This window comes from Corynebacterium sp. H127, assembly GCF_037482665.1.
Lineage (GTDB): Bacteria > Actinomycetota > Actinomycetes > Mycobacteriales > Mycobacteriaceae > Corynebacterium.
This window is the reverse complement of sequence record NZ_JBBHKY010000002.1, coordinates 226,745-273,706: the sequence shown is the minus strand read 5'-3', so window position 1 is coordinate 273,706 and position 46,962 is coordinate 226,745. Positions and strand designations below refer to the sequence as shown.

Sequence of the window (46,962 nt, the reverse complement as noted above, 5' to 3'; positions counted from 1 at the left end):
TTGATTGTGTCGGTGGTTGTTAGCGTTGGGGAAACGCCCGGTCCCATTCCGAACCCGGAAGCTAAGCCCTTCTGCGCCGATGGTACTGCACCTGGGAGGGTGTGGGAGAGTAGGTCACCGCCGGCCTTAAAATTTAAACAAATCAAATATGTTCACGTTGAGCACGTCGCATGCCCCGGTTGTGGGGTGTGGGGCGTGTTTTTCGTGTGTTTTGGGGTATTAGCTCAATTGGTAGAGCACCTGCTTTGCAAGCAGGAGGTCAGGAGTTCGATTCTCCTATACTCCACAAAAACTGGAGAGCCGCTTAAGGGCGGGAGTGGCAACGTCGCTCCCGCCCTTAGCCATTTGGCCATCTTCGCAGGTGCATCACCAGTGTCATACCTAGCCAGGTATCTTGGGGACCAGGATCAGCATTCACAACGAGAGGACGTTTTTCATGACTGTGGACATCAAGGCTCTTGTTGCTCAAGTCCCCACCGGATTGCTTATTGATGGCGCCTGGATCGATGCCGAGGCTAATGAAACCTATGAAGTAGTTAATCCGGCAACCGAAGAGGTAATCGCATGCCTGCAGTCTGCCGGAGAGATAGATGCGAAAAGAGCACTCGACGCTGCCTGTGGAGCCCAGCAGGATTGGGCTAAAACCTCTCCGCGCGAAAGATCTGAGTTGCTGCGCAGTGCCTTCGAATTGCTTAAGGAGCGCGAAGAAGAGTTCGCTAGCCTCATGAGCCTAGAGATGGGCAAGCCGCTGGCCGAGGCTCGCGGCGAGGTCACTTATGGTGCTGAATACTTGCGTTGGTTCGCCGAGGAGGCCGTGCGCCTCTATGGTCGCACCCACACCTCCCCTGAATCTGGCTTTCCAATTCTTACCCGTCGCAAACCAGTCGGGCCCTGTTTTCTCATCACGCCGTGGAACTTCCCCCTTGCGATGGCCACCCGCAAAGTAGCGCCAGCGCTGGCGGCAGGGTGCACCGTGGTGCTCAAGTCTGCACGCCTAACTCCGCTCACCGCACAGTACTTTGGCCAGACGATGCTGGATGCGGGACTACCGAAGGGCGTACTCAATATAGTTTCTGGAAAGTCTGCCAGCACCATCAGCGCAGCGATCCTTGCGGATCCGCGCCTGCGCAAGGTGTCTTTTACCGGATCAACAGCTGTCGGAAAGAAGCTACTGGAGCAAGCTGCTGGCAACGTGCTTCGAACGTCAATGGAGCTCGGAGGGAATGCGCCTTTCATCGTCTTTGAGGATGCCGATTTAGAAAAGGCAGTTAAAGGCGCGATGGGTGCCAAGATGCGCAACATGGGCGAGGCATGCACCGCCGCGAACCGCTTCCTAGTGCACAGCTCTGTCGTGGAGGAGTTCTCCGCAAAGTTCGCTGCAGCGATTGGCGCCTTAAAGGTCGGTAACGGCTTGGATAGCGAGGTGACTAGCGGCCCTTTGATTGAGCAGGATGCGGTGGACCATGCCGCGGAGATTGTCGCCGATGCAACAGCACGTGGTGCTCAAGTGATTGTAGGCGGTTCAGTAGTTGAAGGACCTGGCTATTTCTTCGAACCGACGGTGCTGTCGAACGTGCCGCGCGATGCGCGCGCCTTTAGGGAAGAAATTTTCGGCCCCGTCGCGCCAATCTTCACCTTCGACACTGAAACAGAGGCAATCGAACTGGCTAATGACACCGAATACGGCTTGGCTTCGTATGTGTTCACCAAAGATGCTGACCGGTTGTGGCGAATGAGCGATGCCTTGGAATTCGGTCTGGTGGGCTTCAATTCAGGCGTAATTTCCAACGCAGCCGCGCCATTTGGTGGCGTGAAACAGTCTGGAATGGGCCGGGAGGGCGGTGCCGAAGGCATTGAGGAGTACACCTCCGTGCAATACATCGGCATGCACAATCCGTACGAGTGAAAGCTGTGCCAAAAGTTTGGGGGCCGGCGCTTAAGGCCATTTTGACTTTCGGAGCCATCACGGTACTTACGATGGCCTCCTTTGGTGTGGCAGCGTGGGCGCTGGACCTTGGCTGGAACGTTGTTGTTCCAGGGCTTGCCGTCTCAGCTGCGCTGGCCTACACAGTGAGTTTGTTAGCACTGTTTCGGCTCGCACGCAGCGAAGGCGTGACTGCGCTAAACCTCGGACTGGTGGCTCCCGGTAGAAAGATGTGGCACCTGTTGTGGCAGATACCGGTAGTTGTTTTCTCTGCGGCGCTGGTCCAGGGTGGGTGCTTGGCAGTATTCAATTTCATTACCGGCATGAAAGCGGATACCACGAATGATCCTGCAGCTTATGACGACTGGGCGTCCTCGGAGTCGGCGCCGCAGGCGGCTATTCTGTGCCTGTTGCTGTTCTACACCGTTTTGGTTCCTATCGTGGAAGAGCTGTGGTTCCGTGGACTGGTGTTGCATTACTTCCGCCGTCGTTATCGCGTGCTCGCAGCGGTGGCGTGGGTGGGGTTGCTCTTTGCCTTGATCCATTTTGCGTTCCCAGTTTTCCCGTTCCAATTTACGATTGGTGTGTTTTTCGGGGCGCTGCGTTTGTGGCACAAGAATCTGTGGGCACCTATCATCGCCCACGGCGTAAATAATCTCATTGCTTCGAGCGTCATCGTTGGAGCGTTGTTCTAGGCCCTGCACTGAAGAAGCAGAGGAGCCCAACTGCCGGCCGCATGAGGCGGGGCGCCGTGCCGAGGGGCCGGTGGGAAATAACCGCCACCGGCCCCAGGTTCCTAGTAGGAGCTATTCTGCAATAGCCTCCAGGGGTTGAGTACGGGCTGCACCCCGCGCTGGGAGCAGTGCGGCAATCAACCCAACTATCCCAGAGGCGAGGACCACAACCCCAACTTGCAGCCATGGGACACTGATCGTGGTGAGGCCGAGCTCGGAGAGGCACTTGATGAATGCCCAACCGAGGCCCAAGCCAACTAGCGAGCCAATTACTGCGCCGTAGAGGGCAATCACTATAGCTTCCAGATGGATCATGCGGGAGACTTGGGATCTTTGCATGCCCACGGCGCGCAGCATACCGATCTCTTGGCGGCGCTCAGATACCGAGAGCGCCAAGGTGTTCATGATGCCGAGCACCGCGATGATCACAGAGAGCGCGAGCAGTGCATAGAGCACGTTGAGCATCATGGTGATCTGTTGCCCGACGGCGCCCTTCAGATCTTCGCGGTCCTGCACTTCCGCGATCAAATCATCAGCGGTCGCGTTTTCCAGGTCGGTGCGCATCTTGGCTAGGTCTGCGCCTTCTTTGGCATCGATCATGACGTTGAGCAGCTGCAGTTGCTGTTCTGGAACGATCTTCAGCACGCTCTGCTTTGAGACCACGCCCGTGCCGATCGACATGTTCGGCTTGAAGATGCCTGTCACCGGAACATCGACCTCCTCGCCAGTGAAGGAGAAAATCTTCAGGTTATCGCCCACTGCAACCTTGTGATCTCGTGCTGCGTTTTCGTCTACGACGATGCCGTCGCGCGCACTAAGGTCGGCGCTTCCCGACGTCATTTCTATATTCATCGATGTTGAAAGATCGCCATCGATCGCGCCGTAAAAGTCCGCCATCATCGGGTTATCTGGCGCGGCACCGAGTGCGATCGGCGCGACATACAGTGGGGTGGCTAACTCGACGCCTTCTACCTTGCGCACGTTGTCCACTACGGATTGCGGCAGTGACATCGGTAGGTTTTGTGGCTTCTTGACCACGTAGTCGGCACTGAAGGAGCTATCAACCAGGTCATTGACGTTCTCCTTCATCGTCGCTCCCATCATGCCGATGGAAGATACCAGCATCAGGCCTAGCATCAGCGCGAATGCGGTGGCGGCAGTACGACGGGGGTTACGGCGCGAGTTGGTAGCCGCCAGCTTGCCGACGTTACCGAATGGCACTCCCACGAGTCGACCAATAGATCCCACAAACGGAATCGAGAGGGCGGGACCTGCGAGCCATAGTCCGAGGATCAGCGCAAACGCACCGACGCCGACGGTGATGGCGCGCGGCTGGGTGCCACCAATGCTCTCAAAGGACGCGCCGACAACTGCGGCGATGGTACCCGCAGCCATGAGCAGGACACCCACCGCAGTGCGAACCTTTAGAGAATCCGCGGAGGACTGATCGCCCGAGCGCATCGCCTGTACTGGGTGGACTCGCCCGGCTCGTCGGGCTGGGGCCCACGCTGAGAACACTGTGACTACGATGCCCACGACGAGTGGCGCAGCGATCGAGGCAGTGTCCAGCGATAGTCCAGCATCCGGCATGCCGACGCCCTGTGCTTCCATCATTGCGTAGATTGCCTTCACGATTCCTATGCCAGCAAAAATGCCAAGAATCGATCCGACGATGCCGACCACAATTGCCTCGAACACCACTGTGCGAGTGATCTGGCTACGTGCGGCGCCGAGGCTGCGCAGCAGGGCAAACTCGCGGAGGCGCTGGTTGATGATCATGCTGAAGGTGTTGGAGATGATGAAGGATCCTACGAGCAGCGCGATAGCAGCGAATGCCCAGAGGAAGTAGTTCATGAAGGCCAGCGAGTCCTTGATTGACTTGTTCATTTCGTCGGCAAGCTGTTTGCCGGTCTCGAACTTCAGCTCTGGGTATTGTGCTTCGAGGTCAGCCTGGGCAGCGGGCACGTCGCCCTTGATATCGATCGGAATGTTGGCGACGTGTTCGCCATCGGTGAAGTTGGCCAGGTACTCGGCTTCTGGGATGAGGAGGCCGATGAATCCGCCGACTGCCATCTCAGTTTCGTACAGGCCGACGATGTGGAAAGTACTGCGGTTGGTGGCGGAGACCATCGTGACCTCATCACCGATTTTGATGCCAGCTTTGTCAGCAGCAGTGATGTTGATCGCTGCCTGGCCGGACTCGGTAGGCAAGGACCCCTCTTTCAGCGTTGCTACGTTGCCGACTGCTTTCCCGTCAGCTGCCTGTGGCAACGCAATGGAAGGCGCGCCACCAGTTTGTATCATCTTCTTGTCAGGACCTGCGACAACGATCATCGGATTCTGCGCGCCTACCTCGGCGGCAACTACCTGCTGATTTTTGCGAATTTCTTCCAGAACAGACATCGGAATGCCCGCAGAAGCTTGTTCCTTCGGCGATGCTTGCAGGTCGATGGATCCGTAGGATGACTTTGAGATTTCCTCAAAACTATTGGACATGCTGGCGGAGAGCATATTGGAGCCCGCGATGAAAGCGGTGCCGAGCACTACGGCCAGCAACGTCAGCGCAAGTCGGAGTTTGTGCGCACCGAGGTTGCGCAGCGAGATTGTGCGCATTGCGTTGTTCATGGCTTAGAGGCCTTCCATGTTGCCCATGACCTGGAGAATATCCTCGGTCGTAGGGTGGTTCAGTTCCTGGACGAGCTTGCCGTCTGCCAGGAAAATCACGCGATCCGCATAGGAGGCAGCCTTGGCATCGTGAGTCACAATCACAACGGTCTGGCCCATGTCATCCACCGCAGCGCGCAGGATGTCCAGGACTTCTTTTGACGCATTCGAGTCCAGATTTCCGGTCGGTTCGTCGCCAAAGATCAGATCGGGGCGCGAAATCAGGGCGCGGGCGATGGCGACTCGCTGTTGCTGTCCACCAGAAAGCTCGGCAGGGCGGTGCTTCAAACGCTCCACCAAGCCGAGCCGATGTGTCACTTCCTCGAACCACGATGGGTCTGCGGTTCTGCCCGCAATACTGAGCGGGAGAGTGATGTTCTCCTCTGCGTTCAAGGTGGGCACGAGGTTGAAGTACTGGAAGACAAACCCGAGGCGATCGCGGCGCAGCCGAGTCAGCTCTTTGTCTTTGAGAGTGGCCAGGTCGGTCTCTCCGATGAGCGCCTGGCCTGATGTCATGGCGTCTAACCCCGCCATGCAATGCATCAGTGTTGATTTTCCGGAACCCGAAGGTCCCATGATGGCGGTGAATTGTCCTTGGGCGAACTCCACGGATACGTCGTCGAGGGCGTGTACAACGTTCGTCCCGGCGCCGTATTCCTTAACGAGGTTCACTGCTCGTGCTGCTACCTGCATGGTTACTCCTTGATTGACTTTTGCTGTGATCAATCTCAGTATCGCCCTGCGCAGCACATTAAGCAGTGCCTAGCAATAAAGATCAGTGGTAAATCAGGGGGAACCCTGACTTTTGGATAGCGCTAATCAGTAATCGCCTCCAACGGCCGCGTCGCAGCAGCCTTGTGTGCTGGCCACACGGCTGCGATGATCCCCACGACGATGGAGGCCAGCAGCATGTACGCCACCTGATCCCATGGCACGATTGCCCCAGACATGCCCTTGCCGCTGAGCACATTGATGAATGCCCAGCCGAGGCCCAACCCGATGACGGCACCGAGAAGCGCCCCATAAAACGCGATGACGGCGGACTCGATGTAGATCATGCGCCGAATCTGTCCGCGCTGCGTACCGACGGCGCGTAGCATGCCCACCTCTTGACGTCGTTCGATCACCGATAGCGCCAAAGTGTTCACGATGCCAAGGATGGCAACGATCACGGAGAGACCCAGCAGACCGTACAGAATGTTTAGCATCTGGGTGATGACGTTGGTGGTCTCACCGATGAACTCATTCTTATCCTTGACCGCAACCACTAGGAATTCTGCGGTGGCGTCGATCAGCTTGGTGCGCATCTCGGGGGTTTGCCCCTCCGCCGAGTTGACGAAGATGCTGTCGATTTGGATCGTTTGGGCGTCGGCAAGCTGGGTGGCGGTGGTGAACGAGGCCATCGCGCGCCCTAGGGTGGCGTTTTGTTCGTACACTCCCTTGACCGGTGCCTTCGCCTCCCCGCCGGCGAGAGACTTCAGGGTGACCTCATCGCCCACCTTGAGGCCGAAACTATTGGCGGTGGACTCGGCGATGAGAACGCCCGGTTCGTTCTCTGGAAGCTCCAGGGATCCGGAAATGGGGTTCGCTTTGATTGCCTTGGTGACGTCGCCACGCAGTACCTTCATATGCGGCTGCCCCATGGAGTCGCTCATGACCTGGCCATTGAGCAGGAGCGGGGCGGTGTACGTAGTGGTGACGGAGTCTACGCCTTCAACACCCGCAACCTTCTCTGGGACTTCCTTAGGCACACCGAGAGCGGAGCCTGCGGAGCCGGAAAGTACGTAGTCGGCGTTGATGGAATCATCAATCATGTCCGACATGGAGTCGCGCATCGTTGCGCCGAGCATGCCGATGGAGGACACCATCATCAGCCCCAAGGTCAGCGCGAAAGCGGTGGCCGCGGTACGTCGTGGGTTGCGCCGCGAGTTGGTGGCGGCAAGCTTGCCGACAGCGCCAAAGGGCTTGCCGACGACCCGTCCTAAGCCACCCACCAGTGGCCCTGCGAACGCCGGGCCAGCCAGCCACAGGCCAACGATGAGGAGCACTGCACCCGCGCCGATCGTGCCGGCCCGCAGCCCAACTCCACCCATGGTGTCCACGAGAGTGCCGATCAAGGTCACCATGACGCCCAACACAATGAGTATGGAACCGCCGAGTGAACGGCCAGCCAGTGAGTTGTTGCTCGACTGATCGCCGGCGCGCATCGCCTGGACAGGGTGCGTGGCGCCCGCGCGTTTCGCGGGTGCCCATGCGGACAGCACGGTAATCAGCACGCCGACGATGAGCGGCACGAGGATGGATTTGGTATCAAGACCGAGTCCGCCATCGGGCAGCTTCATGCCGCTGGCGTTCATGAGGGCGAACAGCCCCTTGACGATGCCCATGCCGGCGAAAATGCCGATCACCGAACCAATCAGGCCCACCACGACGGCCTCGAAAACAACCGAGCTGGTGATCTGCTTCCGGGCTGCGCCCACGGCGCGCAACAGTGCGAGCTCCCGCCCACGCTGGGCCACGATCATGGCGAAGGTATTGGAGATAATGAATGTGCCTACGAGCAGCGCGATACCAGCAAAGGCCCACAGGATGTAGTTGATGAAGGACAGTCCTTCTTTAACCGCCTTAGTGGTTTGCTCCACCAAGGCTTGGCCGGTGTTGAAAGTAGAACCTGGATACTCGGTTGCGAGCTGATCGCGGACGACGTTCGCATCTACACCGTCTTTCAGCGCGATGGTAACCATTTGGGCGTGGGTGCCATCAGTGAAGTGCTTGAGGAAGTCTGGCTCGGTGAAGGCAACCCCCACCTGTGAATCGTTGACGGCAGCAGAGTCAAAGATGCCGGTGATGGTCATCTCGTTCTTGCCGATCGGGGTGACGACTGTAGTTTTGTCGCCAATCTTGAGGTTGCCCTTCGACATTGCGCCGCGGTTCAGAGCAACCTCATTTTCGGTTGCCGGCTTCGTGCCTTCAGCGAGCGAGGCTCCGGTGGCGAAGTCCTGGCCAGGAGCAAGCGCGAAGGCCTGGGCTGCGGAGGCGCCTGTCTGGAGCGGTTTGCCGTCGGAGCCGGTGAGCACAACGGCGGACTGCTGCGCGGAAATATCGACGGTAGCGGTGTCCTCGCGGCCACGGATCGCGGTAACATCCGCGATCGACATGCCAAGTGGGGCATCTTTGCCGGGCATGATCACTACATCGACGTCATCAAACGCGGTGCTGAGCAGTTCGTCCATGCTACTTTGCAGGCTCGTGGTCATCATCGAGGAACCGGCGATGAAGGCGGTGCCGAGTACCACCGAGAGGATGGTGAGGAAGAGCCGAACCTTATGGGCTGCGATGTTGCGCAGAGAAATGGTGCGCATTGCGTTTTTGGCCATGCGACTAGTTGTCCTCGATTCGGGCCATCACACCGAGGATGGATTCGGTTGTGGGGTCCTGCAATTCTTCGACGAGTTTGCCGTCAGCAAGGAACACCACGCGATCCGCGTAGGAAGCAGCCTTGGGGTCGTGCGTAACGATCACCACGGTCTGCCCGAGCTCGGTGACCGAAGTGCGCAGGATATCGAGGACTTCGGCAGAGGAATTGGAATCCAGGTTGCCGGTGGGTTCGTCACCAAAAATGATGTCTGGGCGAGAAATGAGTGCGCGTGCCACGGCGACGCGCTGTTGCTGGCCACCGGACAGCTCGGCCGGACGGTGGTTCAAACGGGCAGTCAGGCCCAGTCGGCTGGTGACCTCCTCGAACCATTCCTCATCGACCTTTCGGCCTGCGATATCCACTGGCAAAGTGATGTTTTCCCGCGCGTTTAGCGTGGGCACGAGGTTGAAGGACTGGAAGACGAAGCCCAAGCGGTCACGTCGAAGCGCGGTCAGCTCTTTGTCCTTCATCTTGGAGAGCTCGGTATCTCCGATGAAAGTCAGGCCGGCGGAAGGGGCATCCAGGCCCGCCATGCAGTGCATGAGGGTGGACTTGCCGGAACCTGATGGGCCCATGATGGCGGTGAACTTACCCTTCTCAAACGTGATGGTTACGCCATCGAGTGCACGCACGGTGGCTTCGCCGGAACCGTACTGTTTGATCAGGTCTACCGCATTGGCGGCAACTTCAGCCATGGATGGGTCCTTTACTTATCTCGCCGATTAGGAACATACGTCACTCTAGTTAACTACAGACTGCTTAGCAGAGTTCCCCTAACCGCTACAACTGTGAGATGAACTGCCGTGGCTCCCCACTCAAGGGGTCCCTGAAACTCAAGCGCCTGGAAAGTAGGTGCATTGGTACACCGAAGTCTTCTGCGTCGACGGGGAGGACATCAGGGTAGATTGGGTCGCCCAGGATTGCGGATCCCGCCAAGAACATGTGTAGCCGGAGCTGGTGCGTGCGGCCGGTGAGGGGATGGAGTTCATAACGCGTGAGCGGCTCTTGGTGGCCGTGTGCGGCCTCCAGTTGGGCGTGCTCGGTGGCGTCGATAGGCGTAGTGGCATTGACTACCGTGCGTGCATTGACTGGCCCGGCGACGATCCTGGTTTTGAATTCGCCGCGCTCCTTTTCCATCCGGTGCTCCCACACTGTTCCGGGGGTGATCTCCGGGTTCGTGTGGGCAATCGCCTCGTACACCTTATCCACGGCGCGGGCCGCGAAGAGCTCCTGGTAGGCGCCGCGTATCTCCGGTTGCTTCGTCAGTACCAGCACGCCCGATGTCAGCCGGTCGAGGCGATGGGCGGGAGAAAGGTCTTGGTTGCCGGTCTGGCGACGCATCCGCACCAGCACCGACTCCGTGATGTGGCTGCCGCGCGGGAAGGTGGCCAAGAAGGGTGGCTTATCGACGACCAACAAGTGCGCATCCTCGTGGATGATCCCAATTTCATAGGGGACAGCGGGCTCGGGCGCGGGAATGCGATAAAACCAGATATCTACCCCGGCCTTCATGGCGTCCTCGGGTTGGAAGGGGATGCCACGCTGGTTGCGCACCTCGTTGTTGGCGAAGCGCTGCTGCAACGCGGCCTCATTATCCTCGGGATGTCGATGGCGCTGGGTGGAGATGAGAAATCGGAGGAACTCATAAGCGGTCATCTCGGGGGCATCGTCGGGAAAGCGGACGCGAGAAGGGTTGAGGCCGTCACGAACGGGCAGTGGTGGCCTGCGGTGTACTAGTCTGTTCCCCATGGATATCAATTCTCTCATGGCCCAGGCAGTCGAGTTCTTCAGCCACGGCATTGGCGAAATCATTGCGAATGTCATGCGCGTGTTTTATCAGGTGATGTACCCATCAAATGCTGGCGCCGCTCATCCAGTCGAGCTGCCAGCTTAAGACAAAGCTCAGTCGCCCCTGTGCTCGGGCCCGGAAGGGTCGGAGCTGCAGGGGCGTTTTGTTTCTGGGTGAAAAATTCAGTGGTGCTAACCACTGCCGAAACCGGTTCTTACGGCGTAGAATGAAGTTGAAAACAAAAACGACCCAGGACTGCGGGCACGATTATTGTTGGATTCGCGTCAGAGGTCGTGACACCAAGCGCGCAAGCGCCCTGAAGGAGAATCAGCAAAATGCCGAGAGAGAACATTGTCGTCGTTGCCGTCGATGGCTCCGATGCTTCCAAGGTTGCCGTTCGCTGGGCAGCGAACACGGCTATGAAGCGCGAAATTCCACTTCGACTGGCTTCTTCATACGCTATGCCGCAGTTTTTGTACGCAGAGGGCATGGTTCCGCCACAGGAAATCTACGATGACCTGCAGGCCGAAACCATGGAGAAGATCGAAGAGGCCCGAGCCATTGCACACGAGATGGCGCCGGACATCAAGATCGGTCACACCATCGCCGAGGGTAGCCCCATTGACCTGCTCTTAGATATGTCCAAGGACGTCACCATGATTGTCATGGGCTCCCGCGGGCTCGGCGGCCTTTCCGGCATGGTCATGGGTTCTGTCTCTGCCGCGGTGGTCAGCCACTCCGATTGCCCGGTTGTGGTTGTGCGTGAGGACAACACCGTGGACGAAAAGACTAAGTATGGCCCGATCGTCGTCGGTATTGATGGCTCCGCAGTATCGGAGAAGGCCACTCGCTACGCTTTTGCTGAGGCCTCGGCGCGCGGTGCTGAATTGCACGCTGTGCACACCTGGATGGATATGCAGGTGCAGGCTTCCCTTGCTGGTCTGGCAGCAGCGCAGCAGCAATGGCAGGTAGTGGAGGAGGAGCAACACGCACTGCTTTCGGAGCGCTTGGCCGGATACCAGTCTGAGTTCCCCGAGGTCGTGGTGAAGAAGATCGTGACTCGCGATCGCCCGGTTCGTGCATTGTGCGATGCCTCGGAAGGCGCGCAGCTGTTGGTCGTAGGCTCCCACGGTCGCGGTGGCTTTAAGGGAATGCTGCTCGGTTCCACCTCGCGTGCCCTGCTGCAGTCTGCTCCTTGCCCGATGATGGTTGTTCGCCCTACCAGCGAAGACGCCTAAGCGCGAAGCACGTTTCAGCAAGACCCGCCCTCCGGTCTGAATGTGGAAGGCGGGTCTTTTACGTCCAAGAACTACGGTTACGGCTCTATAACGGCATGGTGACGGATTGGGTAGCACTAGTGCTCAAATGTGGCTGTTTGGCCGAAAAGCGCATACCGTAGTGAATGTAAGTTGACGGTTAAACATTTTAAGGAGAATAAGACAATGGGTTTCATCGCATGGATCATCATCGGCGGCATTGCAGGCTGGATCGCATCTAAGATCATGGGCACCGATGCTCAGCAGGGCATCTTCCTTAACATCATCGTCGGCGTAATTGGCGGCTTGCTTGGTGGCTGGATGCTCGGCTTGTTCGGCATGTCTATGGAAGGCTCCGGGCTCATTATGAGCTTCCTGACCTGCTTGGTAGGTGCTTGTATCTTGCTGTTCTTGGTCGGACTGGTTACCAAGCGCAAGTAAGTTAGCGCTAAAGGTCTACATCTAGCTGGGTCCCCTTGTGGGGCCCAGCTTTTTGTGTCTTCGGGCTGCGTTATGTTAGCTAAGTGGACAGAACTTAAAACGAACCAGTCTGTTCGTATAAACTCGGCAGAGACGTAATCAGTAGAAAGGACTGTATAGCGATGGCGGCTGACTCACCTGCGCAGCAGGCAGCACCAAAATCAAAAGCATCCTCTCGGCGCAAGGGGCGTCCGAGCCCCCGGGAGCGTTTGCTCACCAGCGCCACTGAACTGTTCACCACCGAGGGCATCCGAGTGATCGGTATTGACCGAATCCTGCGGGAGGCGGACGTGGCTAAGGCGTCGCTCTACTCTCTGTTCGGTTCCAAGGATGCGCTGGTCGTAGCCTATGTGGAACAGCTTGATGCCGCATGGCGGGCAGAGTGGTCGGAGCGCACGGCGGGAATGTCCTCACCGAAAGACAAGATCCTGGCGTTTTTTGACCAATGCATTGAGGCGGAGCCAAAGCAGAACTTCCGTGGCTCGCACTTTCTCAACGCGGCCACTGAGTATCCACGTGCGGAGACGGACACCGAGAAGAAGATTGTGGCTGCAGCCATGGAACATCGCCGCTGGTGCCACGCCACGCTTTCGCAGCTACTGACTCAGCTCAACGGCTTTCCGGGCGATACATTAGCGGACCAGATCCTCATCTTCCTGGAGGGAGGCCTGGTGGGCAGTACGTTGACGCTCTCCGTGGAACCGCTGCGTACTGGCCGCAACCTCGCCGATGAGCTGATTTCTGCGCCACCGGCGGACTACTCCATCTGATCCTCGTCTGATTGATTCTTGGGAGCCTTGGCTCTTTTTGCCGCCAACCGCGCTTCTCGACGCTCCTTTGCCTGCTGACGTTGGGCCTTCCGGCGCAGCTCGGCGTTGTTCTTCTTTTCTGCATTGAGCGCGAGCTTTGCTTCGCGGCGCTCCGCTTTCGCGCCGATAATTGTCTTGTAGTGCTCGCCAATCTTGTGCGGCTGCAACAGCATCAGTGCGCGATGCTTGTTGATGAATCGCTTGTGTCGCTTCTTTTCCGCCTTCTTCACCTTGTATGCCGCCTTGGTTTCCTCCCGGTAGGCGAGGAACTCCGGTGTGAGGGGATTCTTGCGTTCTAGCAGGTAGGTCATGATGAAGAATTGGGACATGGTCCACAGGTTCCCGCCGAACCAATAGAGCATGATTGCAAGTGGAAGCGGGGCGGTGAAAGCTGAGCTCAACAGCATGATTGGGACGAGGACGACAAAAGCTCCCAGCATTTTGGTCAGCCAAACGCCAAAGGACTGGCTCCAATCCAAGGTGCGGTAACCACGCCAGGTGGAAAATGCCATGTTCACGCTGGTAAACAAACAAGTTGCGAGCACCAAGGGAGTAATAACTCCGACAGTCATCTCCTTTGTTGTCCCTAGCTCAGCAAGCTTCTCTGTTGACATCGCGATGTATGCCGGTAGCGGCACATCGAGGAAACGAACTTGCAGGAATTCGCTCACATCGGTTGGTGTTAAGAAGCCGATCGCGCGGTGCGCAGCGTCGAGGCCTTCCGCGGGGCGGGCCATGCGTAGGAGCACTTGGTACAGTCCGAGGAATACCGGGATCTGGATCAAGGCCGGCACACAACCAGCCATCGGGCTGTAGGAGTTCTCTTTGTGCAGGTCTTTGCGCTGCTGTTGGTGCCACGAGTAAGCATCTGCGTCGGTGCGGGACTCGTATTCCTCCTGCAATTCCCGGTACTTCGGGCGAAGGAGTTGTGCTACTCGCCCATTGTTCATCTGGATCCAGGTTGTTGGGGCGATGATGGAACGCACAGTGACAACCAAGGCGAAGATTGATAGAAGCCAGGACAAAGCCGGGTCGACACCAAGCAGTGAGTGCAGCAAGTAATGCCAAAACTTCATGATCGCCGAAACCGGGTAAATCATAAATTCGATCATGGGTGGGCTTTCACTAGGGGGATATTTCAACCGAATCAACTCTAGTGCACGAGCAAGGAAAGGAAATAGCCAACACAGATGCGAAGTGGATAGGATTGTCGGCATGAACGCAGCACGGCATTCGGGCAGCACAACGGCTACTTCTACGCAGCGGAAGGTTTCTGCCGTGCAGGTAGTCGGTGAGCTCTTCATCACCATCAGCCTGTTGCTGTTCTCCTTTGCCTTTTATGAGGCGTACTGGACGAATGTGGAAGCCGGCAAGAATCAAGACGCGGCAGCCCAACAGTTGGAATCAGAATGGAAAAAGAACCCGCGAGAAAAGAAAGTGCCGGAGCTGGGTGAAGCATTCGCCCGCATGTACATTCCGGCCTTCGGCTCGGATTTTCAATTCGCCATAGTTGAGGGCACTAGCGACGCAGATCTCCTCACTGGCCCCGGTCATTACGAGGAATCTCAGCTGCCTGGGGAGCCTGGGAACTTCGCCGTCGCGGGTCACCGCGTAGGCAAGGGAGCGCCGTTTAATGACCTCGGCCAGTTGCAGGAGTGCGACGCTATCGTCGTCGAGACGCGCACTGACTGGCACATCTATCGCGTCCTGCCGATTGATGCCAGCGGTGCTACGCGCCGGGCCGAAGCGGCCTCGTGTTTTGACCAGCAGCACGTCGCGGAGCTCAGCGAAGGTCGCTACCAGGGGGTTGCGGGTCGGCATATTACTGTTCCCGGCGACTATGCGGTGGTCCAACCGGTCCCTGGGCAGGACACGGCTGCATCGGCCCCTGGGGTGGGATCACTCATGACGATGACTACCTGTCACCCGCAGTTCTCCAACGCGGAGCGCATGATTGTCCATGCGATGCTCGTGCGTTCGGAGCCGAAGACCGGGGACAATCGTCCCGCAGAATTCAAGGAAGGCTAGCTCATGTATGGATACCTGTGGCGTCACCTGCCGGGGCCACTGCCGGTGAAAATATTGATCGCGGTGGCGATCGTGGTCGGCATCTTCTTCTTGCTGATGGAAGTGGTGTTTCCGCAGGTATCAGACTTGATGCCCTATCAAGAAGTAGCAGTGTAGTGGGTGCTACAGCCCGAGGTTCTTGATTACTTCTTTAGCAACCAGTTCTGCTTTGAACGATTGATCCTGATTACTGATGGTCACCACTGCAGTATTGCCACGATAGACGGCATAGAGAGACCGGCCGGGGGAGCCCATCCTGCCGCCGGTCCAGCCCGCTGGTTCCTCAGCTGGTTCGGTGCTTGCGATGGGCGCGGCCCAATTCACTACCTCTTCAGCTTCCGCCTCGGTGGACATCCGGCGCACTAAAACGGTCAGTTGTGGCTCCTCAGCATAGGACCAAAAGACACAGGCTGGAGTATCAAAGCGTTCGTCAATGCCTGCTCCCAGTACGCGTTGCCCGTTGGTGTCTGCGACCCACTGGGAGTCAAGATAAGGGCATTCCTGAAGCTGCTGCCGGCCACCGATTACTTCGGGAAGGGCGCTGGGAGGCAGGCCCTGGTCAGAGCTCGCAAGCGGTGCGCCGCTTTGCGCCACAGGTGAATTCGCGATTTCACCCTTCCCGCCCTCGACATTGCCAGCGCAAGCGCTGAGAAAGGTGAGCATGACAAGACTGAACACGAGGCGCTTCATAGTGTTAAGCCTAAAGTAGTTAAGTGATGGATACGGAACTTATCCCTGAGGGCGGTATGCCTGGGGCGGAAACTTTAAGGCGCAGCGTCGACTTTGTGCTGGGCACCCTCCTGGTCATGGCTGGGGCAATCGTCATCACGGAGGGCTCCGAGCAGCCCTATCTCGTGCTGGGGTTACTCTTTGGCTTCGCTGCGCTCTACTATTGGGGATCCTTTTTCCTCGACCCTGCCGCTACCTGGTCCATATTCGTGTGGCTCCTGGTGCTCACACTGCTTTGGGTGGTGCTGTTGCCCATTGAGCCACTCGCTGTGTACCTGGTGTTCCCGATGTTCTTCCTCTACTTGAACGCCTTTCCCGACTATCGGGGTGTCACTGCGGTAGTGGGAGCCACTTTGGTGGCGATCTTCGCCCAGTGGCCGCTTCTCACCCCAGGCACAGTGGTGGGGCCGACGTTGGCTGCGCTGGTCACCATCGCAATTTTCTTCTCCTTTCGACGGATGTGGCTGGCCCACATGGAGCGGGAGCAGCTGTTCCGTGAGCTCTTGCAGACCCGGCATCAGCTGGCTGCCACGGAGCGCGAGGCTGGCATGGTTGCGGAACGTCAACGCATCGCGCATGAGATTCATGACACCCTTGCCCAGGGCCTGTCGAGCATTCAAATGTTGCTCCATGTAGCGGAGCAGGAGGTGAACTCTGGGGCGAGTGGGAACGCCATCAGGCATATCGAATTGGCGCGTGGCACGGCAGCGGAGAATCTCTCTGAGGCGCGGGCCATGATCGCGGCGCTGCAACCAGCGAGCCTGACGGAAAGCTCCCTCGAGAACGCGCTGCAAAGAATTGCCGAGTCCTGCAGCATCCCCGAGGTAGCGGTCACTCTGGAGGGGGCGGTGCAGCCACTACCGATGCGGGTGGAGGCTACGCTGTTGCGGATCGCACAAGGAGCAATGGGGAACGTGGCAAAGCATTCTCAGGCAACGCGAGCGAAGCTGACGCTGACGTATGAGCCGGATGAAGTCCGCCTTGACGTAGTGGACCATGGGGTGGGTTTCGTGCCGGCAGACGTTGCGGCTCGCCCTGCCGGATTAGGGCATATTGGTCTCGATGCGATGCGCTCACGGGCCAAAGAAGTGGGCGGGACGCTATCGGTGGAATCCGAACCCGGTCTTGGCACGGCGGTGAGTGTGGCGATTCCGATTCGCTCGGTAGACTCAAACAAGGCTGACTTGAAGGGATCCGAATGATTCGCATTTTGCTTGCCGACGACCATGAGATCGTCCGCCTAGGCCTGCGTGCCGTACTCGAGGCCGAACCTGACATCACCATCGTTGGGGAAGCTGCAACCGCTGATGATGCCATTGCCGCTGCTCAGGCAGGGGGGATTGACCTGATTTTGATGGACTTGCGCTTCGGTGCCGGGGAAACAGGGCGAAAAGTGGCTACCGGTGCGGACGCGACGGCGGAGATTCGTCGGACGGTGCCAAACCCACCCCATGTGCTGATGGTGACGAACTATGACACCGATGCTGACATTCTCGGCGCGATTGAGGCTGGCGCTGTGGGCTATCTGCTGAAAGACGCCCCACCGAAAGAACTGATTGCGGCGGTTCGCTCTGCGTCCTGCGGTGATACTGCGATGTCGGCGGTGGTAGCGGATCGCCTGTTGATTCGCGAGGAGGCACCACAGGGCGCGCTCACGCCACGCGAGTTGCAGGTCCTCACGCTGGTCGCCGAGGGGCATTCCAACCGTGTCATCGGTTTTGACCTGGAGCTTTCGGAGGCAACGGTGAAGTCTCACCTAGTGCACATCTACGACAAGCTGGGGGTTCGCTCGCGGACCTCCGCTGTGGCAGCGGCCCGCGAACTGGGATATCTCTAGGTTTTAGTGCGCGGCGAGGTACTTCTCAATGATGTCATTGGCGAGCTTGCCGCGCGCCGCTACCTCAATGCCTTGGGACTGCGCCCACTCGCGAACCGCCTTGGGATCTGGATTGTTAGCGGTTTTGCGGGCCGTATTCGTGTCCTTTCGGGCGACCTCGATAAACGGTGCTAACGCTGCGTGGAAGGTCTTCGCATTCTGCTCCGAAAGATCCATAATGTAGCTATTACCGTTTACAGAAAACTTGATAACATTTACCTCGTCCTTGGTGAGAGGGGAGTTATCTAAATCATCAAAAAACTGAATTACTTCACGACGTGCCATGATGTTCTCCTTTAATGGTGGTAAATACGTTCCAATAATAAACCTAATTAAAGTATATTTCAAGATTGGTTTTGTTTGCGTTCGGGGGGTTCGAGGCTGGAAAACTCGCAGTGAACGAGGCGTGAAATCTTGTCAACAATGCGGCCTAGCGGTCGCGACCATTAGGCGAAGCGACCATGATCTCTAGATATGGCGATCCTGAAGAGCGCAATTGCGCGTGCAGTGGGGCTGGAATCGCGGTTATCTCGAAGAAGCTTTTTGTGGGGCGCGCTAGGCGTTAGCACGCTGACTTTGCTGCCCGGTTCCCTCAATACCGCCTACGCAGGGAACTTCGCCGAACTCATTGATCTTGACCTACAGCAGCGACATGAACCTAACCCACTGAATCCTGCAGAGTTTCGACCATTTCTACACGGAGTCGCCTCAGGGGATCCACTGCCTAACAGCGTGGTGTTATGGACGCGCGCGACGCCGTCCCTAGAGGCGGTCCCAGGCTCTGGCAAGGGGGAGCCAGTTAAAGTGCGCTGGGAAGTTGCACTTGACTTTGAATTCGCCGATATTGTTTCTTCGGGTGTGGAAATTGCGGAGGCGAAACACGATCACACTGTTCATGTAGATCCGTGGAATTTGCAGCCAGCAACCGAATACTTCTATCGATTTCGAATTGAGGGCGGTGATTTCGATGGGACTTACTCCAGAATTGGTCGCACAAAAACAGCTCCCGCCCCAGAAGACACCCCAACGGAATTGAATGTGGCGGTATGCTCGTGCGCCAACTTTGAATCTGGCTATTTCTCTGCCTATTCGGATATCGCACATCGCGCGGCGGATAATGCCATCGATGTGGTTGTCCATTTAGGGGATTACATTTATGAATATGCCTCTGGTTCTCATGCCGGTAAGTATGGCGTAGTCCGGAGCCATGAACCGACCTGGGAGATCGTGAGCTTGGCGGACTATCGCACTCGCTACGGCCGCTACCGGCGGGACACTGAACTTCAAGCAGCCCACGCAGCCGCGCCTTGGGTAGTGATGTGGGACGATCATGAGATTGCGAACAATGCCTGGGAGCATGGCGCGCCGGGGCATACCGGTTGGAATGGGGACTGGCAGCTGCGCCGGGCTGCGGCAATGCAGGCGTATTTGGAATGGCTGCCGGTGCGGGGGCAGGCGCCGTCGCAAGGCGGGCACATCTACCGCTCCTTGCGTTTTGGCACTCTGGCAGAGCTGACAATGCTCGATTTGCGTAGCTATCGTGACCGTCCCGAGAAGCTCAACATCAAGCGGTCCTTGTCCGAAGAGCGCACCATCATGGGGGCTGAACAATTCGCGTGGCTGCAAAGGAAGCTGGAGAACCCCCAAACTACGTGGAATGTGGTGGGCACCTCCGTGATGCTCACTCCGATCAGCCTGCTCGAAATGGATTCGACGATTGGAAATGCGGTGCAGAACCTGATCGGGGAGGGTTGTGAAGGGGTTCCGTATAACCTCGACCAGTGGGACGGCTATGTGGCCGACCGGCGGCGGTTGTTCCAGTCCCTGCATCGCCGTAAAACCGAGCACCCGGATGTCAGCACCGTTTTTCTGGCGGGCGACATCCACTCCGAGTGGGCAGCGGAGTTGGAGTATGAGGGGGTGCGAGTCGGCGCTGAGCTCGTGTGCACTTCCGTGTCCGCCGCGAACATTGACGATGGACTCGGCGTGCCAGCGAACTCCCCCGTGAGTACTGAGGCGGAAGCTCACCTGCTGCGCACCAATCCCCACGTCAAACATGTGGACTTAGATGCGCACGGATACAGCTTGGTGCGAATCACCGCCACACAGGTCAGTATGCGTTTCATGCGAGTAGATGATGTGACAGTTGCTGGATCGGCGATCCGCCCGGCTGGAACCGCGCTTTTCGACGGCCACGGCGTTCGCCACGAATGAGTCAAAGCTGTCTCGTGCTGCCAAACCGCGCGGTTCAGGGCAGAATAATTGGTATTAAGTTTTAACAGCTACAGCAGTGTTGGGAAGTTTTAAATGGCTAAGAAGCAGCTAGTACCGGAAATTGATTCTTTGCTGCAGGGAATCAGCGAATGCGCCGAGCATCGAAAGGCGGAGATCGACCGGGTAGCGCCAACCCACGCTGAAGGTGCCCGCAACCTCGTGCACTACAAGTACCTGCGTTCCCAGGATCTGCGACGGCTACAAGCGCACTTGTCGGACTTAGGAGTTACTCGCATGTCCACCATTGAGGTGGGGGTGAAGGCCAAGCTGGAGGCGGCTCGCAATGTGGTCGGCATGCTGGAAGGCAGCGGAGCGCCCTATGACTTTCAGACGATCGCCGATAGTTTCGCTCGTGCCGACGAAATCCTGGAAGAGCACACGGAACGCCTACTGGGCCCTACCGATGAGAACACACCCTCTCGCATCATGGTGACCCTGCCGACGGAGGCAGCGGAGGACTTTGACATGGTCGCTTCCTTTGTTGACTCCGGCATGGACATTGCGCGCATCAACTGTGCTCATGACGGACCCGAGGTGTGGCAGCGCATGATCGCGAATGTTCACCGTGCTGGGGCAGCCGCAGGACGTGAAGTACGCGTCAATATGGACCTGGCGGGACCTAAGATCCGCACGGGAGAAATCGCGCCGGGCCCTGCTGTGGGGCGAGCTCGAGTTACCCGTGATGATGCCGGCAAGGTGCTCTGCAAGTCCAAACTGTGGCTAACCGCAGTGGGTGAGGATGGGCCGGAGGCGCCAGAATTCGAGGGGCGTCCGGCGCTGCCCGTGCAGGTGGCGAAGGAATGGCTGGAAGGCCTGCAGGTAGACAGCATCATTTCCTTGCATGACAGCCGGGGCTCTAAGCGGGAGTTTCAGGTCGTCGAGAAGCGAGAGGGTGCGGTTTTAGCTGAAGGGGATCGGAACGCCTACATCGCTGAGGGGACGCTGCTCGAATGCGACTATGAGCGTGCGCGTGCCCACGGGATTCCTCATGTGGTGCAGGCGCTGCGAATGCATGTCGGGGACAAACTGGCTCTGACCAGTGAAGATGTAGTGTGCGAGATCGCGCCCGGCAAAATCTCCACGATTTCCTGCAGCCTGCCAGAAGCCGTCGCTGCGCTGGAGGTCGGGCACAATGTGCTTTTCGACGACGGTTCCATTGCTGCCGTAGTGGTAGAGCGTAGGCAAAGCCCGAACGGCGGCCAGGAAGCAGTCTTGGAGATCACTCGGGCCAAAGAGGGCGGCGTGAAACTGGCAGCTCACAAGGGCATCAACCTGCCGGATACGCAGCTGTCGTTGCCGAGCATCACCGCCGAGGATGAAGAACACCTTGAGTTTGTGGCCCGACATGGTGACATCGCGGCTATTTCTTTCATCCGCAGCGTCGCGGACGTGCATTACTTGTGGAAGGTAATGGATCGTCTTGCCAACAAGTTCGATGAGGAGTCCCCGGAACTGGGGGAGCGGGTTCGTCAGCTGGGTGTGGTCTTGAAGATTGAGACAGTACCGGCCTTCGAGAACATTTCTGAAATCCTGTTGGAAGGGATGCGCCATCCGAACTTCGGAATCATGATTGCGCGCGGAGACCTTGCGGTTGAACTGGGATTCGACCGCATGACTGAGGTGCCTGGGCAGCTCATGGTGATCGCCGAAGCTGCGCATATCCCGGTGATCGTGGGTACGCAGATCTTGGAAAATATGGCGAAGAATGGGCTGCCGTCCCGCGCGGAGATGACCGACGCTGCGTTCGCGTTGCGGGCGGAGTCCGTGATGCTGAACAAGGGGCCGCACATCACTGATGCGATCGAGATCCTGAATAAACTCAGCCGCCGTCTGGGACGCTCACAGCGTAAGAACCGGATGCTGCTGCGCCACATCCATTCCTGGGACGACTAAGGCGGGACACATGCAGATCATTGCGCATCGTGGAGATTCCGGCGCCTACCCGGAACTCACCCACATCGCGTTTGAGCAGGCCTTGCTGCAGGGCGCCCCGGCCGTTGAATGCGATGTCCGCCTCAGCAGCGACGGCGCTGTGGTCTGCGTGCATGATTCTTCGATCGCGCGCGTATCCGACGGCACCGGAAAAGTGGAAAACCTCAGCTATGACGAGTTATGCGAATTCAACTTCGGTACCGCCCAGTATCCGCAACCACCATTGCTTTTTGACGACCTGCTAAAGCTGGTCACCCAGTACCCTGACCGGCACCTGTACATAGAAACTAAGCACCCCAGCCGCTACGGCAAGATGGTTGAAGAACAGGTAGCCAACCGGCTGCGCTATGCAGGTCTTCTAGAAGATCCGCGCATCCACCTAATCTCCTTCAGCCCGCTTGCAATCCGCAACTTCGAGCGCTTAGCACCACAACTGGACCGGATCTTGCTGCGCGAGGACACCCCTTCGCTGACCTGGCGCGCCGCCGCCCGCTGGTGCCAACCAATGGGCATCGGAATCTCTATTGACGCTGCTCGAGCGAACCCAGCGGACTTGCAGCTAGCGCAGCGGATGTATCTGTGGACCGTTGATGATCCCGCGGACATGATCTGGGCCCGCGAGCACGGTGTCGACATGATGGCAACTAATTACCCAGCATTGGCGCTGGGCACGGTATCTTAGGGGCATGGCTAAAAAGAAGAAGAACGAAGAGCAGTTGCCGGAGGGCATGAGCCGTCGTCAAGCAAAGCTCGCCGCCCGCGCCGCCGAGCGTGCTGCCCTAGAACGCGACCCACGCCCATACGCCGGACTGACAATGGAGGCCGACCTAGTGGCTCTCCAGGAATTCGTTCCGGCCGCATTTGCGAAGCTCCCGGTTAAAGACTGCGAGCGCGACATCTACGTTGCCACTGTCCTCCCAGGTGCCGCAGGCGCAATTGTGCAGGAAGATGGCACCGCCTATGTGGCGCTGCAAACCCAATCCCACACCCACAATCCGGGCCGAGACCTCGCATACGCAATCGCCTGGGCGAAGGATGCGCAGCCAGGGGACACCTTGCAAAGCACCGCAAACGACGGTTCACAGCCGGAGCTGACCTCGTTGCTCGATGCAGCGGGCGAACTCGACGTAACCGCGCGTGAAGACTTCAATTGGTGGCTACCAGAAGGCACCCAGCTCGATCCAGGTACCGCCCAGTCCCTGCAGGCCGCCAATGACACCATCATGCCGTCCTACCAGGTAGAGGGTGACTTTGCCGGCGTGGCGTGGTGGATTGATCCAGGCGAGAAGGCCCACATTCGTTGGGTACGGCCCGATGAGGAAGAAAAGCTCCTGCGCGCCCTTGCTCGCATCTCTGCAGCGGGTGCCCTGAATCTCGGTGAAGATACCAAATTCGCCGGTGTTTTCCGTACCCACGGTGTTGCCGTCCCAGTGTGGGACCTGCCGGTCGGAGTCTCCCATGAGACCTACGGCCCGATTCTAGAGAAGCTGGATAAGAAGATTGCCGCTTCCATGGACTCCGATGAGGAACTGTCTGCGGATGCTCGACGCGCACTGGAGAACATCAAGTCCCGTCAGGTGACCATTAGGTAACTGCAAGGGTCAAAAATAGCCTCTGCCCTGGACTTTCTCGTTGAGAACATGTTCAGGGCAGAGGCTTATCTGTTGTGCTACTTCTCTAGGAGGTCATCAGAGTCGCTAGGGAAGACGATGTTGTAGGAGATACCAGCGATTGCGGCGCCAATCAGTGGTGCAACGAAGAACGCCCACACCTGCGTCAGTGGTTCGGAGCCAGCGTACAGCGCCACACCCAAGGAGCGGGCCGGGTTCACGGAGGTGTTGGAGATCGGAATGGAAACCAGGTGGATCAGGGTCAGCGCAAGGCCAATCGCGATCGGCGCGAAGCCTTCTGGTGCGCGATCATCGGTGGCACCCAAGATGACAAAGAGGAAGATCGCGGTCAGGACGAGCTCTGCAATCAGGACGGCCACGAGAGAGTAACCATTAGGGGAGAGGTCTCCGTAGCCGTTGGTGGCAAAACCGGAGGCGACAGCGTCGAAGCCTTCCTTGCCGGAAGCAATTGCGTAGAGAACGCCACCGGCAGCAGCGCCAGCGACGAGCTGAGTGATCCAGTACGGCAGCACTGCTTTCGGCTCGATACGGCCAGCGAGCACCGCACCCAAGGTCACGGCCGGGTTGAAGTGGCCGCCGGAGATATGGCCGACAGCGTAGGCCATGGTGAGGACGGTGAGACCGAATGCGAGGGAGACTCCCACGAAGCCGATGCCCATGTTGACGGCTTTGTCATCAGTCAGGACGGATGCCGCGAAGACTGCGGAACCGCAGCCGCCGAAGACGAGGACGAAGGTGCCGAGGAACTCTGCGAAGAGTCGGGCTGACATTTTGGAATGCACGGTTATTGCTCCTAAGTAAATCAGTGGTCAGATTTACCGTACATTTCTTTGGTTAGCATTTCCCCTCCAAGCCCAAATGTCATTCATGCTCAACAGCTATAAGTGCTGGTCTGTTCAGTTCGAGGGGGTGATCGCCTATTGTGTTTTATTCACAACTTTGTCCCAAATGCGCAGAAACTCGGACATTTCTTCCTCATTGGTCACAGTGATGCGCACGCCTTCGCCGGGAAACACACGCGTCACAGCGCCAGCAGCCGCAAGCTCTGTGCCAAGCTGCTCGGCATCCACGCGTGGAACCCACAAGAAGTTAGCCTCCGAGGGCACCGCGGCTACATGTTCCTGCACTCGAGCACGCTGCTTGACGACGTCATCGGTGCGCGCCAGCAGCTCATCCCGCGCCTGCAGGGAGGCCAAGGCTCCCGCCTGTGCGACGCTGCTGACTCCAAACGGAACCGCAACCTTGGCCATCGCCGCAATGATCTCCGGGTTGCCAACGGCGTAGCCAACTCGCGCGCCAGCTAATCCGTAGGCCTTAGAAAAAGTGCGCAAGCCAACCAAGTTTGGATACTGCTGCACTAGCTGCGCAGCATCCGGCTGATCATCGCCCCGGTTGTACTCGAAATAGGCCTCGTCTAAAGCTACGGTGACCTGTGCTGGGACCTGATCCATAAACTCGACGAATTCGGAATGAGTAATGGTGGTACCGGTGGGATTATTCGGATTGCATACAAAGATCAACCGCGTTCGCTCAGTGATCGCGCGCAGCATCGCCGGAAAGTCGTGGCGGTGGGCGTCGTCAAGCGGGACCTGCACCGAGGTGGCTCCAGTGATCGCCACGAAGAGTGGGTAGGCCTCGAAGCTGCGCCACGCATACATCACTTCATCGCCTGGCAGTGCGGTGGCCTGGACCAACTGCTGACATAGGGCAGAAGAGCCAGTGCCGACGCCAATATGGGCCACGCTAGTGCTCAAATGTGTGGCCAAGGCCTCGCGCAGCGCCATGCACCCCATGTCTGGATACCTGTTCGACTCCGCCAACGCCTCCTGCATAGTCGCCAGCGCTGCAGGCAACGGGCCTGCGGTCACCTCATTGCTGGAGAGCTTCAGGGCGTGGGGGAGCTTCTTGCCAGGCTTGTACGCCTGCAGTTTGGACAGGTCAGCGCGGATCATGAACATAAGCCTACTCTGGGTTTTGGAAGTTCCCGTAGGTGCCCTGTAGGATTGCTTAAGGTTTTCGCACCTCGTGTGATAACTGCTGGAGATGTGCCAGAGTGGCCGAATGGGGCTCCCTGCTAAGGAGTTGTCCCTTCTTGGGACCGCAGGTTCAAATCCTGTCATCTCCGCTCACCTTGTTTTTTTTAAAAACAGGGGATTTCACCGGGCCTGGTGGAATTTTGCGCCCGTAGCTCAACGGATAGAGCATCTGACTACGGATCAGAAGGTTGGGGGTTCGAATCCCTCCGGGCGCACCATGTGAAGTCTCGAGACATCGTTCCTATTCGATGTCTCGAGACTTCTTTGCTTTTGAGGGGCTTGCACTGGAATCAAAACGTTGCCGTGATCGTGCTGCCCGTTATTGGGCGATCCAAAGCGGGGGATATGTGGCGTGCCGTCGATGAGGTGCGCGAGCTTGGTTGTCTCTGTTATTTGCTAAGGCTTCCTTAGCTCTCTCGGCGCTGTGTGCGCTCTTGACGAGTCTTCAGTGCTATCTCGGAGAGAATGAGAACTCCAGGAACGATGAGTAGCCAATCTGGAACAAAGGTTGAGGCAAGGATAAACGCGGCAAACATGCCAGCGAATGCAAACGTCATGGTGTTTTTCATAGGTATCCTTCGGGGAAGATTTCGGCGGAAAGCTTGCCGCGTATCAATAATACGATCTTAAATGACAGCTAACCAAATACTTTGATTGTCTCTCGAGGGATATGTATCACTGAAAAGGCTTCAGAGTTTGAATCAGCTGGCTTCGAGGTCATTGGGTTTAGTAAAAGCGCAGTGAGCTACTGCTTTCAAGCTACGAGGCAAAATAGCCGCCACCTGCAAATTTGCCAAAAATTAACCTCGGTGTGTAGAGTAAATTCTCGTTGCACAGCAGCAATGCTGAAAACATGCGCCCGTAGCTCAACGGATAGAGCATCTGACTACGGATCAGAAGGTTGGGGGTTCGAATCCCTCCGGGCGCACCAAAAGAAAACTCCGGCCACAGGCACGGAGTTTTTTCGTTTTCGCTGTAAGCGATAGTTTTCGTGTAGCCTAGCGAACATGAAAATCAACGATAAATTGGCTGCGGCCCTCAACGAACAAGTAACTGCTGAACTCGAAGCTGCCCTGGTCTACCTCCAGCTGTCCTATGTTGTTGATGGCTTTGGTTTGGCCGGCATCCGTGACTGGCTGCGTGCACAGTCTGCCGAGGAAAACACCCACGCCCAGATGTTTGCGGATCACCTGGCTGCCCGCGACGTAGTGCCACAGATCCAGACCATCAACGCGCCACAGGTCTCCGCTACCAGCGTTGTTGAGGTGTTTGAAGCCGCACTGGCACACGAGGAGCTAATCTCCGACAAGATCCGCAACCTGGCCGAGCTGGGCTTCGAGGTCAAGGACTATGATTCTCGCCCGTTGATCGATTCCTTCCTTGCGGAGCAGGTTGAAGAAGTTGCCACCGTTAAGGAAATCCTGGACCGCCTGCGTATCGTCGGCGACGACGGTTCCGGACTGCTGCGTATCGACGCCGAGATGGGCACCAGCCGCAGCGCCGAGTAGTCTCCGGCTGTTTTCTAAAAGACCTCGATCCGGGCGCCCAGATTCTCGGCCTGCTCGAGCTGTGAGATCCACCCCTTGGCTCCAGGGTGCAGTCTGAGGACTGGGCGTCCCGAGATCCCAGTGATTGCGGAGGATGCGGAACGGGCTTCGAAGCGGATTCGGGAGCGGTACCCGGCGTCGATAAGCATGCCGAGGTCATCCTCCGGGGAAGCCAGGTGGGCGCGCGCATCAGAAAGCAGAGCGAGCGCCTCATCAAGGGCCAGGAGGAGAGCCTCGTGGTTGGTTTCGCACATCGCCTGAACCAGGGACGGGGTGGAGCCAGCAACGCGGGTGGAGTCCCGGAAGGACCCGGCGGCGAGGGAGAGCGCCAGTGCGCCACCGTTGTCGCCGGTGATCGCGAGGACTTCCGCGAAGATGTGCGGCAGGTGGGAGATACGCGCTACGGCTTGGTCGTGTGCGGTGACCCGCGCCGGGATAACTTCCGCCCCAACGAGCAGCGCCATCTGGACGACATCGAGCCATAGTTCGACCCAGCTGTCGGAGGGGGAATCGTAGGCGTGGTCGAAGGTGACCACCCATGCTGCCTTTTTAAACAGCCCGGTCATGGAGGCGGGCCAGCCGGAGTCTGCGGTGCCAGCCATAGGATGGCTGCCCACGTAGCGGTCTTGCATGCCTGCTTCGCAGACTTGCTTGTATACCTCAGCTTTGACGCTGACTACATCGGTGATCCCGCAGCTGGGGGCGTGTTCGGCGATGGCGCTGAGTAGGGAGGCGATGGCGGGCATCGGGGTGGCCATCACAATGAGGGCACCGGTGGCCTCCGCTCGTTGCAGGGTTGGGATGAAGTCGGAGGTGACGTCGTATCCTTCCTTCGCGGCGGCGGTGGCGCCGGAGGGGGAACGATTGAAGCCGAAGACCTCAACGCCGGCGGCGGAAAGGTCGCGGAGCAGCGAGCCCCCGATAAGTCCGAGGCCGAGGATACATACTGGTCGGGAAATCTTCGCGTTAGTCACCACTCAAGTGTGGCACAAAACGTGTGACACCGACTACGGTTACAGGCTATGAGCACCCATGAAGATCTGAGCTTTGCGGTCACTGTCACCTCGGTTCAGGGCACGTGGACCGTCGCCGAGTATGACGATGAGTTCCAAGACGTTGCCGATGCAGTTTCTGCAGTTCGCAAGCTGCGCGCAGAAGGACCCGCCTTCGCGTTGATCTGTGTGGAAGATGACTATTTCATCATCGTCCGCCCGACTCCGGGACGGGTGAAGGTGCTGCTTTCTGATGCGACCGCTGCCCTGGATGATGACTACGCTGCCTCTGCCCTCGAACTTGTGGGTGCAGAGACCCCAGCTGAGGAGGAAGACTCCTATCCAGAAGGTGACTTCGACATCTTTGAAGACCTGGGGGCCTCCGAGCAGGTCATGTCCGTGATCGCCGATGACGATGAAGCATGGGCCTCGGAGCAACTGCAGCGCATCGCAGACGAGCTCGGCTGCGGCGATGAATTCGCCGACACCCTCGACCTGGACTAATGGTTTTGCCCAAACCGCTGCCGGAGCTCGCGGCCGAGGAGATGATGCGCCGCGCCATCGAGGTGGCCCGCACCACGCCCCCAGGCGATGTGCCGGTAGGGGCCGTGCTTTTCGACGCCAATGGCCACGAGCTAGCTCATGCCACGAACCGCCGGGAAACCGACCAGGATCCGACCGCGCACGCGGAGGTGTTAGCAATTCGTTCAGCCGTCGCTAAGCATGGCGATGGCTGGCGCTTGAGCGGCTGCACCCTCGCAGTCACGCTCGAACCCTGCACGATGTGCGCCGGTGCGCTGCTCGGTGCGCGGCTGAAAAGCCTGGTCTTTGGCTCCTGGGAACCCAAGACGGGTGCGTGCGGCTCTCTTATTGACGTCCTGCGCGTGCCAGCCCAACTGCACAGAGTTGAAGTACGTGGCGGTGTTCTTGAACAGGAGTGCGCAACACTTCTGACGGACTTTTTCGTTTCTGTTAGGCTCGACAGTTCCCAACGCAAAGGAGACCATCGTGTCTGATTTCAAGAACAAATTCGAAGACGCAGCAGGCCACGCCAAGGAAGAAATCGGCGAGGCAACCGGAAACGAGAAGCTGGCTAACGAAGGTCGCGCTGATCAAGCTAAGTCCGACATCAAGAGCGCTGCTAAGGAAGCCGGCGACAAGATCCTTGGCGCTTTCAAGAAGGACGACTAAAACGCGATTTGGTCGCTGCAGTGCGCACCCGCTAATCTAATTCGCGGTGGCGTGTCCGAGCGGCCGAAGGTGCTCGCCTCGAAAGCGAGTGTTGGGTAACCCCCAACCGCGGGTTCAAATCCCGCCGCCACCGCCAAAGTGAAATTCACCCCGGATTCTTCCGGGGTGTTTTCGTTATAAGGTCGAAAGTGCATCCAGATCCATAGGAGACCCGCATGGCGAAGTTCTTGTTTCGAATTGGCAGATGGTCCTACCTGCATAAATGGTCAGTGGTCGCCATCTGGCTAGTCGTGCTGGTAGCTGTCGGCGGATCTGCGTTGGGTTTGCAGAAAGGCTTCGAAGACAAGTTCTCCATTCCAGGGACGCTTTCCCAAGAAGCTGCTGAACTGCTAATTAAGAACTTCCCGGAGCAGAAGAACCCCCTCGACAACGCGGGTGTCAACATTGTGTTCGCCGCTCCCGAAGGTCACCGTCTCTCAGAGCCGCAGTACGTGGCTGCTATCGACGACGTGGTGGCACACATTGAAGCCGGCATCCCGGACATGAATGACACGATGCGCTTCGGTAACCCGGTCAAGCTCAACCCGCAGTTGCAGCAGGGCATCATCGATCAGGAGGTTGCCTCGGGGCTACCGGAGGAGACCGCGCGTGCCGACGCCGCGAACCTCACTCTCATGTCCGAGGACGGGCGCATCGGTTTCACCACTTTCGGTATCGACGTACCTTCCCCCACCGATGTCACAGAACAGCACCGTGCCACAATCCGGGAAGCGCTGGAGATTGGCCGGTCCCAAGATCTCATCGTCGAGGGCGGCGGTGCTGCCTTTGGCGACCCGCTAGAGATTAAGACCACCTCAGAGATTATCGGCTTGGGCGTGGCATTCATCGTGCTGATCTTCACCTTCGGCTCCCTCGCAGCTGCGGGTCTGCCGCTGATCACCGCTGTGGTGGGTATTGGTATCGGTTCGCTGTCCATTGTCCTGGCCACGCGTTTTGTCACGCTGAATAACACCACCCCGGTACTCGCGGTAATGCTTGGCCTGGCTGTGGGCATTGACTACGCGTTATTCATCTTGGCGCGGTACCGGGCAGAGTATCGCAAGTCGCCGCGTCCGGATGCCGCGGGCATTGCCGTCGGCACCGCTGGTTCCGCAGTGGTTTTTGCAGGGCTGACGGTCATCATTGCCCTCATTTCACTCTCCTTGGTCCGAATTCCTTTCCTGACTTACATGGGCCTTTCGGCGGCGTTGACGGTGTTTATCGCAGTGTTGGTGGCGCTGACCCTGGTTCCTGCGATGCTAGGCGTGATGGGTAAGTACGCTTTCGGAGCCAAGATCCCGTGGCTGGCTGGCAATCCGCGTCGCCCAGGTGAGGAGCCGCGCCGCGGAACCCGGCTGTCCAAGGGCCACGCTTGGGTAACTTTCGTGCAGAAAGTCCCGGCATTGGTCCTCACAGTGGTGATCCTTGGCCTCGGCTTGTTGACTCTCCCGGCGCTGCGCCTGGAGCTTTCCTTGCCCAATGACTCCACCTCTTCTCTCAGCTCGACTCAGCGTAAGTCCGCCGACCTGCTCACCGAGGGCTTTGGCGACGGCCACAACTCGCTGATGCTCGGCGTGGTCGATGCGGCAGATGTCGATCCGGAAGCACCAGCGTTGCAGCCACTGGTGCGAGCCCAGCGCGACATGGCTGCGGCGGAGGGGAAGCCATTCGACGAGAAGAAGGCCGCAGCCACCGCCGCGTTTTCCTACGTGGTTGAACGCTTCAATACCAATGCTGATATCAAGCATGTTCAGATCGTAGGCATGTCTGAGAACGGGACTGCAGCGCAGCTGATGATCACCCCGTTCGCCGGACCGAATGACCCGATGACCACGAAGCTGCTGCACTCGCTCCGTGCCTCTCAGACTGAAGCTGAGTCCGCTACGGGCATCACCATCGGTATCACCGGACTGACCCCGATCCAGCGGGATGTTACCCAGAAGCTTTCCGACGCCATGCCGATCTACCTCGGCGTCGTCGTTGGCCTGGCGGTGATTTTGCTGCTGATGGTCTTCCGCTCGCTGATGGTGCCGTTGATCGCTGGCCTGGGTTTCTTGCTCTCTGTTGGCGCGGCTTTCGGCGTCACGGTGATGGTCTGGCAGGAGGGGCTGTGGGGTCTGGTGGAAACCCCAGGGCCGCTGATCTCCTTCATGCCGATCTTCCTTATCGGCGTCACTTTCGGTCTCGCGATGGACTACCAGGTGTTCCTCGTCTCCCGCATGCGCGAATACTATGCGCACCACGGCGGCGTGCCGACGCCAGGCTCGCGCTATTCGGCAGTCGACGAATCCGTGATCGAGGGCTACACCCTCGGCTCCCGCGTGGTCACATCCGCGGCGCTCATCATGATCGCTGTTTTCGTGGCCTTCATTGACCAGCCACTGCCCTTCATCAAGATCTTCGGATTCGCGCTCGGCGCCGGCGTGCTATTCGACGCCTTCTTTGTAAGGATGGCGCTCGTACCAGCGTCCATGTTCCTCTTGGGTCGCGCAACCTGGTGGATGCCCCGGTGGCTCGACCGGCTGTTGCCACATTTGGACATCGAAGGTGCAGCCCTGGAAAAGGAATGGGAGCGGCGTCGCCTTGAAGAGGAGCGACTCGCGGAACTCCAAATCGAGGAGTTGCGAGCACGCGCTTAGGGGCGCTGCTTTCTCTGCGGTGCGCTCGCAGTGCCTAAAGAAGGCATCCAGCCAGATACAATCGTTAACCATGACTGACACGACCTTCGAGCTGCGCACCACTCTAGATAGCACCAAGCATGGCCGCACGGGTATCATCCACACTCCACACGGTGATATCCAGACGCCTGCGTTTATTCCGGTGGCTACGAAGGCGACGGTAAAGACGCTCACCCCTGAACAGATCCGGGAAACAAAGGCGCAGGCCATCCTGTCCAATGCCTACCACCTGTACTTGCAGCCAGGTCCGGACATCGTCGATGAGGCAGGGGGAGTAGCGCAGTTCGAGAACTGGCACGGCCCCACCTACACGGACTCAGGCGGATTCCAAGTGATGAGCCTGGGGGTTGGGTTTAAGAAGGTGCTCTCCATGGATGCCAACATCGCCGAGGGGGAGGTGAAGGCGCGTAGCAAAGATCGCATGGCGCATGTCGACGAAGATGGTGTCGACTTCCGCTCCGTCATCGACGGCTCAAAGCACCGCTTCACGCCGGAAGTGTCTATGCAGATCCAGCACCAGCTGGGTGCGGATATCATGTTCGCCTTTGACGAGCTCACCACCATCGTGGACACTAAGCAGTATCAGGTAGAGTCCGTTGACCGTACCCATCGTTGGGCTAAGCGGTGCATTGATGAGCACAATCGTCTCACCGAAGCGAGAAAAGGCAAAGCACTACAGTCCCTCTGGGGAGTGGTGCAAGGCGCGCAATACGAAGATCTAAGAAGGAAAGCTGCCCGCGGTCTCGTCGAGCTGAGCAAGGAAGCGGAAAGCAACGGCCAACGGGGCTTCGGCGGCTACGGCATCGGTGGCGCCTTGGAGAAGGAGAAGCTGGGCACCATTGTGGGCTGGGTAAATGATGAACTGCCCGTCGAGAAGCCAAAGCACTTGCTAGGCATCAGCGAGCCTGACGACATCTTTACCGCCGTCGAGGCTGGTGCCGACACCTTTGACTGCGTTGCGCCGACTCGGCTGGGCAGGCGGGGCGGGGTGTACACGCTGGATGGCCGCATGACACTCACCAATGCCCGCTTCAAACGCGATTTCACCGGCATCGACGAAGAGTTAGGTGGCTATGTGTCGGAAAATTATAGCCGCGCATACATCCACCACTTGCTGAAAGCTAAGGAATTTCTCGCAGGCACGCTGTGCACCATGCACAACCTGTACTTCATGATCACGCTCGTAGATCGCATCCGTGAGACCATGGCGGATGGAAGTTACTGGGAGTTCAAACAGGAGTTCATGGGGCGGTACTACACGTAGCGGGAACATTGCCTGCGGGTCCGTGCATCCAATCTAAGACGAAAGGATGCACATGAATTCTCTCAAGAATCTTCAACAGCGCTTCACCGAGCAAGGTGAGGTGAATTTCGGTTTTGGCGTGCGCTGGTGGCTCAAAATCATGATGTGCATCCCATTCGGCGCCCTCTGCGCGGGTGTGGCGTGGGTGGGCATTAGTGGGGCCGAGTCTGCGGCAGGCCACGTCTGGGCTGCCCTCTGGGGTGCGTTGGGGTTTCTCCTCTTCGCGGTATTTTTGGTGACGGTGTTTCGGCGGAGCTACCGCGATGTGCACCGTATGCGGGTGACGCGGTCGGGAATTGAGATGGCGCATGTTCGTGTGCCGTGGCAGATGGTCGCAGCGCTCAGCACGTTCCGGGTGAGCTATAGAAGGCGAACCAGGAACTACCACACGGAAATAACGTTGCCCCCGAAGAGCCGCGTGCTGCAGGCGGTGTGGGATGACGGCGCTGCGGAAGGCGTCAAGCTCGCTACAGCAGCCAATGACTCGCGAATGTTGCGGCTGTTCACCCATGACCTGAACGTGCGGCACACGACTCTCCTTGCGTTCCTGAAGTGGGCACGTCATGAGTGTGCTGGACCGTTCCCATATGAGTGCAGCGACCTCAACTTCGAGCGGTTGTAACAATGCGGGAACATTCTCACACGCTCGCGCATCTCACCTACGAAGCAATCAACCGCAAGAAGTGAGGAAAACATGAATAGCTACTTTGATCGGATCCGTGCCGGTGAGACTGTGATTCTTCAAGGTGAGGTGCCAAACCGCAACGTCATTGTCATGCTGGGGGTGACTATGACTCTTGGAAACCTGCTGGCTAGCGGTGTGCTGTACTACGAAATGGGACTGTTCGGCCTGATGATGGGTGGCATGCTCCTACCCGTGACTGCCTTCTTTGTCTGGCGCTGTTGGCGGACTGGCTGCGAGAACCGCGACGATCAGGTGATCCGCATCGATGCAGCCGGTCTGTTCACTCGCGGTGTGTTGTTGCCGTGGCAAAGTATCGCGCTTTTCGACGTTTCGGCCACCGCGCCGCTGTTCAAAGCAGAGCTTCTCCCTGGTGCGACCTTAAAGTTTGCAGATTCGCCCCAAGAGGAAGCGATGCGCTTGGAAGTGGCTAGGTTGCAGGGGCTGGTAGTGCATACCGCCGGTCACCGCCATACTGCAGCGGAGATCGCTGAGCTGTGCAAATTCGCTATCGAGACGCAGAAAAACCGGCCTGAAACGGTCATTTACTAACCATTTCAAACCGGTTTCCCAACTGAAATTCTGCGGAGGATAAGGGATTTGAACCCTTGAGGGGATTTCTCCCCGCACGCGTTCCAGGCGTGTGACATAGGCCGCTAGTCGAATCCTCCAGCGCGACAAACAACGTGTGTTTGCTACGAAGAAGAACTGTACTAAACCTTGGGCAAAGAAACAAAACAGCTGGTCAGTTTGGGCGGTTTGGCCGCAAACCCGAAGAACGGCTAAGGTTTACGGCAGGATCCCGTGCGGCGTCTATCTTGTGAACTCCCCCAGGGCAGGAATGCAGCAAGGGTCAGCGAGCTCTTACGGGTGCGCGGGGTCCCCTTAAATTCTTTAGCAAAAAAGGGCAATCGAAAGATTGCCCTTTTTTCGTTTCCTTAGGTGGCTGCTGCGGGTTAAAGTGGGACTCGGTTAAACACACCTCATAAGGGAAGGCGTACCGACGTGGCACTACAAGATTTGACTGCTGAGCAGATGAGCGAGCTGAAGGCGGAGATCCGAGCGGAATATGGTGCGCTACAGTCCCGAAATTTGAAGCTGGATCTGACCCGTGGCAAGCCGTCGAGTGAGCAGTTAGATATCTGCGCCGATTTGCTGAGCCTTCCAGGTGAGAACTTCCTCGATGAGGATGGCACCGACTGCCGGAACTATGGCAACCTTATTGGCTTGCGTAGTCTCCGTGAGATCTGGGCAGAGGTGCTCGGTGTGGACGTCAACAATCTCATTGCGGCGGACAGCTCCAGCCTCAACGTCATGTTCGACCTGATCAGCTGGGCCTACATGTGGGGCACTAACGACTCTGAAAAGCCATGGAAGGACGAGGAGAAGGTCAAGTGGATCTGCCCAGTACCGGGTTATGACCGTCACTTCACCATCACCGAGCACTTCGGCTTCGAAATGATCACCGTGCCTATGACTCCAGCCGGCCCGGACATGGACTTGGTTGAAGAGCTCGTGCAGGATCCGCAGGTCAAGGGCATGTGGGTAGTGCCGATCTTTGGCAACCCGACCGGTGTCACGTTCGATACCCAGACCATCAATCGCCTAGCCACCATGGAAACTGGAGCACCGGACTTCCGCATCATCTGGGACAACGCCTACGCGATTCACACCCTCACGGAGGAATTTCCGCAGGTTGTGGATGTGGTGAAGCTGGGTGGTAACCGATTCTGGGCGATGTCGTCGACAAGCAAGATCACGCAGGCAGGCGCTGGCGTGGCCTTCTTCAACGCCAGTGATGAGAACTTGAACTGGTACAACAAACATGCCTTTGTGCGTGGAATTGGGCCGAACAAAATCAACCAGCTGGCGCACGCGCAGTTCTTCGGAGATGCTGAGGGAGTACGCATGATCATGCGTAAGCATGCTGGGTCCTTGGCGCCAAAGTTTGCGAAGGTGCTGGATATCCTAGAAAACCGGCTCGGCGCATACGGGGTTGCCGAATGGACGAAGCCGGTTGGCGGGTACTTCATCTCCATGGATGTGGTTCCGGGTACCGCCAAGCGCGTCATTGAGCTGGCGAAGGAAGCCGGCATTGTGCTGACCGCTGCAGGCTCGACCTTCCCACATAAGGAAGACCCCGAGGACAAGAACATTCGCCTAGCGCCCTCACTGCCGCCGGTGGAGGAGCTGGAAATCGCTATGGATGGCGTTGCCACCTGTGTCCTGCTAGCCGCACTAGAGAATAAGTAATTGAATCTGCAAGAAGCTGCCGTCTGGATCGATGGACTGTTCCCTGGGGAGATGGACATCGATCAAGTCGGTGATTTTCACGTAGCCTCATTCGCCGCTGACGGCCAGCACATCGCCGTGACGCTGGACTTTCAGCAGGTAGACACGCATCTGGAAGCCGATGGGCGGGACGTCCGGGTCGAGCTGTTCACTGTTGCGCAGCAGGCGACGGGGCTGCCGGAGCTCCTCGAATCAACGGCGGGGCTCATCAAGAGCATGGCGATCCAGCCACAGCCAGGAGTGCTGGTCCCCGGTGCTGGGGCGCTGGCGAACGTTGGGATAACCACCTCGCACTGCCTGTTAGTGGTGCCGTTCCCGTGGGGCGGAGATGTGCCGAACTTTAAGGAAACCGGTGCAGATGGCGTCGATAAGCTAGTGCTGATGCTGCAAGTGCTGCCGATCACTGATGCGGAACTGGCTCACTTGCAAGCGTATGGCCTGGCTGAGCTGCAATCTGCGCTGGTCGCGGAGGGCGTGGACATTTTGGATCTGCAGCGGTGAGCTCAGCCTGCCCGGAATCTGGGCCACGCGGTAGTGTTTAGGGCGTGGCTCTTTATCGTAAGTATCGGCCGGCCAGCTTCGCAGAGGTTGTCGGCCAAGAACAGGTAACCCGACCGCTTTCCGTCGCACTGGATAGCGGAAGGATTAATCACGCCTACCTGTTTTCGGGGCCCCGCGGCTGTGGCAAGACTTCATCGGCGCGTATCTTGGCGCGTTCGCTCAACTGCGTCGAAGGGCCGACTAGCACCCCGTGCGGAGTCTGCCCATCTTGCGTCTCGCTCGCGCCGGGCGGACCAGGGAACCTTGATGTGACCGAGCTTGACGCTGCCTCCCATAACGGTGTTGAAGATATGCGTGAGCTGCGTGACCGTGCGTTTTACGCCCCTGCAGAGTCGCGCTATCGCGTGTTCATCATCGACGAAGCCCACATGATCACTAAGGAAGGCTCGAATGCCTTGCTGAAGATCGTGGAGGAGCCGCCGGAGCATCTGATCTTCATTTTCGCCACCACGGAGCCCGAGAAGGTCATCGGTACGATCCGTTCCCGCACGCACCACTACCCGTTCCGCTTGCTCACACCGCCGGACATGCGTGGTCTGCTGCAGCGCACCTGTAAATCCGAGGGCGTGACCGTGGCAGATGCGGTGTTCCCATTGGTCATTCGTGCTGGCGGTGGCTCTCCGCGTGATTCGCTTTCGATCCTGGATCAGCTTATCGCTGGTTCCGGGCCGGAGGGGCTCAGCTATGAGATGGCGGTGCCACTGCTGGGTGTTACTGATTCTTCCCTTATCGATTCCGCTATTTCTGCGGTGGCCGCTGGTGATCAGGCCGCGCTGTTTACCACCGTGGACGATGTCATCAACGCAGGCCATGACCCGCGTCGCTTCGCACACGACCTGCTCGACCGATTGCGCGACCTCATGGTGCTGCAAGCCGTACCCGATGCCATCTCCCTCGGCTTAGTCGATGTGCCTGCGGACCACCAGCCGATATTGGCCGAACAGGCAGCGCTTTTCGACGCCCGACGCCTTTCTTCTCTCGCCGCGATGGTCAATGACCAGGTGGATGAGCTGCGTGGTGCCACCTCGCCCCGCCTGCTCTTGGAGATCATGTGCGCCCGGATGATGCTATCGCTGTCTGCCCCGGCGGCAACCTCGGCCCCAGCACCTACCGATGCTTCGGCTGCGCCCGCCGAGGTTGGTGCTGCGCAAGGCGCGGCAAAATGGCGTGCCAAGCGCGAGGCTGCGAAAGCCGCAGCAAGTGCCACCACGACGGTGCAACCTGCTGCTCCAACTCAGCCGGTCCAGACCGCCCCTCCTGCGGAACCGGCGCAACCTGCCGCGCCGGAACCGACAGCACCGGTAGCGCCCGTAGCCCCCGTAGCTCAGCCACAGCCGACTGCAGATTCGAGCGATGTCATCCGTGCCAAATGGCAGGAAATCCGCAAGATCGTTGGGCAGCATAACCCGGTCGCTGAGATCATGCTCACCGAAGCAAAGGTGCTTGGGGTGCGGGACGGCGAGCTGCTCATCGGGCACAATACCGGCGCGCTCGCAGCTCGGCTGAACGCCGCTACAAACAACGCTGCGCTGACAAAAGCACTCAAGACCGTGACAAACCTGGACCTCACGGTGCGTGTTGAGGTGGGAACGAGTCCTGAGGCAATCGGTTTTGCGCGCGAGCCGCAGCGAGTTACCTGGAAGCCAGAGGAGACGAAACCAGCCGAAGAACCAGAGCCTGAGCCTGCCGCGGCACCAGCATCTGGTTGGGGCACACCTGCGCCGCTTGGCGGTGGGGAGCCGGAGGCTGTGGCCGTCGATAAGCCTGCCCAGAAGGCTCCGGAGCCGGTAGCAAAACCGAAACCGAAGTGGAAGGAAGCCGCTGAGCGGGGCCGGGAGGCGATGAAACACAGTTTCAGCGGTGGGGTGCCCTTGCCTCCGGAACCGGATGAAGCGGACGCCGAGCCAGAGTGGGCACCGCCGCCGGTCGAAGCTGCGCCATCCCCAGTGCCGCCTGCGGAACGTGCTGCTGTGCCGGCACAAGTTGAACAACCCGAGGACTCGGAAGAGGAAGAGATGATCGAGGCCGCCAGTGGCCCCGCAAACTATGATCATCGGGATGCCAAGACGATCGCGATGGATATGTTGCAATCCCAGCTTGGTGCTCGTCCCCTGTAGCTCTTCGCGCAGCAATGCCCAGATCGGCAGCGGTCTGGGGTTATCGCTAGACTAGTGGGGATTAATTAAAGCAACGAAAGGTTTTTAGATGTCTCAGCCAGATATGTCCCAGCTCATCGCCCAAGCCCAGCAGATGCAGGCTCAGCTGCAGCAGGCTCAGAACGAGCTCATCGCCTCCACCGTTGTGGGTGAGGCTGGCAACGGCCTAGTCAAGGTGACCCTGCAGGGCTCCGGCGACGTGACCGGTGTGGAGATTGATCCACAGGTCGTTGATCCTGAGGACGTAGACACTCTGCAGGACCTCGTTCAGGGCGCGTTCATGGATGCCCACCGCCAGATCGGCGAGCTCGCACAGCAGAAGATGGGTCCGCTGTCCCAGGGCATGGGTGGCGATCCTTTCGGTGGCATGCTCGGCTAAGCTTTAGGGCTTATCGACGTCCATTGTTTTACCACTAGAAAGCAGCTGCGCAGGTGTTTGAAGGCCCACTCCAAGATCTCATTGACGAGCTATCCAGGCTCCCCGGGGTTGGGCCCAAATCCGCGCAGCGCATTGCTTTCCACCTCCTTCAGGTAGAGCCTGAGGATATTTCGCGCTTGCAGTCAGCGCTGGATGCGGTGCGCGATGGCGTGACTTTCTGCCGCATCTGCTGCAATATCTCGCGTGAAGAACTCTGCCGCATCTGTGCTGATTCCGGCCGAGATTCCACCACCATTTGCGTGGTGGAGGAGCCCAAAGACATCCAGGTCATCGAGCGTACCGGCGAGTATCACGGTCGCTACCATGTACTTGGTGGGGCGCTGGATCCGCTGGCCAATGTTGGTCCCAAGGACCTCCACATCGCGCCGTTGTTGCAGCGTATTGCCGGTGTGCTGCCGGATACCTCTGACTCCGCACCAGATATTGCGGAGGTCATCTTGGCTACAGACCCGAATACCGAGGGCGAGGCCACAGCTTCCTATTTGGCGCGGTTGTTGCGTGATTTCCCGTCGCTGACCGTCTCGCGCTTGGCTTCCGGCATGCCGCTGGGCGGCGATCTCGAGTTTGTGGATGAGCTCACGCTCTCCCGCGCCCTGTCGGGGCGGCTGAAGATCTAACAGCCGCCCGCAGCCAATTAGCGCAGTCGCTCCGAGCGCAGTTGTGCCACCTCTGGCAACTCGAGAGGAGCGAGCTCGGCTAGCGAGATACCCATGGCCTGTGCCAGTAGTAGGTCTGCGAGCTGCGGATTTCGAGCCAGAACTGGGCCATGCATGTAGGTTGCCACCACATTTCCTTGGACCGCGCCTTCGGCCATCCGCTGCTTAGCTGCGGACTCCAGATCGGCGGCACCTACTTCATCGCAGTTGCCGACCCCTCGCGTGAGAGTACCCAGTGGGGCAGCGTCCGCACCCAGTACCGTTGCGCCCATGTGGTTTTCGAATCCGGTCAGTGGTTCGCTCAAATCCGCGGTGAAGCCAGCTCCCGTTGGGGTGGAGACTACTTCGCCGATGGCGCGTTTGCCGAGGGTGGAGGTGGTGGCATCGATGAGGCCGACGCCGTCGATAATGCGACCAGATGCGCGGAAGGATTCTCCGAGTACCTGCAGGCCAGCGCAAATGGCTAGGATAGGCCGCCCGGCTGCTGCAGCTCGCCGCAGTCCGCCATCAGTGATGAGATGCTCTGCCGCCAAAATCTGTGCGGTGTCCTCGCCGCCTCCGAGGCAGTATACGTCGAGGCCGGCGGGGACCGGCGTGCCGAGGCCGATCCGGACGATCTCAGCGTCGAGGTCACGCATGCGGGCGCGTTGACGCAGCACGAGGGCGTTGCCGTCATCGCCATAGGTTCCCAGCACATCGGGCAGAATGAGGCCAATGTTGATCATGACAGAGCCTTCTTAAGATCGCGGAAAGCGGTGTAGTTAGCTAGGACTTCAACTCGGCCCGGCGGGCAAGCGCGAATGGCTTCAATGGGGTCCTTGGACAGTGAATGCTCGATGGCGGCGTAAGTCAATCGGACGGCTAAGTCGGTGCCGCGTTCGCCGGCCGCGTGGACGAAGGAATCTTTGAAGTCCTCGAAGGAAACATCCCAGAGCCACGATAGGTCTTCGCCGTCGGCAACTTGCCCGTTGACCGCGATGACCAGGCCATCAGCAGTGCGATCCAGCATGGACAGGGCCTCTTGCCAACCGGCCGGATTCTTCGCCAGGATCATGTGGACTTCCCACTGCTCGAAGGAGATGGTGGAATAGCGGCCAGCCACGTTATCTACGGCCTCGGTGGCGGAGGTGGCCGATGCTAGCGGAATGTTGAAGGCTTCGGTTGCGCAGGCGATGGCCTGGGTGGCATTGCCGCGGTTGGCACGACCCGGGAGTTTCAGGGCGAGGGCGGTGGTGGTGCCGGCGTGTTCGATTCCGTCATCAGTGATGGCCCAGGTTGGGGTAGGGCGACGGAACTCGCGGCCGTCGGGAAGCTGCTTGGCGGCGTACCAGTCGTCTCCTTCCCGGATGATGTGGCCACCGGTACGCGGGCAACTCACGGAATCACCAGTCCATCCCGCGCCGGCCGCAACCCACACCACGTTGGGGGCATCAAAGGCGACAGAGGTGACGTGAACGTCATCGCAGTTCGCGATCACCATCATCTTAGGGTTGTCCGCTACCGCCTGGCGTAGCGTGCGCTCAATTTTATTGATCTCGCCGACGCGGTCTAGCTGGTCGCGGGTGAGGTTGAGCAGGACCAGCGCGCTGGGGCGCAGCCGCTTCGCGACGGCAGGAACGTGCAGCTCATCGCATTCCAGCACGATGTGGCTGGCTTCCTTGCCTTTGAGTAGCGCAGCGATGATGCCTGCGTCCATGTTGTCGCCGCCGTCATTGGTGGCAACCGTGTACTGCGAACGCAACGCCCCGACGAGCATGCGCGTGGTGGTGGACTTGCCATTCGTGCCAGTGACCAAAGCTACCGGACGGTTGTTGCCGAGTTGCTCCATGATTGTTGGATCGATTGCGCCTGCGATGAGGCCACCGATCATGCCGCCGGCGCCACGGCCGGTGGCTTGAGACGCCCTGGTAGCAGCGCCTGCAGCCGTCATTGCGAGCGCCGTGCGGGCGCGTGCGAGGGGAGCGGGAAGTTTCATGGGGAAGATTCTAGTCGCTAGGAAGCCGATTGCTCGCACAGTGACAGGAACTCCGCGTCGGGAATCAGTGGGATCTGCTTGCGGTCCGCGTGCATCGCCTTGCCACGCAGCACTGAGGTGCGGTTGCACACCAACAAGCTGGTTTGGCGAGTCACCTTCTCGTTGTATTTCAGGCCGGCAGCCACGCCTTGGGCGATGATGACATCGGGGTCCAGCTCGATGTCCGGGCTGACCACGAATTCCATCCCGGCCTTCAGGCCGTGGTCTGGGGTGAATGTGCCGGGGTTTTCAGTCGTGGCGGCGGCTTCCATGGCGTCGACACGCACGATGGAGCGTTGCAGACCGAATCTATCGGCGCGCAGGGTGCTGGGGTCGTATGATGCAATCTGCCCGCGCGCAACCTCGGCCTCATAAATATCCACGATGAGTTCAGCGGTCTCCTGGGAAGTCGCCGTCGCGGGCTGCTGGGCGCGCGCCACGGATGCGATAGGAGAAGGCGCATCGATTCCTAGTTCCTTGGCTACTGCGCGTACCCGCGAGTCCTCCAGCGGCAGCCCGAGGCGCCGTGCGGAGGCCAGCGTATCGATAAGCGCAATGGGGCGGGGAGGTCTGCCGACGCGACGACGTCCGCGACGATTCCGGTTCCGGTTCCGCTGGCGGCGTTGCATTGTTCGCAACGCCGACTTGGCTTCACCTAGGACGAAACCCCAGGTGCGGGGGACGTTATGCATGATGAGAGTGCGCCCGTCCAACAACGTGTTGATCTTGCGCAGCGAACGCTCTACGGTGCGGGCTTGCTCGAATTCCGCATCGGTGATGCCGTGGAGATGGCGGGGACCGGTGTCGCCGTCGGGATTGAAAATCTCAAAGTATTCATCCACGATCTCGCCCTCGGGGGTGAGAGTCAGGATGGTTAAGGAGACCATGCGGGAGGTCGAGGGGTGGATCCCGGTGGCTTCCACGTGCACGACGGCATAGGGGGCGGCGGCGATGGCGGCTTCGCGCTCCTCGCGGCGCGCCTGTTTCGCAGCCTCGCGCTCCTCCGGGGTTTGGGTGTCTTGAGTAGTCATTAGTTACACATCGTAGACGGGAAAGAGAGCTTTGCTGCCCTTATGTCGGAAAACACCCCGCTTACCGGTGAAACCCGCACTGCTAAACGCGCGGATATCACCGAAGCGGGGCAGGATCCCTCAAATTGGTGGGCGCTAAGCCCGGTTCACTGCGGAGACGATCGCCTTCAGCGATGCCTCAGTGATATTGGAATCAATGCCTACGCCCCAAGCTTCAGAGTTGCCAACTGTGGCAAAGACGAAAGCGGCTGCTTCGGCATCATCGCCGGCAGTGCGAGCATGCTGAGAGTATTCCTGCACTTCTACATCAATGCCGATGGATTCCAGCGCGTGTGCGAACGCCGCGACGGGGCCGTTGCCGGTGCCTGAGATTTCGCGGCGGTTGCCGTCGATAAGCACGGTGGCGGTGACGTGCGCGCCGTCGACGTGGATGGATTCCAGTACCAAGTGCTCAGAACGATCCAAGTACTCAGTGGCAAAAATGTCCCACATGTTCTTGGAGTTAATCTCCCCGCCCTCAGCATCAGTGACGGCTTGTACCACTGAGGAGAACTCCACCTGCATCGGTCGCGGCAGTTCCATGCCGTGGTCGGTCTTCATGATGTAGGCGACACCGCCCTTGCCGGACTGGCTGTTCACACGAATCACAGCTTCGTAAGAACGGCCGACATCCTTCGGGTCGATCGGCAGGTACGGAACCTCCCAGGTGTTGTCGTTGCGAGCTTGCATCGCTTCCAGCCCCTTGTTGACGGCATCCTGGTGAGAGCCGGAAAAGGCGGTGAAAACCAGGTCGCCGCCGTAAGGGTGGCGCTCAGGAACTCGCAGCTGGTTGCAGTACTCCACGGTGCGACGAATCAGGTCAATGTCTGAGAAGTCCAGGCACGGGTCCACACCTTGAGTCAGCATATTCAGCCCCAGTGTGACCAGGCAGACGTTGCCGGTACGCTCGCCGTTGCCGAAGAGGCAGCCTTCGATGCGATCGGCGCCAGCCAGGTATCCCAGCTCCGCAGTGGCGACACCGGTGCCGCGGTCATTGTGCGGGTGCAGGGACAGGATGATGGATTCGCGATTATTCAGGTTTCGGGACATCCACTCGATGGAATCTGCGTAGACATTCGGAGTGGTCATCTCCACCGTGGAGGGCAGATTGATGATGATCGGGTTGTCCGGGGTGGGCTGCATGACGGCGGTGACGGCGTCGCAGACTTCCTTTGCGTATTCGACCTCGGTGCCGGTGTAGGACTCCGGGGAGTATTCCCAGCGCCAGTTGGTGTCGGGGTAGTCCTGGGCGATCGTTTTGATCAGCTCTGCGGCATCGGTGGCCAGCTGCTTGATGGCCTCCTTTTCCTTTCGGAACACCACCTCTCGCTGCAGGATCGAGGTGGAATTGTAAAAGTGCACGATCACGTTCTTTGCGCCGGCGCAGGCTTCGAAGGTGCGGCGGATTAGATGTTCGCGTGCCTGCACCAATACCTGGATGGTGACGTCTTCCGGGATCATGTTCTGCTCGATGATCTCGCGCACGAAATCAAAGTCGGTCTGGGACGCGGACGGGAAGCCGACCTCGATTTCCTTGAATCCCATGTTCACCAGCAGGTTAAACATGCGGCGCTTGCGCTCGGGGCTCATCGGGTCAATCAGTGCTTGGTTGCCATCGCGCAGATCCACCGCGCACCACTGCGGGGCCTTGGTGATGCGCTGCTCCGGCCACGTGCGGTCAGGAAGCTGGAAATCTTGGACCTCTACGTCATAGGGCTGGTAGCGGTCACTTGGCATGGCCGATGGGCGCTGCCTATTCCAGGCGGGCTGGTCGGCGGGGATTTCGCCGCTAGGTTTGGTCAGCTGAGCGGGTGCGGAGATGAATGACATAGCTAAATTCCTCGAGTGGGTTCAGGTGGGGCGTGGCTGGCAACGACAAACTCCGCGACGGGGCGCCGGCCACATCTCGTTGACCTAAAGCCCGCCGCGGCAAAGAAGGAGGAATGCTCGCTGCATGTAATGCACGCTACCGCAAACTGTGCCCTGCGTCATCGGTTTTTGTGGATTGGGTTAGGCTTGATAACTATGGTCGTCGAAAATGCAGCCTCTGTGCCCGCACGGAAGAAAGTGGGCTTCACCAGCAGCAACATGCTGGCTGACTGGGGGCTGGCGGCCGCCGTTTTTGCGGGGGTAACCGCGATCCGACTCTTTGTTGTACACCTGCTTGCCGACGCCAAGGGGATCCCCCTCGACAGAGTGCTCACCCGCTGGGATGCAGTCCATTACATCGGAGTGGCCAACGGCGGCTACTTCGAGAACATGGACCCGAATGCGCTCGATGGTTACCAGGCACGCCTCGCATTCTTTCCGCTCTTCCCCCTGCTGCTGCGCACCGTGCGTGAGGTCACGGGGCTCGATTTCTTGGGAGCAGCACTTCTAGTCAATGCCATTGCCGGTACCGCGATGGTCGCTGCCGTCATAGCGATCGCCAGGTACATGGGCGCCGGAACGTGGGGCGCGGCTGCTGCGGGAGTTCTCCTTGCCGGTGCCCCCATGAGTCTCACCTACAACATGCCCTACACCGAAGCGCTGTTCGCAGCCTTCGCCTATTGGGCGCTGTGGGCGATGCTCAGCCACCGGTGGGTGCTAGCTGGAGGGCTAGTGTTTTTCACCTGCCTCACCCGAATAACAGGCGTTGACCTGTGGCTTGTGTTCTTCATCGCAGTGATCGTGTACGCGCTCAAAGATTGGCGCGCTTGGCTTGGCGTCGTGCTGTCCCCCCTCGGCATGGTCGCTTATCTTCTCTTCGCGAACTCGTATACCGCCGATGTTGGCGGCTACTTCGGGTTACAAGAAAAGGGCTGGGGATCCGCCTTTGACTTCGGTGTGGCCTCCCTGGATTTCCTGTCCTGGGCATTCAACCGGAACAGTGATTCCTGGCTGATAGTGGTCGGACTCGCGATGATTGTTGCCGCTCTTTCGGTGGTGCTCACATTCCGTAAAGTGCCCTGGCTGGTCTGGCTCTTCGCAGCCGGTGTCACGGCTAACGTGCTGCTTTCCGACGGCACCATCACCTCACGCCCGCGCCTATTACTTCCGGCGATCATTTGTCTCCTGCCACTGGCAATTGGCGCTGCACGCTCCTTTGACCGGCTGCGCCTTGCCCTGCTGGCAGTTTCTTGGGTGGTCTTTGGCGCTGTGATTTCGGTGCACCCGTTGATCGCGACGGTGTGGGCCATCTAGCGGGCGGCTGCTTTCTCGCGAAAGTCGGATCATGAAAGTCGGATTTCGGGCCGGATGCTGCCAACGTTGAGGCCTGACACGCCTAAAACTCCCGAAATCCGACTTTCATGATCCGACTAACGTTGCGCAGCACTGTACCTCGGCGCTGAACTCCCATAAGCTGTGGTCACAATGAGACCGGGGGGGAATCATGAAGTTTATTGACCGCAGGAAAATGAATCTGGGGGAGAGCTCGTTCTGGCGGGGAGTCAATGCTGGGGACGTCGTGAAGCTTGCGGGCCACATATACGCCGACCCAAAGGCTTACGGGTCGCTTGCGCCGTGGGATCGTGCGCGGGCAGAGGCTGTCGCTGCGGGTATGAGCAGTTCGAAGGCGGTGGTGTGTGGTCTGTCTGCCGCCAGTCTTTGGGGGTTGCCGGTGCTGTCCTATCGAGGACCGACAGAGTTGATCCTGCCAGGTAATAGGAAGCCTTCTGCGCGATCGAAGTGGCCGAAATCAGTGGTGTATCGCTCGAACTACCTGCCCGAGCAGGCGATCAC

General features: G+C 58.8%; 45 protein-coding genes, 6 tRNA genes, 1 rRNA gene and 1 other RNA gene (1 of these 53 running past the window's edge). 36 read left to right on the top strand and 17 right to left on the bottom strand.

Annotated elements, in window-relative coordinates:
• Positions 1-8 precede the first annotated feature (8 nt).
• The 4 genes from rrf to WG936_RS03935 all read left to right on the top strand — a co-directional run bounded on the left by rrf (position 9) and on the right by WG936_RS03935 (position 2,619).
• A 5S ribosomal RNA gene (gene rrf, locus WG936_RS03950) occupies positions 9-126 on the top strand.
• A gap of 87 nt (positions 127-213) precedes the next feature.
• A tRNA-Ala gene (locus WG936_RS03945) sits at positions 214-286 on the top strand.
• Between the two features lie 150 nt (positions 287-436).
• Positions 437-1,906, top strand: coding sequence for an NAD-dependent succinate-semialdehyde dehydrogenase (locus tag WG936_RS03940; RefSeq protein WP_339572166.1), 1,470 nt, complete (start codon positions 437-439; stop codon positions 1,904-1,906).
• Positions 1,903-2,619, top strand: coding sequence for a CPBP family intramembrane glutamic endopeptidase (locus WG936_RS03935; RefSeq protein WP_339572165.1), 717 nt, complete (start codon positions 1,903-1,905; stop codon positions 2,617-2,619). The genes WG936_RS03940 and WG936_RS03935 overlap by 4 nt, the downstream gene beginning before the upstream one ends.
• 111 nt (positions 2,620-2,730) lie before the next feature.
• On the opposite strand, the gene WG936_RS03930 is transcribed toward WG936_RS03935, so the two are convergent.
• The 5 genes from WG936_RS03930 to WG936_RS03910 all read right to left on the bottom strand — a co-directional run bounded on the left by WG936_RS03930 (position 2,731) and on the right by WG936_RS03910 (position 10,552).
• Entirely contained in the window at positions 2,731-5,283 is a 2,553-nt protein-coding gene (locus WG936_RS03930) for an ABC transporter permease (RefSeq protein WP_339572164.1), read from the bottom strand.
• Positions 5,284-5,286: 3 nt separating this feature from the next.
• Positions 5,287-6,015, bottom strand: a complete 729-nt coding sequence (locus tag WG936_RS03925) for an ABC transporter ATP-binding protein (RefSeq protein ID WP_339572163.1) — start codon at positions 6,013-6,015, stop codon at positions 5,287-5,289.
• A 122-nt stretch (positions 6,016-6,137) separates the two neighbouring features.
• A complete protein-coding gene (locus WG936_RS03920; protein ID WP_339565119.1) occupies positions 6,138-8,699 on the bottom strand; it encodes an ABC transporter permease in 2,562 nt (853 codons plus the stop codon).
• Between the two features lie 4 nt (positions 8,700-8,703).
• A complete protein-coding gene (locus WG936_RS03915) occupies positions 8,704-9,435 on the bottom strand; it encodes an ABC transporter ATP-binding protein (RefSeq protein ID WP_339565118.1) in 732 nt (243 codons plus the stop codon).
• Positions 9,436-9,520: 85 nt separating this feature from the next.
• Entirely contained in the window at positions 9,521-10,552 is a 1,032-nt protein-coding gene (locus WG936_RS03910; RefSeq protein WP_339572162.1) for a pseudouridine synthase, read from the bottom strand.
• Here WG936_RS03910 and WG936_RS03905 point away from each other — a divergent pair.
• The 4 genes from WG936_RS03905 to WG936_RS03890 all read left to right on the top strand — a co-directional run bounded on the left by WG936_RS03905 (position 10,488) and on the right by WG936_RS03890 (position 13,035).
• Positions 10,488-10,634 carry a hypothetical protein gene (locus WG936_RS03905; protein WP_339565116.1) on the top strand — a complete coding sequence of 49 codons (147 nt, stop codon included), beginning with the start codon at positions 10,488-10,490 and terminating at the stop codon, positions 10,632-10,634. The genes WG936_RS03910 and WG936_RS03905 overlap by 65 nt on opposite strands.
• A 230-nt stretch (positions 10,635-10,864) precedes the next feature.
• Positions 10,865-11,767, top strand: a complete 903-nt coding sequence (locus WG936_RS03900; RefSeq protein ID WP_339565115.1) for a universal stress protein — start codon at positions 10,865-10,867, stop codon at positions 11,765-11,767.
• Between the two features lie 204 nt (positions 11,768-11,971).
• Entirely contained in the window at positions 11,972-12,226 is a 255-nt protein-coding gene (locus WG936_RS03895; protein ID WP_339565114.1) for a GlsB/YeaQ/YmgE family stress response membrane protein, read from the top strand.
• A gap of 161 nt (positions 12,227-12,387) precedes the next feature.
• Complete coding sequence (locus WG936_RS03890; protein ID WP_339565113.1) at positions 12,388-13,035, top strand: TetR/AcrR family transcriptional regulator; 648 nt, start codon at positions 12,388-12,390, stop codon at positions 13,033-13,035.
• Here WG936_RS03890 and yidC read toward each other — a convergent pair.
• Positions 13,023-14,186 carry a membrane protein insertase YidC gene (yidC, locus tag WG936_RS03885; protein WP_339572161.1) on the bottom strand — a complete coding sequence of 388 codons (1,164 nt, stop codon included), beginning with the start codon at positions 14,184-14,186 and terminating at the stop codon, positions 13,023-13,025. The two genes, WG936_RS03890 and yidC, sit on opposite strands and share 13 nt — an antisense overlap.
• A 103-nt stretch (positions 14,187-14,289) precedes the next feature.
• Between yidC and WG936_RS03880 the strand changes: the two genes are divergently transcribed.
• Both WG936_RS03880 and WG936_RS03875 read left to right on the top strand, forming a co-directional pair.
• Positions 14,290-15,102: a class E sortase gene (locus WG936_RS03880; protein WP_339565111.1), complete on the top strand. Its 813-nt coding sequence runs from the start codon at positions 14,290-14,292 to the stop codon at positions 15,100-15,102.
• A 3-nt stretch (positions 15,103-15,105) separates the two neighbouring features.
• Positions 15,106-15,258, top strand: a complete 153-nt coding sequence (locus WG936_RS03875; protein ID WP_339572160.1) for a hypothetical protein — start codon at positions 15,106-15,108, stop codon at positions 15,256-15,258.
• A 6-nt stretch (positions 15,259-15,264) separates the two neighbouring features.
• Here the strand turns inward: WG936_RS03875 and WG936_RS03870 are convergent, their stop codons facing one another.
• Positions 15,265-15,831, bottom strand: coding sequence for a DUF2020 domain-containing protein (locus WG936_RS03870; RefSeq protein ID WP_339572159.1), 567 nt, complete (start codon positions 15,829-15,831; stop codon positions 15,265-15,267).
• A 26-nt stretch (positions 15,832-15,857) separates the two neighbouring features.
• Between WG936_RS03870 and WG936_RS03865 the strand changes: the two genes are divergently transcribed.
• Both WG936_RS03865 and WG936_RS03860 read left to right on the top strand, forming a co-directional pair.
• Entirely contained in the window at positions 15,858-17,072 is a 1,215-nt protein-coding gene (locus WG936_RS03865; protein ID WP_339572158.1) for a sensor histidine kinase, read from the top strand.
• Positions 17,069-17,707 (top strand): response regulator transcription factor, encoded by a 639-nt coding sequence (locus WG936_RS03860; protein WP_339565108.1) that lies wholly within the window; start codon positions 17,069-17,071, stop codon positions 17,705-17,707. Before WG936_RS03865 ends, WG936_RS03860 begins: the two co-directional genes overlap by 4 nt.
• A 3-nt stretch (positions 17,708-17,710) precedes the next feature.
• On the opposite strand, the gene WG936_RS03855 is transcribed toward WG936_RS03860, so the two are convergent.
• On the bottom strand, positions 17,711-18,031 hold the full coding sequence (locus tag WG936_RS03855) for a histone-like nucleoid-structuring protein Lsr2 (RefSeq protein WP_339565107.1): 321 nt from the start codon (positions 18,029-18,031) through the stop codon (positions 17,711-17,713).
• A gap of 189 nt (positions 18,032-18,220) precedes the next feature.
• Between WG936_RS03855 and WG936_RS03850 the strand changes: the two genes are divergently transcribed.
• The 4 genes from WG936_RS03850 to WG936_RS03835 all read left to right on the top strand — a co-directional run bounded on the left by WG936_RS03850 (position 18,221) and on the right by WG936_RS03835 (position 23,544).
• The gene (locus WG936_RS03850) at positions 18,221-19,960 is read left to right on the top strand and encodes an alkaline phosphatase D family protein (protein ID WP_339572157.1); all 1,740 of its coding nucleotides are present in this window, start codon (positions 18,221-18,223) and stop codon (positions 19,958-19,960) included.
• A 93-nt stretch (positions 19,961-20,053) separates the two neighbouring features.
• The gene (locus WG936_RS03845; protein ID WP_339572156.1) at positions 20,054-21,913 is read left to right on the top strand and encodes a pyruvate kinase; all 1,860 of its coding nucleotides are present in this window, start codon (positions 20,054-20,056) and stop codon (positions 21,911-21,913) included.
• A 10-nt stretch (positions 21,914-21,923) separates the two neighbouring features.
• A complete protein-coding gene (locus WG936_RS03840; protein WP_339565104.1) occupies positions 21,924-22,634 on the top strand; it encodes a glycerophosphodiester phosphodiesterase in 711 nt (236 codons plus the stop codon).
• A 4-nt stretch (positions 22,635-22,638) separates the two neighbouring features.
• Positions 22,639-23,544 carry a DUF5926 family protein gene (locus WG936_RS03835; protein WP_339565103.1) on the top strand — a complete coding sequence of 302 codons (906 nt, stop codon included), beginning with the start codon at positions 22,639-22,641 and terminating at the stop codon, positions 23,542-23,544.
• A gap of 77 nt (positions 23,545-23,621) precedes the next feature.
• Here WG936_RS03835 and aqpZ read toward each other — a convergent pair whose 3' ends face one another.
• Positions 23,622-24,353, bottom strand: a complete 732-nt coding sequence (aqpZ, locus tag WG936_RS03830; RefSeq protein WP_339565128.1) for an aquaporin Z — start codon at positions 24,351-24,353, stop codon at positions 23,622-23,624.
• Positions 24,354-24,500: 147 nt separating this feature from the next.
• The gene (gene hisC, locus WG936_RS03825; RefSeq protein WP_339565102.1) at positions 24,501-25,535 is read right to left on the bottom strand and encodes a histidinol-phosphate transaminase; all 1,035 of its coding nucleotides are present in this window, start codon (positions 25,533-25,535) and stop codon (positions 24,501-24,503) included.
• Between the two features lie 87 nt (positions 25,536-25,622).
• On the opposite strand from hisC, the gene WG936_RS03820 reads away from it, so the two are divergent.
• Both WG936_RS03820 and WG936_RS03815 read left to right on the top strand, forming a co-directional pair.
• Positions 25,623-25,708: transfer RNA gene (locus tag WG936_RS03820), tRNA-Ser, on the top strand.
• Between the two features lie 53 nt (positions 25,709-25,761).
• Positions 25,762-25,837: transfer RNA gene (locus WG936_RS03815), tRNA-Arg, on the top strand.
• 189 nt (positions 25,838-26,026) lie between these two features.
• Here WG936_RS03815 and WG936_RS03810 read toward each other — a convergent pair.
• The gene (locus tag WG936_RS03810; protein ID WP_339565101.1) at positions 26,027-26,176 is read right to left on the bottom strand and encodes a hypothetical protein; all 150 of its coding nucleotides are present in this window, start codon (positions 26,174-26,176) and stop codon (positions 26,027-26,029) included.
• Positions 26,177-26,474: 298 nt separating this feature from the next.
• On the opposite strand from WG936_RS03810, the gene WG936_RS03805 reads away from it, so the two are divergent.
• A tRNA-Arg gene (locus tag WG936_RS03805) sits at positions 26,475-26,550 on the top strand.
• A gap of 76 nt (positions 26,551-26,626) precedes the next feature.
• On the top strand, positions 26,627-27,127 hold the full coding sequence (locus tag WG936_RS03800) for a ferritin (protein ID WP_339565100.1): 501 nt from the start codon (positions 26,627-26,629) through the stop codon (positions 27,125-27,127).
• 14 nt (positions 27,128-27,141) lie between these two features.
• Here the strand turns inward: WG936_RS03800 and WG936_RS03795 are convergent, their stop codons facing one another.
• Positions 27,142-28,140: a prephenate dehydrogenase gene (locus WG936_RS03795; protein WP_339565099.1), complete on the bottom strand. Its 999-nt coding sequence runs from the start codon at positions 28,138-28,140 to the stop codon at positions 27,142-27,144.
• A 48-nt stretch (positions 28,141-28,188) separates the two neighbouring features.
• Between WG936_RS03795 and WG936_RS03790 the strand changes: the two genes are divergently transcribed.
• The 8 genes from WG936_RS03790 (at position 28,189) to WG936_RS03755 (ending at position 34,603) form a co-directional block, all read left to right on the top strand.
• Positions 28,189-28,662, top strand: coding sequence for a tRNA adenosine deaminase-associated protein (locus WG936_RS03790; protein ID WP_339565098.1), 474 nt, complete (start codon positions 28,189-28,191; stop codon positions 28,660-28,662).
• A complete protein-coding gene (locus WG936_RS03785) occupies positions 28,662-29,174 on the top strand; it encodes a nucleoside deaminase (RefSeq protein ID WP_339572155.1) in 513 nt (170 codons plus the stop codon). Before WG936_RS03790 ends, WG936_RS03785 begins: the two co-directional genes overlap by 1 nt.
• Positions 29,167-29,349, top strand: coding sequence for a CsbD family protein (locus WG936_RS03780; protein ID WP_339565096.1), 183 nt, complete (start codon positions 29,167-29,169; stop codon positions 29,347-29,349). Before WG936_RS03785 ends, WG936_RS03780 begins: the two co-directional genes overlap by 8 nt.
• Before the next feature lie 45 nt (positions 29,350-29,394).
• Positions 29,395-29,485, top strand: a tRNA-Ser gene (locus WG936_RS03775).
• A 79-nt stretch (positions 29,486-29,564) separates the two neighbouring features.
• Complete coding sequence (locus tag WG936_RS03770; RefSeq protein ID WP_339572154.1) at positions 29,565-32,027, top strand: MMPL family transporter; 2,463 nt, start codon at positions 29,565-29,567, stop codon at positions 32,025-32,027.
• A 70-nt stretch (positions 32,028-32,097) separates the two neighbouring features.
• Entirely contained in the window at positions 32,098-33,330 is a 1,233-nt protein-coding gene (gene tgt / locus WG936_RS03765) for a tRNA guanosine(34) transglycosylase Tgt (RefSeq protein WP_339572153.1), read from the top strand.
• Between the two features lie 52 nt (positions 33,331-33,382).
• Entirely contained in the window at positions 33,383-33,991 is a 609-nt protein-coding gene (locus tag WG936_RS03760) for a hypothetical protein (RefSeq protein ID WP_339572152.1), read from the top strand.
• Positions 33,992-34,063: 72 nt separating this feature from the next.
• A complete protein-coding gene (locus WG936_RS03755; protein WP_339572151.1) occupies positions 34,064-34,603 on the top strand; it encodes a hypothetical protein in 540 nt (179 codons plus the stop codon).
• A 33-nt stretch (positions 34,604-34,636) separates the two neighbouring features.
• On the opposite strand, the gene WG936_RS03750 is transcribed toward WG936_RS03755, so the two are convergent.
• A tRNA-Ser gene (locus WG936_RS03750) sits at positions 34,637-34,722 on the bottom strand.
• A gap of 122 nt (positions 34,723-34,844) precedes the next feature.
• Here WG936_RS03750 and ffs point away from each other — a divergent pair.
• The 6 genes from ffs (at position 34,845) to recR (ending at position 40,116) form a co-directional block, all read left to right on the top strand.
• An RNA gene (gene ffs / locus WG936_RS03745) (signal recognition particle sRNA small type) lies at positions 34,845-34,943 on the top strand.
• Positions 34,944-35,056: 113 nt separating this feature from the next.
• Positions 35,057-36,304: an aminotransferase class I/II-fold pyridoxal phosphate-dependent enzyme gene (locus WG936_RS03740; protein WP_339572150.1), complete on the top strand. Its 1,248-nt coding sequence runs from the start codon at positions 35,057-35,059 to the stop codon at positions 36,302-36,304.
• Positions 36,305-36,844 carry a suppressor of fused domain protein gene (locus tag WG936_RS03735; RefSeq protein WP_339565090.1) on the top strand — a complete coding sequence of 180 codons (540 nt, stop codon included), beginning with the start codon at positions 36,305-36,307 and terminating at the stop codon, positions 36,842-36,844. It begins immediately after the preceding gene.
• 44 nt (positions 36,845-36,888) lie between these two features.
• The gene (locus WG936_RS03730; protein ID WP_339572149.1) at positions 36,889-39,021 is read left to right on the top strand and encodes a DNA polymerase III subunit gamma and tau; all 2,133 of its coding nucleotides are present in this window, start codon (positions 36,889-36,891) and stop codon (positions 39,019-39,021) included.
• 88 nt (positions 39,022-39,109) lie between these two features.
• Positions 39,110-39,439 (top strand): YbaB/EbfC family nucleoid-associated protein, encoded by a 330-nt coding sequence (locus WG936_RS03725; protein WP_339565088.1) that lies wholly within the window; start codon positions 39,110-39,112, stop codon positions 39,437-39,439.
• 53 nt (positions 39,440-39,492) lie between these two features.
• Positions 39,493-40,116: a recombination mediator RecR gene (gene recR, locus WG936_RS03720; RefSeq protein WP_339565087.1), complete on the top strand. Its 624-nt coding sequence runs from the start codon at positions 39,493-39,495 to the stop codon at positions 40,114-40,116.
• A 17-nt stretch (positions 40,117-40,133) separates the two neighbouring features.
• Here recR and WG936_RS03715 read toward each other — a convergent pair whose 3' ends face one another.
• From WG936_RS03715 to leuA, 4 genes are all read right to left on the bottom strand, one after another.
• Positions 40,134-40,880: a type 1 glutamine amidotransferase gene (locus WG936_RS03715; protein ID WP_339572148.1), complete on the bottom strand. Its 747-nt coding sequence runs from the start codon at positions 40,878-40,880 to the stop codon at positions 40,134-40,136.
• Positions 40,877-42,130 carry a Mur ligase family protein gene (locus WG936_RS03710; protein ID WP_339572147.1) on the bottom strand — a complete coding sequence of 418 codons (1,254 nt, stop codon included), beginning with the start codon at positions 42,128-42,130 and terminating at the stop codon, positions 40,877-40,879. Before WG936_RS03710 ends, WG936_RS03715 begins: the two co-directional genes overlap by 4 nt.
• 17 nt (positions 42,131-42,147) lie before the next feature.
• Positions 42,148-43,200, bottom strand: a complete 1,053-nt coding sequence (locus WG936_RS03705) for a DNA polymerase III subunit epsilon (protein WP_339572146.1) — start codon at positions 43,198-43,200, stop codon at positions 42,148-42,150.
• 135 nt (positions 43,201-43,335) lie between these two features.
• A complete protein-coding gene (leuA, locus tag WG936_RS03700; RefSeq protein ID WP_339572145.1) occupies positions 43,336-45,069 on the bottom strand; it encodes a 2-isopropylmalate synthase in 1,734 nt (577 codons plus the stop codon).
• Positions 45,070-45,264: 195 nt separating this feature from the next.
• Here leuA and WG936_RS03695 point away from each other — a divergent pair, with 195 nt between their 5' ends.
• Complete coding sequence (locus tag WG936_RS03695) at positions 45,265-46,422, top strand: hypothetical protein (protein WP_339572144.1); 1,158 nt, start codon at positions 45,265-45,267, stop codon at positions 46,420-46,422.
• A gap of 190 nt (positions 46,423-46,612) precedes the next feature.
• Positions 46,613-46,962, top strand: partial view of a hypothetical protein gene (locus WG936_RS03690; RefSeq protein ID WP_339572143.1) — the beginning only. The gene runs 559 nt beyond the window's last position; the window shows 350 of its 909 coding nt (coding positions 1-350); the start codon lies at positions 46,613-46,615; its stop codon lies off the right edge, out of view.

Coding starts and splice junctions, on each gene's coding strand:
- WG936_RS03710 (WP_339572147.1), bottom strand. CDS start 42,130: ATGAAACTTCCCGCTCCCCTCGCACGCGCCCGCACGGCGCTCGCAATG.
- WG936_RS03840 (WP_339565104.1), top strand. CDS start 21,924: ATGCAGATCATTGCGCATCGTGGAGATTCCGGCGCCTACCCGGAACTC.
- WG936_RS03725 (WP_339565088.1), top strand. CDS start 39,110: ATGTCTCAGCCAGATATGTCCCAGCTCATCGCCCAAGCCCAGCAGATG.
- WG936_RS03800 (WP_339565100.1), top strand. CDS start 26,627: ATGAAAATCAACGATAAATTGGCTGCGGCCCTCAACGAACAAGTAACT.
- leuA (WP_339572145.1), bottom strand. CDS start 45,069: ATGTCATTCATCTCCGCACCCGCTCAGCTGACCAAACCTAGCGGCGAA.
- WG936_RS03790 (WP_339565098.1), top strand. CDS start 28,189: ATGAGCACCCATGAAGATCTGAGCTTTGCGGTCACTGTCACCTCGGTT.
- aqpZ (WP_339565128.1), bottom strand. CDS start 24,353: ATGTCAGCCCGACTCTTCGCAGAGTTCCTCGGCACCTTCGTCCTCGTC.
- WG936_RS03835 (WP_339565103.1), top strand. CDS start 22,639: ATGGCTAAAAAGAAGAAGAACGAAGAGCAGTTGCCGGAGGGCATGAGC.
- WG936_RS03900 (WP_339565115.1), top strand. CDS start 10,865: ATGCCGAGAGAGAACATTGTCGTCGTTGCCGTCGATGGCTCCGATGCT.
- tgt (WP_339572153.1), top strand. CDS start 32,098: ATGACTGACACGACCTTCGAGCTGCGCACCACTCTAGATAGCACCAAG.
- WG936_RS03870 (WP_339572159.1), bottom strand. CDS start 15,831: ATGAAGCGCCTCGTGTTCAGTCTTGTCATGCTCACCTTTCTCAGCGCT.
- WG936_RS03925 (WP_339572163.1), bottom strand. CDS start 6,015: ATGCAGGTAGCAGCACGAGCAGTGAACCTCGTTAAGGAATACGGCGCC.
- WG936_RS03845 (WP_339572156.1), top strand. CDS start 20,054: ATGGCTAAGAAGCAGCTAGTACCGGAAATTGATTCTTTGCTGCAGGGA.
- WG936_RS03855 (WP_339565107.1), bottom strand. CDS start 18,031: ATGGCACGTCGTGAAGTAATTCAGTTTTTTGATGATTTAGATAACTCC.
- WG936_RS03875 (WP_339572160.1), top strand. CDS start 15,106: ATGTATGGATACCTGTGGCGTCACCTGCCGGGGCCACTGCCGGTGAAA.
- WG936_RS03930 (WP_339572164.1), bottom strand. CDS start 5,283: ATGAACAACGCAATGCGCACAATCTCGCTGCGCAACCTCGGTGCGCAC.
- WG936_RS03865 (WP_339572158.1), top strand. CDS start 15,858: ATGGATACGGAACTTATCCCTGAGGGCGGTATGCCTGGGGCGGAAACT.
- WG936_RS03890 (WP_339565113.1), top strand. CDS start 12,388: ATGGCGGCTGACTCACCTGCGCAGCAGGCAGCACCAAAATCAAAAGCA.
- WG936_RS03810 (WP_339565101.1), bottom strand. CDS start 26,176: ATGACGTTTGCATTCGCTGGCATGTTTGCCGCGTTTATCCTTGCCTCA.
- WG936_RS03715 (WP_339572148.1), bottom strand. CDS start 40,880: ATGATCAACATTGGCCTCATTCTGCCCGATGTGCTGGGAACCTATGGC.
- WG936_RS03940 (WP_339572166.1), top strand. CDS start 437: ATGACTGTGGACATCAAGGCTCTTGTTGCTCAAGTCCCCACCGGATTG.
- WG936_RS03895 (WP_339565114.1), top strand. CDS start 11,972: ATGGGTTTCATCGCATGGATCATCATCGGCGGCATTGCAGGCTGGATC.
- hisC (WP_339565102.1), bottom strand. CDS start 25,535: ATGATCCGCGCTGACCTGTCCAAACTGCAGGCGTACAAGCCTGGCAAG.
- WG936_RS03695 (WP_339572144.1), top strand. CDS start 45,265: ATGGTCGTCGAAAATGCAGCCTCTGTGCCCGCACGGAAGAAAGTGGGC.
- WG936_RS03905 (WP_339565116.1), top strand. CDS start 10,488: ATGGATATCAATTCTCTCATGGCCCAGGCAGTCGAGTTCTTCAGCCAC.
- WG936_RS03920 (WP_339565119.1), bottom strand. CDS start 8,699: ATGGCCAAAAACGCAATGCGCACCATTTCTCTGCGCAACATCGCAGCC.
- WG936_RS03880 (WP_339565111.1), top strand. CDS start 14,290: ATGAACGCAGCACGGCATTCGGGCAGCACAACGGCTACTTCTACGCAG.
- WG936_RS03755 (WP_339572151.1), top strand. CDS start 34,064: ATGAATAGCTACTTTGATCGGATCCGTGCCGGTGAGACTGTGATTCTT.
- WG936_RS03770 (WP_339572154.1), top strand. CDS start 29,565: ATGGCGAAGTTCTTGTTTCGAATTGGCAGATGGTCCTACCTGCATAAA.
- WG936_RS03850 (WP_339572157.1), top strand. CDS start 18,221: ATGGCGATCCTGAAGAGCGCAATTGCGCGTGCAGTGGGGCTGGAATCG.
- WG936_RS03705 (WP_339572146.1), bottom strand. CDS start 43,200: ATGACTACTCAAGACACCCAAACCCCGGAGGAGCGCGAGGCTGCGAAA.
- WG936_RS03785 (WP_339572155.1), top strand. CDS start 28,662: ATGGTTTTGCCCAAACCGCTGCCGGAGCTCGCGGCCGAGGAGATGATG.
- WG936_RS03860 (WP_339565108.1), top strand. CDS start 17,069: ATGATTCGCATTTTGCTTGCCGACGACCATGAGATCGTCCGCCTAGGC.
- WG936_RS03910 (WP_339572162.1), bottom strand. CDS start 10,552: ATGATTTCGCCAATGCCGTGGCTGAAGAACTCGACTGCCTGGGCCATG.
- WG936_RS03915 (WP_339565118.1), bottom strand. CDS start 9,435: ATGGCTGAAGTTGCCGCCAATGCGGTAGACCTGATCAAACAGTACGGT.
- WG936_RS03760 (WP_339572152.1), top strand. CDS start 33,383: ATGAATTCTCTCAAGAATCTTCAACAGCGCTTCACCGAGCAAGGTGAG.
- yidC (WP_339572161.1), bottom strand. CDS start 14,186: ATGATCGAATTTATGATTTACCCGGTTTCGGCGATCATGAAGTTTTGG.